47 protein-coding genes are annotated in these 50,583 nt (G+C 70.1%); 21 read left to right on the top strand and 26 right to left on the bottom strand.

The genetic code is table 11. The annotated features are described in order from the left end of the window. From paaX to ACFOGJ_RS24950, 7 genes are all read left to right on the top strand, one after another. Positions 1–985: phenylacetic acid degradation operon negative regulatory protein PaaX (gene paaX, locus ACFOGJ_RS24980; RefSeq protein WP_379905767.1), on the top strand; the 985-nt coding region annotated here is incomplete at its 5' end. 90 nt (positions 986–1,075) lie between these two features. Then, complete coding sequence (paaA, locus tag ACFOGJ_RS24975; protein WP_379905765.1) at positions 1,076–2,074, top strand: 1,2-phenylacetyl-CoA epoxidase subunit PaaA; 999 nt, start codon at positions 1,076–1,078, stop codon at positions 2,072–2,074. Positions 2,075–2,086: 12 nt separating this feature from the next. After that, positions 2,087–2,374 (top strand): 1,2-phenylacetyl-CoA epoxidase subunit PaaB, encoded by a 288-nt coding sequence (gene paaB, locus ACFOGJ_RS24970; RefSeq protein ID WP_379905763.1) that lies wholly within the window; start codon positions 2,087–2,089, stop codon positions 2,372–2,374. A 31-nt stretch (positions 2,375–2,405) separates the two neighbouring features. Continuing rightward, entirely contained in the window at positions 2,406–3,185 is a 780-nt protein-coding gene (paaC, locus tag ACFOGJ_RS24965) for a 1,2-phenylacetyl-CoA epoxidase subunit PaaC (RefSeq protein ID WP_379905761.1), read from the top strand. A 6-nt stretch (positions 3,186–3,191) separates the two neighbouring features. Beyond that, positions 3,192–3,698, top strand: a complete 507-nt coding sequence (gene paaD / locus ACFOGJ_RS24960; protein ID WP_379905759.1) for a 1,2-phenylacetyl-CoA epoxidase subunit PaaD — start codon at positions 3,192–3,194, stop codon at positions 3,696–3,698. Between the two features lie 16 nt (positions 3,699–3,714). Beyond that, on the top strand, positions 3,715–4,785 hold the full coding sequence (gene paaE, locus ACFOGJ_RS24955; RefSeq protein WP_379905757.1) for a 1,2-phenylacetyl-CoA epoxidase subunit PaaE: 1,071 nt from the start codon (positions 3,715–3,717) through the stop codon (positions 4,783–4,785). Between the two features lie 55 nt (positions 4,786–4,840). Further along, positions 4,841–5,476, top strand: a complete 636-nt coding sequence (locus ACFOGJ_RS24950) for an exopolysaccharide biosynthesis protein (RefSeq protein ID WP_379905755.1) — start codon at positions 4,841–4,843, stop codon at positions 5,474–5,476. Positions 5,477–5,479: 3 nt separating this feature from the next. Here ACFOGJ_RS24950 and ACFOGJ_RS24945 read toward each other — a convergent pair whose 3' ends face one another. The 7 genes from ACFOGJ_RS24945 to ACFOGJ_RS24915 form a co-directional block, all read right to left on the bottom strand. Next, positions 5,480–7,030 (bottom strand): acyl-CoA synthetase, encoded by a 1,551-nt coding sequence (locus ACFOGJ_RS24945; protein WP_379905753.1) that lies wholly within the window; start codon positions 7,028–7,030, stop codon positions 5,480–5,482. Between the two features lie 15 nt (positions 7,031–7,045). Further along, on the bottom strand, positions 7,046–8,284 hold the full coding sequence (locus tag ACFOGJ_RS24940) for a thiolase family protein (protein ID WP_379905751.1): 1,239 nt from the start codon (positions 8,282–8,284) through the stop codon (positions 7,046–7,048). Positions 8,285–8,298: 14 nt separating this feature from the next. Further along, positions 8,299–9,000 carry an ABC transporter ATP-binding protein gene (locus ACFOGJ_RS24935; RefSeq protein ID WP_379905749.1) on the bottom strand — a complete coding sequence of 234 codons (702 nt, stop codon included), beginning with the start codon at positions 8,998–9,000 and terminating at the stop codon, positions 8,299–8,301. Then, positions 8,997–9,767: an ABC transporter ATP-binding protein gene (locus ACFOGJ_RS24930; RefSeq protein WP_379905747.1), complete on the bottom strand. Its 771-nt coding sequence runs from the start codon at positions 9,765–9,767 to the stop codon at positions 8,997–8,999. The genes ACFOGJ_RS24935 and ACFOGJ_RS24930 overlap by 4 nt, the downstream gene beginning before the upstream one ends. Continuing rightward, on the bottom strand, positions 9,764–10,705 hold the full coding sequence (locus ACFOGJ_RS24925) for a branched-chain amino acid ABC transporter permease (protein WP_379905745.1): 942 nt from the start codon (positions 10,703–10,705) through the stop codon (positions 9,764–9,766). Before ACFOGJ_RS24925 ends, ACFOGJ_RS24930 begins: the two co-directional genes overlap by 4 nt. Before the next feature lie 59 nt (positions 10,706–10,764). After that, on the bottom strand, positions 10,765–11,622 hold the full coding sequence (locus ACFOGJ_RS24920; protein WP_379905743.1) for a branched-chain amino acid ABC transporter permease: 858 nt from the start codon (positions 11,620–11,622) through the stop codon (positions 10,765–10,767). Between the two features lie 78 nt (positions 11,623–11,700). Next, positions 11,701–12,885 (bottom strand): ABC transporter substrate-binding protein, encoded by a 1,185-nt coding sequence (locus tag ACFOGJ_RS24915; protein ID WP_379905741.1) that lies wholly within the window; start codon positions 12,883–12,885, stop codon positions 11,701–11,703. Between the two features lie 381 nt (positions 12,886–13,266). Between ACFOGJ_RS24915 and ACFOGJ_RS24910 the strand changes: the two genes are divergently transcribed. The 3 genes from ACFOGJ_RS24910 (at position 13,267) to ACFOGJ_RS24900 (ending at position 15,239) form a co-directional block, all read left to right on the top strand. Further along, positions 13,267–13,908 (top strand): TetR/AcrR family transcriptional regulator, encoded by a 642-nt coding sequence (locus ACFOGJ_RS24910; RefSeq protein WP_379905739.1) that lies wholly within the window; start codon positions 13,267–13,269, stop codon positions 13,906–13,908. A 71-nt stretch (positions 13,909–13,979) separates the two neighbouring features. Next, positions 13,980–14,789, top strand: coding sequence for a 2-keto-4-pentenoate hydratase (locus ACFOGJ_RS24905; RefSeq protein WP_379905737.1), 810 nt, complete (start codon positions 13,980–13,982; stop codon positions 14,787–14,789). A 3-nt stretch (positions 14,790–14,792) separates the two neighbouring features. Further along, entirely contained in the window at positions 14,793–15,239 is a 447-nt protein-coding gene (locus ACFOGJ_RS24900) for a VOC family protein (protein ID WP_379905735.1), read from the top strand. Positions 15,240–15,679: 440 nt separating this feature from the next. Here the strand turns inward: ACFOGJ_RS24900 and paaK are convergent, their stop codons facing one another. From paaK to ACFOGJ_RS24880, 4 genes are all read right to left on the bottom strand, one after another. Then, positions 15,680–16,990, bottom strand: a complete 1,311-nt coding sequence (gene paaK / locus ACFOGJ_RS24895; RefSeq protein WP_379905733.1) for a phenylacetate--CoA ligase PaaK — start codon at positions 16,988–16,990, stop codon at positions 15,680–15,682. Between the two features lie 17 nt (positions 16,991–17,007). Then, entirely contained in the window at positions 17,008–17,475 is a 468-nt protein-coding gene (paaI, locus tag ACFOGJ_RS24890; RefSeq protein ID WP_379905731.1) for a hydroxyphenylacetyl-CoA thioesterase PaaI, read from the bottom strand. Between the two features lie 2 nt (positions 17,476–17,477). Continuing rightward, a complete protein-coding gene (gene paaG, locus ACFOGJ_RS24885; protein WP_379905729.1) occupies positions 17,478–18,260 on the bottom strand; it encodes a 2-(1,2-epoxy-1,2-dihydrophenyl)acetyl-CoA isomerase PaaG in 783 nt (260 codons plus the stop codon). Positions 18,261–18,357: 97 nt separating this feature from the next. Then, the gene (locus ACFOGJ_RS24880) at positions 18,358–19,962 is read right to left on the bottom strand and encodes a calcineurin-like phosphoesterase C-terminal domain-containing protein (protein ID WP_379905727.1); all 1,605 of its coding nucleotides are present in this window, start codon (positions 19,960–19,962) and stop codon (positions 18,358–18,360) included. Positions 19,963–20,155: 193 nt separating this feature from the next. Here ACFOGJ_RS24880 and ACFOGJ_RS24875 point away from each other — a divergent pair, with 193 nt between their 5' ends. Beyond that, positions 20,156–20,920 carry a 3-hydroxyacyl-CoA dehydrogenase gene (locus ACFOGJ_RS24875; protein WP_379905725.1) on the top strand — a complete coding sequence of 255 codons (765 nt, stop codon included), beginning with the start codon at positions 20,156–20,158 and terminating at the stop codon, positions 20,918–20,920. A gap of 226 nt (positions 20,921–21,146) precedes the next feature. Here ACFOGJ_RS24875 and ACFOGJ_RS24870 read toward each other — a convergent pair whose 3' ends face one another. Then, entirely contained in the window at positions 21,147–21,602 is a 456-nt protein-coding gene (locus ACFOGJ_RS24870; protein WP_379905723.1) for a hypothetical protein, read from the bottom strand. A 71-nt stretch (positions 21,603–21,673) separates the two neighbouring features. Between ACFOGJ_RS24870 and ACFOGJ_RS24865 the strand changes: the two genes are divergently transcribed. Then, on the top strand, positions 21,674–22,657 hold the full coding sequence (locus ACFOGJ_RS24865; protein WP_379905721.1) for an NADPH:quinone oxidoreductase family protein: 984 nt from the start codon (positions 21,674–21,676) through the stop codon (positions 22,655–22,657). Positions 22,658–22,895: 238 nt separating this feature from the next. Here ACFOGJ_RS24865 and ACFOGJ_RS24860 read toward each other — a convergent pair whose 3' ends face one another. Continuing rightward, positions 22,896–24,149, bottom strand: a complete 1,254-nt coding sequence (locus ACFOGJ_RS24860) for an acyl-CoA dehydrogenase family protein (protein ID WP_379905719.1) — start codon at positions 24,147–24,149, stop codon at positions 22,896–22,898. A 146-nt stretch (positions 24,150–24,295) separates the two neighbouring features. Here ACFOGJ_RS24860 and ACFOGJ_RS24855 point away from each other — a divergent pair, with 146 nt between their 5' ends. Genes ACFOGJ_RS24855 through ACFOGJ_RS24845 form a run of 3 tightly spaced genes read left to right on the top strand, consistent with a single transcriptional unit; the run spans position 24,296 to position 26,520 of the window. After that, complete coding sequence (locus tag ACFOGJ_RS24855) at positions 24,296–25,342, top strand: phosphotransferase family protein (RefSeq protein WP_379905718.1); 1,047 nt, start codon at positions 24,296–24,298, stop codon at positions 25,340–25,342. Positions 25,343–25,372: 30 nt separating this feature from the next. Next, positions 25,373–25,750, top strand: coding sequence for a DUF6285 domain-containing protein (locus ACFOGJ_RS24850; protein ID WP_379905717.1), 378 nt, complete (start codon positions 25,373–25,375; stop codon positions 25,748–25,750). Further along, positions 25,747–26,520: a histidine phosphatase family protein gene (locus tag ACFOGJ_RS24845; RefSeq protein WP_379905716.1), complete on the top strand. Its 774-nt coding sequence runs from the start codon at positions 25,747–25,749 to the stop codon at positions 26,518–26,520. Before ACFOGJ_RS24850 ends, ACFOGJ_RS24845 begins: the two co-directional genes overlap by 4 nt. Positions 26,521–26,685: 165 nt before the next feature. Here ACFOGJ_RS24845 and ACFOGJ_RS24840 read toward each other — a convergent pair whose 3' ends face one another. The 7 genes from ACFOGJ_RS24840 to ACFOGJ_RS24810 form a co-directional block, all read right to left on the bottom strand. Beyond that, positions 26,686–29,772 carry a tetratricopeptide repeat protein gene (locus ACFOGJ_RS24840; RefSeq protein ID WP_379905715.1) on the bottom strand — a complete coding sequence of 1,029 codons (3,087 nt, stop codon included), beginning with the start codon at positions 29,770–29,772 and terminating at the stop codon, positions 26,686–26,688. An 88-nt stretch (positions 29,773–29,860) separates the two neighbouring features. Then, positions 29,861–31,138 carry an SGNH/GDSL hydrolase family protein gene (locus tag ACFOGJ_RS24835; protein WP_379905714.1) on the bottom strand — a complete coding sequence of 426 codons (1,278 nt, stop codon included), beginning with the start codon at positions 31,136–31,138 and terminating at the stop codon, positions 29,861–29,863. 30 nt (positions 31,139–31,168) lie between these two features. Continuing rightward, a complete protein-coding gene (locus tag ACFOGJ_RS24830) occupies positions 31,169–33,004 on the bottom strand; it encodes a carbamoyltransferase family protein (protein ID WP_379905713.1) in 1,836 nt (611 codons plus the stop codon). Between the two features lie 56 nt (positions 33,005–33,060). Next, the gene (locus ACFOGJ_RS24825) at positions 33,061–33,210 is read right to left on the bottom strand and encodes a DUF5989 family protein (RefSeq protein ID WP_379905712.1); all 150 of its coding nucleotides are present in this window, start codon (positions 33,208–33,210) and stop codon (positions 33,061–33,063) included. Positions 33,211–33,427: 217 nt separating this feature from the next. Further along, positions 33,428–34,726 carry an SGNH/GDSL hydrolase family protein gene (locus ACFOGJ_RS24820; RefSeq protein ID WP_379905711.1) on the bottom strand — a complete coding sequence of 433 codons (1,299 nt, stop codon included), beginning with the start codon at positions 34,724–34,726 and terminating at the stop codon, positions 33,428–33,430. Between the two features lie 50 nt (positions 34,727–34,776). After that, complete coding sequence (locus ACFOGJ_RS24815; RefSeq protein WP_379905710.1) at positions 34,777–36,000, bottom strand: hypothetical protein; 1,224 nt, start codon at positions 35,998–36,000, stop codon at positions 34,777–34,779. 49 nt (positions 36,001–36,049) lie between these two features. Further along, positions 36,050–36,481: an SxtJ family membrane protein gene (locus tag ACFOGJ_RS24810; RefSeq protein WP_379905709.1), complete on the bottom strand. Its 432-nt coding sequence runs from the start codon at positions 36,479–36,481 to the stop codon at positions 36,050–36,052. 230 nt (positions 36,482–36,711) lie between these two features. On the opposite strand from ACFOGJ_RS24810, the gene ACFOGJ_RS24805 reads away from it, so the two are divergent. The 4 genes from ACFOGJ_RS24805 (at position 36,712) to ACFOGJ_RS24790 (ending at position 41,411) form a co-directional block, all read left to right on the top strand. Continuing rightward, positions 36,712–38,547 (top strand): SGNH/GDSL hydrolase family protein, encoded by a 1,836-nt coding sequence (locus tag ACFOGJ_RS24805; protein ID WP_379905708.1) that lies wholly within the window; start codon positions 36,712–36,714, stop codon positions 38,545–38,547. Positions 38,548–38,699: 152 nt separating this feature from the next. Further along, positions 38,700–39,398, top strand: coding sequence for a hypothetical protein (locus tag ACFOGJ_RS24800; protein ID WP_379905707.1), 699 nt, complete (start codon positions 38,700–38,702; stop codon positions 39,396–39,398). Positions 39,399–39,548: 150 nt separating this feature from the next. Continuing rightward, positions 39,549–40,787, top strand: a complete 1,239-nt coding sequence (locus tag ACFOGJ_RS24795) for a hypothetical protein (RefSeq protein ID WP_379905706.1) — start codon at positions 39,549–39,551, stop codon at positions 40,785–40,787. Then, positions 40,788–41,411 (top strand): hypothetical protein, encoded by a 624-nt coding sequence (locus ACFOGJ_RS24790; protein WP_379905705.1) that lies wholly within the window; start codon positions 40,788–40,790, stop codon positions 41,409–41,411. A gap of 82 nt (positions 41,412–41,493) precedes the next feature. Here the strand turns inward: ACFOGJ_RS24790 and ACFOGJ_RS24785 are convergent, their stop codons facing one another. Beyond that, positions 41,494–43,092: an AMP-binding protein gene (locus ACFOGJ_RS24785; RefSeq protein WP_379905704.1), complete on the bottom strand. Its 1,599-nt coding sequence runs from the start codon at positions 43,090–43,092 to the stop codon at positions 41,494–41,496. A gap of 158 nt (positions 43,093–43,250) precedes the next feature. Here ACFOGJ_RS24785 and ACFOGJ_RS24780 point away from each other — a divergent pair, with 158 nt between their 5' ends. After that, entirely contained in the window at positions 43,251–43,895 is a 645-nt protein-coding gene (locus ACFOGJ_RS24780) for a YceI family protein (protein WP_379905702.1), read from the top strand. A gap of 63 nt (positions 43,896–43,958) precedes the next feature. Here ACFOGJ_RS24780 and ACFOGJ_RS24775 read toward each other — a convergent pair whose 3' ends face one another. Continuing rightward, entirely contained in the window at positions 43,959–45,143 is a 1,185-nt protein-coding gene (locus tag ACFOGJ_RS24775; RefSeq protein WP_379905700.1) for an acetyl-CoA C-acyltransferase, read from the bottom strand. A gap of 181 nt (positions 45,144–45,324) precedes the next feature. Continuing rightward, complete coding sequence (locus ACFOGJ_RS24770) at positions 45,325–46,503, bottom strand: pyridoxal phosphate-dependent aminotransferase (protein WP_379905698.1); 1,179 nt, start codon at positions 46,501–46,503, stop codon at positions 45,325–45,327. A gap of 793 nt (positions 46,504–47,296) precedes the next feature. Between ACFOGJ_RS24770 and ACFOGJ_RS24765 the strand changes: the two genes are divergently transcribed. Continuing rightward, on the top strand, positions 47,297–47,587 hold the full coding sequence (locus ACFOGJ_RS24765; protein WP_379905696.1) for a hypothetical protein: 291 nt from the start codon (positions 47,297–47,299) through the stop codon (positions 47,585–47,587). A 54-nt stretch (positions 47,588–47,641) separates the two neighbouring features. Here ACFOGJ_RS24765 and ACFOGJ_RS24760 read toward each other — a convergent pair whose 3' ends face one another. From ACFOGJ_RS24760 to ACFOGJ_RS24750, 3 genes are all read right to left on the bottom strand, one after another. After that, the gene (locus tag ACFOGJ_RS24760; RefSeq protein WP_379905694.1) at positions 47,642–48,349 is read right to left on the bottom strand and encodes a zf-HC2 domain-containing protein; all 708 of its coding nucleotides are present in this window, start codon (positions 48,347–48,349) and stop codon (positions 47,642–47,644) included. Between the two features lies 1 nt (position 48,350). Continuing rightward, positions 48,351–48,896: an RNA polymerase sigma factor gene (locus tag ACFOGJ_RS24755; RefSeq protein WP_379905692.1), complete on the bottom strand. Its 546-nt coding sequence runs from the start codon at positions 48,894–48,896 to the stop codon at positions 48,351–48,353. Between the two features lie 838 nt (positions 48,897–49,734). Then, on the bottom strand, positions 49,735–50,583 hold an 849-nt coding region (locus tag ACFOGJ_RS24750; RefSeq protein ID WP_379905690.1), incomplete at its 5' end, for an ArgK/MeaB family GTPase.

Raw genomic sequence — 50,583 nt, 5'->3', positions numbered from 1 at the left:
CCCCCGCCCCCCCCCGCCGCCGCCGGCAGCGCCGCCCGACACGCTGCCCGACGCACAGATCGACGTGATGCTGCAGGACGCGCGGCGTTCTGGGCGGCTGCGCGCCGGTTCCTTCATCATCACCACCTTCGGCGACGTTGTGGCGCCCCGCGGCGGCACCGTCTCCCTGGCCAGCCTGATCCGTTTCCTGCAGCCGTTCGGGATCAACGACAGCCAGGTCCGCACGGCGGTCTCCCGGCTGGCCGCGGACGGCTGGCTGCAGGGCCAGCGCCGCGGCCGCAACAGCTTCTACGGCCTGACGGAGCCCGGCGCCCGCCGCTTCGCCGCCGCGACCCGCCGGATCTACGATGCCGGCGAACTGGAATGGGAAGGCCGCTGGCAGGTGGTGATCTATCCCGATGGCGGCCCGGCCCGCGATGCCCTGCGGCGGGAGCTGGGCTGGGCCGGCTTCGGCGCCCTGGCGCCGGGCCTGTTCCTCCACCCGAACCCGCCGGAGGGTGCCGTGCAGGCGGCCCTGGAAGTGCTGGACCTGACCGGCCGGGCGGTGGTGATCGACGGAAGGCGCGGCCAGGACGCCCTGCCGGAGACCCTGCACCTGACCGCGCAGGGCTGCTGGGCGCTGGACGGGGTGGCGGAGGCCTATGCCGCCTTCGCGGAGCGCTTCGCCGCACTTGCCGCAAGCCTGGCCGGAGACGGGCCGTCGCAGCCGCCGGCCAGCCTGCCGCATCCCGCCGCCGCCCTGCAGGCCCGGGTGCTGCTGATCCACGATTATCGCCGGGCGCTGCTGCGCGACCCGCTGCTGCCCAGCGACTTCCTGCCGGCGGACTGGCCCGGCCATGCCGCACGGCAGCGGGCGATGGCGATCTACCGCGCCCTCGCCCCCGCGGCGGAGGCCGGCATCGATGCGCTGCTGACCGGTCCGGACGGCCCCCTTCCCGCGCCTTCGGCTGCGTTCCGTCAACGCTTCGGCGGGCTGGCCGGATAAACCTCCGCCCGATCGCCAATATGTCACGCGCTCAGTCTTGAAAATCTTTCATTCTGTGACATAATCAGAAGCATAACGGGAGGAAGATCGATGACCCCTGCGCAGATCCACGAGCTTCACGGCGAAGCGGCGGACCCGACCCTGGAGGAACGGCGCACGGCGCGGTTCCAGGCCCGCATCGATGCCGACGAGAAGATCGAGCCGGTGGACTGGATGCCGGAGGCCTATCGCAAGACCCTGGTCCGCCAGATCTCCCAGCACGCCCATTCCGAAGTGGTCGGCATGCTGCCGGAGGGCAACTGGATCGGCCGCGCCCCCAGCCTGCGCCGCAAGGCGGTGCTGCTGGCCAAGGTGCAGGACGAGGGCGGGCACGGCCTCTATCTCTATGCCGCGGCGGAGACCCTTGGGGTCAGCCGGCAGGAGATGGTCGAGCAGCTGCTCTCGGGTGCTGCGAAATATTCCTCGATCTTCAACTACCCCACCCTGAGCTGGGCGGATATCGGCGCGATCGGCTGGCTGGTCGACGGTGCGGCGATCATGAACCAGGTGCCGATCTGCCGCTGCTCCTTCGGGCCCTATGCGCGCGCCATGCAGCGCATCTGCAAGGAGGAGAGCTTCCACCAGCGCCAGGGCTACGAGATCATGCTGCAGCTCAGCCGCGGCACGCCCGAGCAGAAGCAGATGGCGCAGGACGCGCTGGACCGCTGGTGGTGGCCGTCCCTGATGATGTTCGGCCCGCCGGACGGGGAGAGCCAGCACGGCGCCCAGGGCATGGCCTGGAAGATCAAGCTGTTCGGCAATGACGAGCTGCGCCAGAAGTTCGTCGACGTGACCGTGCCGCAGGCCGAGTATCTGGGCCTGACCATGCCGGATCCCGACCTGCGCTTCGACGAGGCGGCGGGCCATTACCGCTTCGGCGCGATCGACTGGGACGAATTCAAGCGGGTGGTGAAGGGCGGCGGCCCGGTCGCCCGCGACCGCATGAAGGCCCGCCGCAGGGCCTATGACGACGGTGCCTGGGTGCGCGAGGCGGCCCTGGCCCATGCCGAGAAGAAGCGCGCCCGCCGCGCCGAGAAGATCGCCGGCTGAGGGAGGTCCATCATGTCCGCACAGGAATGGCCGCTGTTCGAGGTCTTCATCCGCTCCCGCAACGGGTTGAGCCACAAGCATGTCGGCAGCCTGCATGCCGCCGATGCCGAGATGGCGGTCGAGAATGCGCGCGACGTCTATACCCGCCGCGGCGAAGGCGTCTCGATCTGGGTGGTGCCGTCGGCGTCGATCACCGCCTCCGACCCCGGCGACAAGGAAACCCTGTTCGAGCCGACGGCGGACAAGATCTACCGGCATCCGACCTTCTACCGGATCCCCGACGAGGTGAAGAACATCTGAGCCCCTGGCGGGTGCGGAAAGGACCTTCGACATGGCCGATACCGACCTTGCCGACCGCCTGAAGGCGGAACGCATCGCCCTCGCCCTTCGGCTGGGCGACACCAGCCTGATCCTGGCGCAGCGGCTCAGCGCCTGGTGCGGCCATGCGCCGGAGCTGGAGCTGGACCTGGCGCTGTCCAACGTCGCGCTCGATTTGCTGGGCGAGGCGCGGATGCTGCTGACCTATGCCGGCGAGCTGGAGGGCAAGGGCCGCGACGAGGACCGGCTGGCCTATTTCCGCAACACCCCGGAGTTCCGCAACGTCCTGCTGGTGGAACAGCCGAACGAGGATTTCGCCGTCACCATCGTGCGCCAGTTCCTGTTCGACGCCTGGCACCTGGAGCTGGCGACGGCCCTGACGGGGTCCGCCGATCCGCGGCTGGCGGAAATCGCCGCCAAGACGGTGAAGGAGGCCCGCTACCACCGGAAGTTCTCCACCGACTGGATGATCCGGCTGGGCGACGGCACGGCGGAGAGCCACGACCGGGTGCAGGCGGCGCTGGACGACCTGTGGATCTATACCGGCGAGCTGTTCGTCAGCGATGCGACCGACGCCGCGCTGGCGGCGGCCGGCATCGCCCCCGACCCGGCTTCGCTGGAAACGCCCTGGCAGGGCTTCATGGATGCCGCCCTGGCGGAGGCCACCCTGGCCAAGCCGCAGGGCGCCTATATGCAGGCGGGCGGCCGCGACGGCCACCACAGCGAGCATCTGGACTATATCCTGGCGGAGATGCAGGTGCTGGCACGCGCCCATCCGGACGCCCGCTGGTAGAAGCCGATGGCCACCGCCACCACAGCCGGCGCGGGCGCCCTGGAACGGGCGCAGGCGGCGATGGCGCAGGTGCGCGACCCCGAGATTCCGGCCCTGACCATCGCCGAACTGGGCATCCTGCGCGAGGTGGCGGAGCGCGACGGCGGCATCGTCGTGACCCTGACCCCGACCTATTCCGGCTGTCCCGCCACCGCGGCGATCGAGATCGAGGCGCAGACCGCGCTCGCCCGCGCCGGCCTGCCGGACGCGCAGGTGCGCACCGTGCTGTCGCCGGCCTGGACCACCGACTGGATCACCGAGGAAGGCCGGCGGAAGCTGACGGAAGCCGGCATCGCGCCGCCGCAGAAGGCCGCCGGCAAGGCGGCTCTTCTGGGCCTGGACCCGGAGATCGCCTGCCCCCATTGCGGCCATGCGGAGACCGAGAAGCTGAGCGAGTTCGGCGCCACCGCCTGCAAGGCGCTGTACCGCTGCCTCGGCTGCCGCGAGCCGTTCGAATATTTCAAGTGCATCTGAGCCGAGGGGCCCGCTTATGCTGCAGTTCCATCCCCTGACGATCGCCGCGGTGGAGCCGGAGACCGAGGAGGCCGTGCGGGTCACCTTCGACGTGCCGGCCGACCTGGCCGACGCCTACCGCTTCGTGCAGGGCCAGCACCTGACCCTGCGCACGGACCTGGACGGCGAGGATGTGCGGCGCACCTATTCGATCTGCGCCGGCACCGACGAGGGCCGGCTGCAGGTGGCGATCAAGAAGGTGGACGGCGGCCGCTTTTCGACCTGGGCGAACGCGGCGCTGAAGCCGGGCGACGTGCTGCAGGTGCTGGAGCCGACGGGCCGTTTCCACACCGTGCTGGAGCCCGAGGCGCAGCGCACCTATGTCGCCTTCGCCGCCGGCAGCGGCATCACGCCGATCCTGTCGATCATCCGCTCCACCCTGGCGACCGAGCCGCACAGCCGCTTCACCCTGTTCTACGGCAACCGCACCACCGCCGGGGTAATGTTCCGCGAGGCGCTGGAGGACCTGAAGAACCGCTTCATGGGCCGGCTCAGCCTGTTCTACCTGTTCAGCCGCGAGCCGCAGGACACCGAGCTGTTCAACGGCCGGCTGGACGCCGGCAAGGCCCGCGCCTTCTGCCGCGGCCTGATCAACCCGCAGGCGGTCGACGCCTTCTTCCTCTGCGGCCCCGGCGGCATGATCGAGGAGGTGAAGACCGTGCTGGCCGAGGCCGGCGTGCCCGACGAACGGATCCATGCCGAGCTGTTCCTGACCGGCCCCGCCGCGCCGCCGCCGCGCCGCACCGAACGCCCGGCGCCCGCAGGCGGCACCGACGTCACCGTCTGGCTGGACGGCCGCGCCACCCGCTTTGACCTGTCCGACCCGGACGCGACCCTGCTGGACGCCGCGCTGGCGGAAGGCATGGACCTGCCCTTCGCCTGCAAGGGCGGCGTCTGCTGCACCTGCCGGGCGCACCTGCGCGAAGGCGAGGTGGAGATGGCGGCGAACTATTCGCTGGAACCGCACGAGGTCGAGGAGGGCTTCATCCTGACCTGCCAGGCCCGTGCCCTGTCGAAGACGGTCGTCGTCGACTTCGACAAGGTCTGAGCCGCGACCTCGCGACCCTTGCCCGCCGCTTCGGCGCCGGCCCAGACTGGCCGGCATGGATGCGGCGTCCGACATACCGGGTCACCGGCCCACCTCCGAGGTGCTGTTCGCGCTGCTGGACGGCGCGCCGGCGGAGCGGGTCAGCGTCGGCTGGCTGATTGCCAGCCTGAAGGACCGTTCCTTCGGCATCGTCATGCTGCTGATGGGCCTGGTGGCCCTGGTGCCCGGCGCCTCCACCTTCATCGGCCTGCTGCTGGCGATCCCGGCGATCCAGATGATCCTGGCGCGCCGCGGGCCGGTCTTCCCCGCCTTCATCGCGCGCCGCACGGTGTCGACGGCGCGGCTGGCCTGGCTTATCGCCCGCATCGGGCCGGTCCTGCGCTGGCTGGAGCGGCTGATCCGTCCGCGCTGGAGCACGCCGTTCGAGGCCACGAAGCGCATCATCGGCGGCGTGCTGCTGCTGCTCGGGCTGCTGCTGCTCTCCCCGCTGCCGTTCAGCCATGTCGTCCCGGCGCTGGTCATCGTCCTGATGTCCTTCGCCTATCTGGAGGAGGATGGGGTCGCGCTGTGCATCGCCCTGGTTGCCGCCCTGGCGACATTCGCCTTCGTCGGGGCCACTGTCTGGGCCACGGTGAAGGGGATCGATTTCCTCGACCCGGCGGCACTGCCGGCCGTGACTCCAGGTGCCTGAGCCTCAGATCGCCCGCTCGCGCCCAGCCCAGAAGGTTTCGCGGATATCCTTCTTGCGCACCTTGCCGACGGGGCTGCGCGGCAGGGTCGGCCAGAACTCGACCGACTTCGGCGCCTTGACGCTGCCCAGCGCGGCCTTGCAGAGCGCGATCACCTCCGCCTCGTCCAGGCTCTCGCCCGGCTTCAGTTCCACCACTGCCTTGACCGCCTCGCCCCATTTCTCGTCGGGCACGCCGATCACGGCGCAGTCCTGCACGGCGGCATGGCCCCAGATCACCTGCTCGATCTCGCTGGGATAGACGTTGAAACCGCCGGAGATGATCATGTCCTTCTTGCGGTCGACGATGTAGAGGTAACCGTCTTCGTCCATCCGGCCGATATCGCCGGTATGGTGCCAGCCATGGGTGGAGACCTCGGCCGTGGCTTCCGGATTCCGGTAATAGCCGGGCATCACCAGGTTGCCGCGCACCACGATCTCGCCGCGCTCGCCCGGCGGCAGCAGTTGCCCGTCATCGTCCATGATGGCCACCCGGGTAAAGAGGGTGGGCCGGCCGCAGCTCGCCAGGCGCCCCTCCCGCTCCGCATCGCCCGCCACCAGATGCTCCTCCGGCGACAGGTAGGTGCAGAGCATCGGCGCTTCCGCCTGGCCGAAGGTCTGGCACATCACCGGCCCGAACACCTCCAGGCACTGCTTCAGCTTTTCCACCGACATCGGCGCGGCGGCATAGATGAAATATTCCAGGCTGCCGAAGTCGTAGTCGGCAATGCCGGGATGGGAGAGCAGGCCGTAGATCGCCGTCGGCGGCAGGAACAGGTGGGTGACCCCTTCCTCCTGGATCGCGCGGGCGACCGGCTCCGGATCGAAGCGCGGCAGGATCACCTGGGTCGCGCCCACGGCCATCAGCAGCAGCGCCAGTCCGCCGGCGGCATGGGTCATCGGCGCCGCCACCAGATGCACCGGCGGCTTGCGCACGGGCATGCAGGTGAAGAAGCTCGCCAGCATCACCTCCCAGACCTGGTTGGTCCACATCACCCCTTTCGGCCGACCCGTGGTCCCGCCGGAGGAGAAGATCGAGGCCAGGGTGTCGCGGTCGCCGGGAATGTCCGGATCGGTATCGGCCGCATCGCCGATCCAGTCCGCCAGCGCCGGACCGCGGCCGCTGCCCGCGTCGATACAGACATAGAGGCGGATCTTCGGGCAGCGGGCCGCCAGCTCCTCGACATCCGCCTCGAAGTCGCTGTGGTAGAACAGGATCTCGACATCGCAATTGTCGAGGATATAGGCGTTCTCCGGCACCGCGTTGCGGGCATTGGTCGGCGCCCAGACTCCGCCGGCACGGAGGATCCCCAGCACGCATTCGAAGGCGGCCGCGCCGTTGCCGCTGTAGACCGCCGCCTTGGCCTGCGGCCGCAGCCCGTCGCGGATCAGCGCATTGCCGATGCGGCAGCTCTGGCGCTGCACCTCGGCATAGCTGCGGCTGACCTGGCTGTCCTTCAGGCAGACCCGGCCCGGGTCCAGCGACACGCCACGGTCGAAGAAGTCGATCAGACGCATGGTGATCCCTCCGCCTCAGCCCCGTTGCAGGATGGTGATGCAGGCGGCGGCCTCCTCGTAGCCGGCAAAGCCGCCGCCATTTTCCGCGATCGCGGTTCGGGCGCCTTCGACCTGGCGGGGGCCGGCTTCGCCGCGCAGCTGGGTCACCAGCTCGTGTACCTGCGCCAGTCCGGTGGCGCCGATCGGGTGGCCGCGGCACTCCAGTCCGCCGGAAGGGTTCACCGGGATCCGGCCGCCGATGGCGGTGGCGCCTTCGGCGGTCAGCCGGCCGCCCTCGCCGATGCCGCAGAAGCCGAGCGATTCCAGCTGCAGGATTTCCGCGAAGGCGCTGGCGTCGTGCACCTCCGCCACATCCATGTCCTCCGGCCCCAGCCCCGCCTTGTCGTAGGCGGTGTGGGCAGCCAGACGGGTGATGTGGCGGTCGAATTCCTCCGGCCCGCGGCCGCTGCCGGAGCGCAGGACGGACGCGGCCACCCGCACCGCGCGGTCGAGTCCCAGCGCCCTGGCCTTCGCCGCGGAGCAGACGATCGCCGCCGCACCGCCGTCGCTGATCGGCGCGCACATCGCCAGGGTCAGCGGCCAGCAGATCTCGCGATCCGCCAGAACCTCCGCCGCCGTCATCGGCCGGCGGTACTGGGCATTCGGATTATGCTGGGAATGGGTATGGTTCTTGGCGGAGGCGATGGCGATCTCTTCCTGGCTCAGCCCGAAATGCTTCATGTGATGGCGGGCAAGTGCCGCATAGACGTCCATGAAGACGCTGCGCTGGCCGTCTGTCCCGCCGGCGCCGGGCGGCAGCGGCAGATCGCGGCCCAGCGCCGTCAGGCGGGCGATCGTCTGTTCCGCTTCGTGAACGTCCCAACCGCCGTCGAAAACGGCGAAGGAGCGTGCGCGGTCCGCGGAATTCATCTTGTCCACCCCCACCGCCAGCGCGACCTCGCCCTGGCCGGATGCCACGAAGGTGCATGCGGCGTTCAGCGCCGTGCTGGCGCTGGCGCAGGCATTTTCCACATTGGTCACCGGCAGGCCGGCGAACCCGGCCGAGGCGAGGGCGATCTGCCCGGGCACCAGGTACTGCCCCTCGACGGCGGCCTGCGCGGCATTGGCGAAATAGGCGGCCTCGATATCGTCGCGCCGCAGCCCGGCATCCTCGAGTGCCGCCGAGACCGCGTCCCGCGTCAGATCCTTGACGGACCGGTCGGCGAACTTCCCGAACGGCGTGATCCCCACGCCCACGACATAGACCTCGGTCATGCTTTCTCCGATGCTCACAGGCTGATCATCGCCTCGACCCGGGTCCGGTCCGCCAGCAGCGCCTCGGTGCCGCCCTCCCACTGGATCCGGCCGTTGTCGATGACGTACTGGCGCTGCGCCAACTGCAGCGGCACCTTCAGGTTCTGCTCCACCAGCAGGATCGCCACGCCTTCGCGGTTGATCTCCGCCATGGCCGCCACCAGGTCGCGCACGATCAGCGGGGCCAGCCCCTCCGTCGGCTCGTCCAGCAGCAGCAGTCGCGGGTTGGTGAGGAGACCGCGGCCGACCGCCAGCATCTGCTGCTCGCCGCCGGACAGGGTGTCACCACGAGAGGCCGCCCGCTCCTGCAGGCGCGGAAACAGGCCGTAGATCCGCTTCAGGTCCCAGGCCCCCCTGCGGCCCATCACGGTGGCGATCCGCAGATTCTCCTCCACGCTCAGGCTGGCGAAGATCCGTCGGTTCTCCGGCACGAAGGCGATGCCCATACGGCCCAGCGCCTCCGGCGGGCGGCCGGTCTCGTCCGCCCCTTCGAACAGCCGGGTGCCGCCGCGCAGGGGCAGCAGGCCGATGGCGGCCTTGATCAGGGTGCTCTTGCCGGCGCCGTTGCGGCCGATCAGCGAGACGATCTCGCCCTCACCCACGGTCACCGTGACCCCGTGCAGCGCCTGCGCCTTGCCGTAGAAGACGTCGCAGTCCCGCATTTCCAGGAGGCTCATTCGCCGTCTCCCAGATAGGCGCTGCGCACACGCGCGTCCTCGCGGATCGTCGCCGGCGGGCCGGCCGCCAGGATCTGCCCGCCGAGCATCACGACGACCTCGTCGGAGATATCCATGACGACATCCATGTTATGCTCGATCAGCAGCACGGTGCGCCCCCTGGCGGCGCGGCGTATCAGGTCCACGGCGCGGGCCGCATCGCCATGCCCCACCCCGGCCAGCGGCTCGTCAAGCAGCAGCACCTTCGGGTCACTGAGCAGAGCCAGCCCGACCTCCAATGCGCGCTGGTCGCCATGCGACAGGTTCGCCGCGTCGACATGGCCGAGCGACCCCATGCCGATATCCTCCAGCACCCGTTCCGCCTCCAGTGCGATGCCGCGGAAACCGCCGACACCCCGCCAGAAAGGCTGCAGGCGATAGCGGTGCGCCTGCGCTGCCAGTCGCAGGTTCTCCAGCACCGTCATGCCGGGAAAGATCTGCGTGATCTGGAAGCTGCGGCCCAGCCCGGCGCGGGTCCGCGCGTGCGGCGGCAGCGCCGTGATGTCGCGGCCCCCCAGGGCGACCCGTCCGCGGCTCAGTCTGGCGCGCCCCGACAGCGCATTCATCAGGGTCGTCTTGCCGGCACCATTGGGGCCGATCAGGCTGTAGAGGCGGCCGGGCATGAAGTCGCAGGAGACGCCGCTGATCGCCTTGAAGGCACCGTAGGCGACCTCCACATCGCGGCAGGCGAGGGCCGCGGTGCCGGCGCCGCTGTCCAGCACGCTCATCGGCGGCCCTTTCTGGCGACCAGCTGCCGCAGCTGCGGCACCAGGCCGGCCAGGCCCTGCGGCAGGAAGATCGTGCAGAGGATGAAGACCAGGCCCAGGATGCCGTACCAGTGCGTGGTCGCGGTGGACAGCCATTCCCGCAGCACTTCGAACAGGGTGACGCCCAGGACCGGCCCCAACAGGGTGCCCATGCCGCCCAACAGCACCATGATCACCACGTCGCCGGAGGTGGTCCAGTGCAGCATCTGCGGGCTGACATAGAACATCAGGGAGGCCAGCAGCGCGCCACTGACTCCGGCATAGATGCCGGAGACGATGAACGCCGCCTTGCGCAGGTGCCCGACATTGAAGCCGATCTGCCCGGCCCGCACCTCGTTCGCCTTGATCGCGCGCAGGGCCTGGCCGAAAGGCGATATGCGCAGGATGCCGGCCACCGCCACGGCCAGGAGGAACATTCCCAGCAGGAAGAAGTAGTAGTTGCCGTCGTCGAAGAAATCGACGCCGAACAGGTCGGGCCGCGGCACCCCGGACAGCCCGTCCACGCCGCCCGTCAGGTCGCGCAGCTTGCTGCTGGCGAGGATATAGACCAGCTGCGCCAGGGCCAGGGTCAGAAGGGCGAAGAACAGCCCCGCCACCCGCATCGCGAAGAAGCTGAACAGCAGTGCCATTGCGCCGCCGACAAGGCCTGCGGCGCCAAGTGCGGGCAGGTAGTCCCAGCCGAGGCGGGTGGTCAGCAGGGTCAGCGCGTAGGCGCCGGTGCCGAACAGGGCGGCATGGCCAAAGGAGAGCATGCCCGCCATGCCGAACACCAGGTCGTAGCCGATGGCGAAGATCGACCAGATCAGGATCAGGTTGACCAAGTGCAGGGCCTGACTGCCCGGCAGGAACAGCGGCGACAGCACGATCACCGCGACGACGACGGCGAGGGTCGCGGGCACCAGGGCGGCCCGCCTCGGCGCCGCCCCCGAATCCGCCCCCGGGCCTGGCCGAAAGGCGTTCATGCCGTGCGCCCCTTGCGGCTGAAAAGCCCTTCCGGCCGCAGGACCAGGGTGGCGATCAGCAGCACGAAGGTCAGGAAGTCGACCCAGTCGGGCGCGTAGGAATAGCCGATCGCCCGGGTCATGCCGATCAGCAGCGCCGCCATGATCGCACCGCGGATATTGCCCAGCCCGCCGACGATCACGACGATGAAGCAGTCGATGATCACGCTGAAGCCCATGCCCAGTTCGATCGGCAGCAGCGGCGCGGCCACCACGCCGCCCAGGGCGGCGAGCCCGGCGCCGAAGGCGAAGACCAGGGTCCGCATCCGCGAGACGCTGATCCCCAGGGTGCGCACCATGTCGGGATCGCTGCTGGCGGCGCGGATGACGATGCCGTAGCGGGTGCGGTCGAGCAGCAGGAAGAGCCCGGCGGAGACAAGTGCCCCGAAGCCGATGATGAACAGGCGATAGGACGGCACGGAGGAACCGAACAGCGCGACGGGCTCCGAGAACAGCTCCGGCGGCGACATCTGCTTGTAATCCAGCCCCCAGAAGATGCGCACCGCCTCTTCCAGCACCAGGATGAAGCCGAAGGTCAGCAGCAGCTGGTAGACATGGTCGCGGTCATAGACCGGGCGCAGCGCGACCCGCTCCATCGCCGCGCCGACACCGGCGGCGATCAGCGGCGCCAGCAGCAGGCCGACCCAGAAGCTGCCCGTCATGACGGTCGCCTGATAGGCGAGATAGGCGCCCAGCATGTACAGCGAGCCATGGGCGAAGTTGATCACCCGCAGCATGCCGAAGATCAGGGTCAGCCCCGCCGCCAGGAGGAAGAGCAGGAGCCCCATGGAGAGGCCGATGACGATGGTGGACACGGATCGCCAGTCTGATCAGGTTGGAGCTGCGGACCGGGCGGCCAGGATTGCCGGCCGCCCGGTCGTCGCTATGGCAGGTCAGCAGGACGGGAACAGCACATCGGGCTGGAACACGTCGGTGATCTTCATCGTCAGCTCCGGCAACGGCGGCTCTCCCTTCACCACCTCGCCCCAGAGGCCGACCTGCATCGCCTGATGGTCGCAGGCCCGCATCACCTTGGTGCCTTCCAGCGAATTCTCCCGCGTCGAGCCGGCAAAGGCGTCGATCCAGGCCTCCTTGTCCCAGGAACCGGTCTCGTCGATCACGTCCAGGAACCAGCTCATGCCGTCATAGGCTTCGCCGGCGAAGCTGTTCGGCCATTCGCCGTACTTCGCGCGATAGGCCTCCACGAAAGCCTTGTTGGCGGGGACGTCGTAGGAGAAATGGTAGCGGACACCGGAGTTCGCACCGACCGAGCCCGGCCCGACCGCGGCGGCCAGCAACTCGTCCTGCAGCACAGGGCCGAACAGCAGCTTGTCCTTGTTCAGTCCCGCCTGGGCGGCCTGCTTCAGGAAGGTGACGGCATCGCTGCCGGTCACGATCAGCACCGCTGCTTCCGCATCGCTGTTGGCGATCTTGTCGATGATGACGGAATAGTCGCGGTTGCCGAGCGCGGGGAAATCCTCGCCCACGATCTCGACCCCCAGCTCCTTCATCTGGTCGCGGTAGTACTCCCAGCCCGCGCGGGTCACCGCATAGTCGGCGCCGACGCCGTAGACCTTCTTCAGGCCGCGCGCCTTGGTGAACTCCACCGCCATCCGCAGTTCCATGCCCAGGGTATTGGAGGTGCGGAAGGTGTATCGCGAGCCGTCCGACCGGGTGATCTTGTCGTCCGCAGAAATCGTCACCAGCAGCGGCACCTTGCGCTGGTCCACCAGGCCCTGCAGCGCCACGGTGGAGGCCGAACTGACCGCGCCGAATATCATGTGCGCACCGTCGGCCAGCAGGCGCGAGGCCTTCTGCACCGCCGGCTGCGGCTTGGTCTCGCTGTCTTCCCAGGTCACTTCGATGGGCTTGCCGAGGACGGTCCCGCCACGCTGCTCGATGGCCAGCTCCACGCCCCGCTTCATGCTCTCGCCGATGATTCCGTAGGGGCCGGAGAACGACACCACCGCACCGATCTTGAAGGCATCGGCCTCTTCGGCCTGGACCGGCTGGTGGATGGCGGCTGTCGCCAGGGCGGCACAGGCGGCGCCGATGATGGCACTGCGAACGCGTTTCATGCTTCCTCCCGAGGTCGCGGTTGCCGGGGCGCTTACGCGCTCCTTCCGACGTGTTCGGTTATCTATACCGAATGGTAGGTTCTGTCTAACGACTTTATATTTTTACTGACTATCAGGTAGACACTACCCCGGTGAGCGGCTGGAAGCGGCTGCGCGGCAAACTGGCAATGCGACAGTGCCTGCGCTACGGATGAGTCCGGTTCCACTTGCCCGCCCCCATCTTCCGTGGAGATCCGTGCAACCATGACGTTGTCCCCCGCCTCCAGGCCGGACCAGCCGGCGAAGCGCAGTCCGGCAGAGAAGAAAGCGCGGGGAAAGCAGGCTGGAGAGAAGCAGGCGGGGGGGAAACAGGCGGGGGAAAGGCGCGCCGCGCCGAAGCGCATGGCGGCCAAGGCCTGGCGGGAGGCGGACGACCGCGAAGAGATGCATGCCCGCAAACGGCGGCTGATCCTGGAAGCGGCGGCCCGGGCCTTCGCCGAGAGCGGCTACCACCAGACCTCGATCGACCAGATCGCGGCACGCCTGCAGGTGACGAAGCCGACGATCTACTACTATGTGCGGAACAAGGACGAGATCCTGTTCCAGATCGCCCAGACGGCCCTGGACGACCTGGACGAACGGATCGCCGCCGCGCAGCAGGGCAATGAGACCGCCCTGCAGAAACTGAAGCTGTATTTCCGGATCTATGCCCGGATCATCAACGACGATTTCGGCTATTGCATGGCCTTCGTCTCCGACAATGTCCTGAAGCCGCCGGCCAGGGCGAAGCTGCGCCGCTACAAGAAGGAGTTCGAGCTGCGGGTCCGGCATATCATCGAGGCCGGGCGCCAGGACGGCACCGTGCAGGTCTCCGACCCCCGTCTCTTCACCTTCGCCCTGTTCGGCGCCTTCAACTGGATGCCGCAATGGTATTCGGATGCGGGTGAGGTGGAACTCGACCGGATCGTCGACCACTTCCTGGCGATCTTCTGCGCCGGCGGCATCGCGCCCGGGCGGGCGCCGGACCAGGTGCGCGCGAGGTGACAGGCGCCAGGGCCGATGGCATCGCGGCGGGCGACAGAGCTAGAGTGCGGCAGCCGACTCAAGGAGGATGCATGACCGAGCAGCAGGCGGACGCCGTGGCCCTGGCGGCACGGATCGTGGCCGACCACGCGGCAGCGCGGCCCTTTCCCGGCTACGCGCCAGAGGCGGGCGCCAACCTGGACCTCGCCTATGCGGTGCAGGACCGGGTGGTGGCCGCCTTCCGCGCCGCCGGCCGCGGTGCGCCGGCGGGCTGGAAGATCGGCCTGACCTCGGCCAGCATGCAGGCGTTCTGCAACCTCGACCATCCGCTGGCCGGCGTGATCCTGGACGGCGGCGTGGCGCACAGCCCGGCGCGGCTCTCCCGCGGCGCCTATGGCCGCCTAGGGCTGGAATGCGAGATCTGCCTGCGCACCGCCCGCGACCTGCCGCCGCAAGCCGGTCCCCTGGCGCATGCGGCGGCGGAGGAGCTCGTGGCGTCGGTGGCCCCGGCCTTCGAGCTGATCGACGACCGCGCGGCCTCGTACGACGGGCTCGACGCCTTCTCCATCATCGCCGACAACGGCTGGAACGCCGGCATCGTGCTGGGCGAGGAGCTGGCGGCCTGGCCCGACCTCGCCGCCTGCACCGGCCGGCTGGCGATCGACGGCACGATGATCGACCAGGGCGCCGGCGCCGACGTGCTGGGCCATCCGCTGGCGGCCCTGTCCTGGCTGGCCGCCCATCTGGGCAGCCGCGGCGAGACCCTGCCCGCCGGCAGCCTGGTGATGACCGGCTCCATGGTCCGCACCCAGTTCGCGGAAGCCGGCCGGCACTACACCTTCCAGCTGACCGCCCATGACGGCCGCTCGATGGGCGGCGTCGAACTTCAGGTCGAGGACTGAGCGATGCCGGAGGCCGCGATGATCGTGCCGAACCTGCGGGTCGCCGACATGGCCCGTGCCCTGGCCTTCTACCAGGATTTTCTGGGACTGACCCTTTCCTTCGCCGTGGCGGCGGACCGCAGCATGCTGGCGGAAACCGACGGCAGCGACGCCGTCTTCGCGACCCTGGACTGGAACGGCGCCCGGCTGATGCTGCAGACGGCGGAGAGCCTGGCGGCGGAGCTGTCGGTCTTCGCGCTGGTGGCCGACAATGCGGCGGCGCCGGGCAGCCCCGACGCGGCGATCTATTTCCAGGGCTTCGATCCCGACGCGGTGCTGCAGCGCGTGCCGCCGGAGGCGGTGGTCACCGGCCCGGTCACGCAATGGTACGGGATGCGGGAGCTCTACCTGCGGGACCCGGACGGGCACATCCTCTGCCTCGGCATCGCCGACGGCCCGGCGCCGGGCTGAACGGGCGGTCCCAGAGCACTGCCTGTACAGGTGGAAGCGGTCTTGCCGTCCGATTGGTCATCCCGGCCATAGGCCAGTACTGTCCGGTCGAGCGCGGCGATGGCGCGGCAGGGATTGCCCGCGTAACCCACCGGCGTCACTCGCGGGCTTGTCCCGCGAGTCCATGGTGCCGCCTCTCAATAGACGCCTGCCCTGATTGAGCCTGCCGGCGCCATAGACCACCGGGACAAGCCCGGTGGTGACGAGTTGGGACGGGCAACGACTCTCGTGCCCAACTTCTGTACCTGCCCCGCAAGCCCAGCCACACCCTGACTTGTTGCTTCTGCCGGCTCCGCTCAACCGGCCACCCGGAATGGGTTTCACGGGCGAAGCCCGTGGACGGGTCGAGCCCGAGACCGCCGTGTTTCCAGCCGAACCGGAGGCGCTCTGCCCCCCGCCCGTCACCCCCTGGGACGCAGGTCCACCACCCGCTTCGCCTTGCCCATCGAGCGTTCCACCGTACCCGGCTCTTCCACCGCGACGGCGACGCTGATGCCGATCCGGTCCTTGACCTGCGCCGACAGGCGCTCGGCGGCGGCACGGCGGGCGTCGGAGCCGGCGGCGCCGGCGCGGGCCTCCACCACCACCTTCATGGAATCCATCCGGCCCTCGCGGGTCAGCTCGATCAGGTAGTGCGGGCTGAGGCCGTCGATCGCCAGCACCAGCTCCTCGATCTGGGTCGGGAACACGTTCACCCCGCGCAGGATGATCATGTCGTCGCTGCGGCCGGTGATCTTCTCCATCCGCCGCAGCGACCGCGCCGTGCCCGGCAGCAGCCGGGTCAGGTCGCGGGTGCGGTAGCGGACCACCGGCATCGCCTGCTTGGTCAGCGAGGTGAAGACCAGCTCGCCCATCTCGCCGTCGGGCAGCACCTCTCCCGTCGCCGGGTCGACGATCTCCGGGTAGAAATGGTCCTCCCAGATGTGCAGCCCGTCCTTGGTCTCCACGCATTCGTTGGCGACCCCGGGGCCCATCACCTCCGACAGGCCGTAGATGTCGACGGCATGCATGTCGAAGGCGGCCTGCACCTCCTGGCGCACGCTCTCGGTCCAGGGCTCGGCGCCGAAGATGCCGACCTTCAGCGAGGTCTGCGCCGGATCCGCGCCCTGCGCGCGGAAGGCGTCCAGGATCGCCAGCATATAGCTCGGCGTCACCATGATGATGTCGGGCCGGAAGTCCTGGATCAGCTGCACCTGCCGCTCGGTCATGCCGCCGGAGACCGGCACCACGGTGCAGCCAAGCCGCTCCGCCCCGTAATGGGCGCCCAGGCCGCCGGTGAACAGGCCATAGCCGTAGGCGACATGGACGATATGGCCGGGCCGGCCGCCGGAGGCGCGGATCGAGCGGGCCATCAGGTCCGACCAGACGCCGATATCCTCCGCCGTGTAGCCGACCACGGTCGGCTTGCCGGTGGTGCCGGAGGAGGCGTGGACGCGGCTGACCTGCTCCCGCGGCACCGCGAACATGCCGAAGGGATAGTTCTGGCGCAGGTCGTCCTTGGCGGTGAAGGGAAAGCGCGCCAGGTCGGCCAGGGTCTTCAGGTCGCCGGGATGCACGCCGGCTTCATCGAAGGCGCGGCGGTAATGGCCGACATTCTCGTAGGCATGGGCCAGCGACCATTTCAGGCGGGAAAGCTGCAGCGCCTGGATCTCGTCGCGGCTGGCGATCTCGATCGGGTCCAGGGAGCCGCGGTCGGGTGTCAGGTCCAGCATTGCGTTCCTCCCTCCCTTCAGGTCCCGGCCGCCGCCGGCGCGTCCAGGATCGGGCCGGGCAGGTTGCGGGAATTGCCGCGGAACTCCGCGATCGTGCGCCCGTCCTGGTCGGTGACCGTCACGTCGTAGACGCCGGAGCGGCCGAAGCGCGCCTTCTCCTGCGCGCGGGCGGTCAGCACGTCGCCCTGCTTCGCCGGTGCGACGAAGGTGATGTTGCACATCTGCGCCACGGTCTGACGGTTGTAGGTGTTGCAGGCATAGGCGAAGGCGGAATCCGCCAGGGTGAAGATCAGCCCGCCATGGCAGAGCAGGTAGCCGTTCACCATCCAGGGCGCGACCTTCATCCGCAGCACCGAGCGTCCGGCGCCGACCTCCACCAGTTCGATCCCCATTCCCCCTTGCGAGGAATCGGTCTCCGCCATCTTCGCGGCGCAGGCCCGCGCCAGCTCATCGGGGTCCAGTGCCTCCGGATCGACATCCGTCACGGTCAGCGGCCCTTGAAGTCGGGCTTGCGCTTCTGCAGGAAGGCCGTCACGCCTTCCCGGAAATCCTCCGTCCGGCCGGCCTCGCGCTGCAGGTCGCGCTCCATGTCCAGCTGCGCGTCCAGGCTCTGCGACGGCGCGGCGTGCAGCGCCTGCTTGATCAGACCCAGGCCGCGGGTCGGCGCCTTCGCCAGGCGGCCGGCCAGGGCGGCGGCGTCGCCCGCCAGCGCGTCGTCGGCGGCGACCGCCCAGATCAGGCCCCAGTCCAGCGCCTGGCTCGCGCTGAGCGGCTCGCCCAGCAGCGCCAGCCCCTTGGCCCGCGCCTCGCCCACCAGATGCGGCAGGAAATACGTGCCGCCGCTGTCGGGCACCAGGCCGATCCGGCAGAACGCCTGGATGAACTGCGCGGAGGCCGCGGCGATCACGATGTCGCAGGCCAGGGCCACATTCGCGCCGGCGCCGGCGGCGACGCCGTTCACCGCGCAGACCACCGGCTTGCCCAGGCCGCGGATGCGCCGCACCAGCGGGTTGTAGTGCCGGTCGATGGTGGCGCCCAGATCCATCTCCGCCCCGGCCGCAGCGCTGTCGGCCAGATCCTGGCCGGCACAGAAGGCGCGGCCGGCGCCGGTCAGCAGCACCGCACGGACGGCATCGTCGCTCTCCGCACGCTCCAATGCCGCGGCGAGGGCGACATGCATCTCCTCGTTGAAGCTGTTCAGCTTGTCCGGCCGGTTCAGGGTGATCGTGGCGACCCCGCCATCGACCGCGTAGAGCACGCTGTCCGACATCTTTCCTCCCCCAACACGCTGCCCGTATCGCACCGGCCGTCCTGCCGGGCCTGCGGGCCGGTCCGGACCCCTGGTTACGCGGAAATCGCCGCCTTCGCTAGGGGCCGCTGCGGCTCTCCAGCAGCAGCCGGCCCTCGCCCAGCAGGCGGTCCGGATCGGCCGCCGTCACGGTGACCGCATGCGCGCCGAACGGCAGCTCGCCATAGCCCTCCCCGGGCAGCACCGCCCGCCACAGATGGGTGTTGGGCTGCGGCCGGTTCCAGTCCGGCAGGTCCAGGCGGGAGAAGATCTCGACCGTCAGGGGGTCTCGGTAGCGCACCCGCTCCATCGCCACTTCCGGCCCGTCGCCGATGCGGTAGCGCAGTTCCGTCTGCGGCCCGCCGGTGGCGACATTGGCATAGAGCACGGCATTGCCGCCTTCTTCCGCCAGGAACAGCCGCACCGCACCGAATGCGTCCGTCGGCGCGCCGGGGATCGCCCCCAGCGGCGCGAAGGTCAGCGCAAAGCCGTCCGGCCCCAGCGCCAGCAGGTAGAAGCCGCGCGGCGTGCCGTCCATCTGCAGCGCCACCGGCATGCCTGCGGCATCCTCCGGCCCCGACCACCAGTTGCCCGACACCGTGCCCAGCACCCAGTGCGGGACCGGCGCCTCGGCGCAGCCATCCTCCGCGCCCAGCAGGTGGCGCTCCGCCATGTGCAGATGCCCCGACAGGGTCAGGACATGCGGTCGCCCGCAGAGCAGGGCGACCAGCTCCGCCCGGTTGGCGGTGGAGCGGTGCGGCGCCTCCCGGTCGGCCTTCAGCGGGATATGGGTGGCGACGACGACCGGCATCTCCGGCGGCACATGGGCCAGCAGGTTGGTCACGAAGGCCAGCTGCTCCGGCCCGACGGCACCGTGATAGCGGCCGGCGCCCTTCGGCCGAGCCGGGTCGCCGCCCTCATAGGCGACATTGTCGAGCGCGATCACCAGCGCCGGGCCGGCGAAGAAGGCATGGTCCGGCGGCCCGAAGAAGGCGCGGTAGGTCTCCAGCGAGTGGGAATCGTCGGGGCTTTCGAAGTTCAGTTCGTGATTGCCGGGAACGTGGAACCAGGTCTGCCCGGTTGCGCCCAGCAGCGACAGGTAGCGCGGCAGCAGCGACAGGTCGTCGTACATGATGTCGCCGGCGACCAGGGCGAAGTCCGCCGGCAGGCCGGTGACGCTGCGCAGGAAACTGTCGCGGACGAAGTCCAGCTCGCGATGGTCGCGCGGCTGCGGGTCGGCGGCGACGATGCCGGTGGCGGTTTCCGGCGCGCCGTCCGGTCGCGGCAGCAGCGGGAAGTCGATGCGCTCCGGCAGCGGCCCGGTCGCCGGCTGGCCGGCATAGGTCAGGTCCAGCGCCTCCGGCGTGCCGTCCGGCACGTGCAGGCGGTGGAAGGACGGCAGGCCGTCGGCCCCCATCGGCAGGTCGAAGGCGGCCGGCTTGATCACGAACACCACGCCCGGCGCGGCCACGGGCAGGCTGTAGCGGCCGTCGGCGCCGGTCGTCACCACATCCCGGCCGTTGGAGACCAGCACCCCTTCCAGGCCGGCATCCCCGGTGCCCTGCACGCCGTCGCCATCGGCATCGGCGAAGACGATGCCGGTTGCCGTTTCAGGCGCCGTCTCGGCCGCGGCCGGCAAGGCCGCAAGCAGCAGCGCCGCCGCCCAGGTCGCGCACCACCGCATCGCTTCCTCCATCCCTGCCGCCCCCGGCCGCCCCGGCCGGCTTCACCCTGCGCAATACAGCAGAACGCACCGCTCTTCGACCCCGTTCCCGTTGCCGCGGCAGGTCTGCTAAAAGGCGCGATCCCGGGAAGGGCAGCCATTGCCGGCCGCAGGTCTTGCCCGGAGATCCACACACGAATTGGAGGAGAAGGGCATGAAGCTGGACGGCAGCATCGCCGCCATCGTCACCGGTGGCGCGTCGGGCCTGGGTGCGGCCACCGCGAAGGAGCTGGCCTCGGCCGGCGTGAAGGTCGCGATCTTCGACATGAACGCAGAGAAGGGGGAGGCGGTCGCCAAGGAGATCGGCGGCATCTTCTGCAACTGCAACGTCACCGACGAGGACAGCGTCGTCGCCGCCTTCGAGAAGGCGCGGGCCGCGCACGGGCAGGAGCGGATCCTGGTCAACTGCGCCGGCACCGGCGTGGCGGTGAAGACCGTCTCCCGCGGCCAGCCGCACCCGATGGACATGTACGAGCGGATCATCCAGATCAACCTGATCGGCACCTTCCGCTGCATCTCCAAGGCGGCGGCGGGCATGTCGGCGGCGGAGCCGCTGGACGGCGGCGAGCGCGGCGTGATCGTCAACACCGCCTCGGTCGCGGCCTATGACGGCCAGATCGGCCAGGCCGCCTATTCCGCCTCCAAGGGCGGCGTGGTCGGCATGACCCTGCCGATCGCCCGCGACCTGGCGGCAAGCGGCATCCGGGTCAACACCATCGCGCCGGGCCTGTTCCTGACGCCGCTGTTCGACACCCTGTCGGACGAGGCGAAGCAGTCGCTGGCAGCCTCCGTGCCGTTCCCGTCGCGCCTGGGCGAGCCGTCGGAATATGCCGACCTGGCGCGGCACATCGTGGAGAACGCGATGCTGAACGGCGAGACGATCCGCCTGGACGGCGCGATCCGCATGGCGCCGCGCTGAGCCGGCTCGGCGAAACCTGATGCGGACCTGCCGCCGCGCCGCTCGTCTCCGTCATCCTCGGGCCTGACCCGAGGATCATGGCAGGGCGGTGCGGCGGTCGGGCCGCGCAGTGTCGACGGCGCGTCGCGATCCTCGGGTCAGGCCCGAGGATGACGGAAAGAGGGAGGTGTGGCACTGCCCCCTTCACCGTCATGACCGGCCCAAGGGCCGGTCAGTTCGCGGCGCCCTAGTTCGCAGCAGTCGGGATGTTCGCGTCCAGCAGCTGCGACAGGCCGCGGGCGAGGCGCACCGGGCTGGCCTGGCCGCAATAGATCTCCCGCGTCTCGCCCTCCTGCTCGAAGACGAGCTGGAAGCCGTTCGGGTGGTGGATCACCGTCGCCTTCACCCGGTCCGACAGCACGGTCTGGGTGCGCGACTGGTAGAAGGCGTCGACCAGATAGCGGGTCAGTTCCACCGCCTCCTCCACCTCCAGGTCGGCGACATGGCCGTCGGAGCGGGCATGGTTGTAATGGAAGGCGGCGGCGATCCGGATCCGGTCCTGCAGCCAGCTGAAGACGATATGCGACAGCGCCTTTCCCTGCGGGAACAGGAAGCACTTGTCGTCCATCTCCACATTGACGGTGGTGAGCCGCTTCGGCTGCTGGGGCCGCATCACGACGGGCTGCAGGGTGCGTTCTGTCATGGAATGGGATATTGCAGAAGCCGCATCAGAGATCCAATGGTATTTCGCGCAATCGAGGAGGGAACCGCGCCATGAAGGCAGTGCTGTGCAAGAGCTTTGGACCCCCTGACAGCCTGGTGATCGAGGAGGTGCCCTCGCCGCCGCTGGAGGCCGGCCAGGTGCGCATCGCGGTCCATGCCTGCGGCGTGAACTTCCCCGACACGCTGATCATCGAGAACAAGTACCAGTTCAAGCCCGACCTGCCGTTCTCGCCCGGCGGCGAGATCTCCGGCGAGGTCATGGAGGTGGCCTCCGACGTGACCAACGTCAAGGCCGGCGACCGGGTGATCGGCATGTGCGGCTGGGGCGGCTATGCCGAGGAGCTGGTGATGCCGGCGCGCAAGGTGGTGAAGATGCCGGACGGCTTCGACTTCCCCACCGCCGCCGCCTTCACCCTGACCTACGGCACCTCCTACCACGCACTGAAGCAGCGGGCGGACCTGAAGAAGGGCGAGTCGATGCTGGTGCTGGGCGCCTCCGGCGGGGTCGGCCTGTCGGCGGTGGAGATCGGCAAGGCGTTCGGCGCCCGGGTCGTGGCCGCCGCCTCCTCCGACGAGAAGCTGGAGGTCTGCAAGGCGCATGGCGCCGACGAGGTGATCAACTACACGACCGAGGACCTGCGCGCCCGCGCCAAGGAACTGGGCGGCAAGACCGGCTTCGACGTGATCTACGATCCCGTGGGCGACAAGTATGCCGAGCCGGCGCTGCGTTCCATCGCCTGGGAGGGCCGCTACCTGGTGATCGGCTTCGCCGCGGGCGAGATCCCGAAGATCCCGCTGAACCTGGTGCTGCTGAAGGGCTGCCAGATCGTCGGCGTGTTCTGGGGTTCCTTCACCGAGCGCGACCCGGCGACGAACTTCCAGAACCTGGACGAGATGGCGGAGATGGTGCGCAACGGCACCCTGAAGCCGCACATCTCCGCCACCTACCCGCTGGAGCAGGCGGCCACCGCCCTGAACGACATGAAGGCGCGCAAGGTCACCGGCAAGGTGGTGCTGGTGACGGGACGGTCCTAGAGCTTTCCCAACTCGGGCGGAAGCGGTTGGGCGACCCCGATCGTCATCCCGGACTTGATCCGGGATCCATTCCGCCAGCTTTGCAGCTTCTCAGCGGCTGGCGGAATGGGTTCTCGGGTCAAGCCCGAGAACGACAGATTTTCCATCAAACCTGGGAAGGCTCTAGCCCAGGGGACCTCCGGCAACGGGCTGGGCGGCTGCCGCGGCGGCCGCCCGTTCTGTCATCCCGGCCGCCCTGTCATCCCGGCTTCTTGTTGCGCCCGGTATAGCCCAGCAGGTCGGCCGCCACCTTGCGGATCTGGATCTCCTCCGACCCTTCCGTGATGCGGTAGCGGCGGTGGTGGCGGTAGATATGCTCGAACGGCTTGTGGCGGGTATAGCCGATGCCGCCATGCACCTGCATCGCGCGGTCGGCGGCCTCGCAGGCCAGCCGGTTGGCGCGATAGTTGGCCATCGCGACCTGGTCGGTGACCGCCATGTGATGGTCGCGGTCCAGGTGCCAGGCGGTCTTGTAGACCAGGTTGCGCACCATCTCGCAGTCGGTGTGCAGCTCCGCCAGCGGGAACTGGATCGCCTGGTTGGACGCCAGCGGCTTGCCCCAGACCAGGCGCTGGCGGGCATATTCCGCCGCCTCGTTCACGCAGTACTGCGCCACGCCGAGGCTGGATGCCGCCTGCCGGATGCGGTTCTCGTGCACGAAGGCCTGCGCGCAGGCCAGCCCCTCGCCCTCCTCATGCAGGATCGCGTCGGCCGGCACCCGGACATCCTTCAGATAGACCTCCGGATGGTCGGACGGCATGTTGAAGGTCCACCACATATGGCCGACCTCGAAGCCGGGCGTGTCGGTGGGCACGATGAAGCAGGTGATGCCGCGCGCCTCGCCCGGCTTGCCGCCGGTACGGGCGAAGACCAAGTCGGCGGTCGCGTTGTGCAGGCCGGTGTTGAAGCGCTTCGCGCCGTTGATCACCCAGTCGGAGCCGTCGCGGCGGGCGGTCGTCTCCATCCAGGTGGCGTCGGAGCCGTGGTCCGGCTCCGTCAGGCCGAAGCCGATCCGCTCCCCGCCGGTGATCATGCCCTCGACATAGCGGTCCTTCTGGGCCTGGGTGCCGAAGCTCCAGAACATCTGGACGATCGGGAAATTGCCGACGATGGAGCTTTCGTTCTGCAGGTCGTTGTGCAGGCCCAGCCCCTTGGCCGCCAGATGCTCGCGGATCATCGCCATGGCGAGGTTGGAGCCCGCCTGGCCGCCGATCTCCTTCGGCAGGGCAAAGCGCAGATGGCCGGCCTTGTCGGCGCGGCGCTTCATCTCCGCCAGCAGCTCCTCCCATTCATGGCGGGGCTGGCCGTCATTGTCCCAGTCGGTGCGGGCATGCTCGCGCCGGTGATCGAAGTATTGCGGGTTGGCATCCTCCAGCGGCTTGATCTCGGCTGCGATGAAGGCGTCCAGCTCGGCCAGCTTGGCCTCGATCTCCTGCGGCACGGTAAAGTCCATGGCGTTCCCGCTCCCCTTCGTCCATCTTTGCGACCCTTTTTCTGGCCGTACCTTTGGACCAGAGTACGGGCCGTGGCAATGGGCCAGAGTCCAACGGGCTTTGGCGGGAGGGGGAGCAGGCACCTGACAATGGGCATGATGGCGGCATGAGCATCCTGGACGACACGATCACCTCGCCGACGCATGTCGCCGCACGGCTGCCGGCCCTGTGCCGGCGCGCCCTGGGCGGCAGCGGAGAGGTTCGCGGCCTGGCGCGCCTGACCGGCGGCGCAACGAAGGCGACCTGGCGCCTGGAGGCCGAGGGCGCGGAGGGCTGGCGGAAGCTGATCCTGCAGCAAAGCGTCGACCCGCCACGGGCGCCCGACGACCCGAAATCCGCCATGCCGCGGGTGGTCGGCGACGAGGATGCCGCCGTGATGCTGGCCGCGGCTTCCGCCGGCGTGCCGGTGCCGCCGCTGCGCGCGACCCTGACCCCGGAGGACGGGCTGGGCCGCGGCTATCTGGTCGACCTGGTGCCGGGCGAGGCGTCGGGGCGCAAGATCGTCGCGGCGCCGGACTTCGCCGGGGTGCGCCCGCGCCTGGCCGCCCAGTACGGAGAGATCGTCGGCCGCATCCAGCAGGTCGACATCACGGCCCCGGCGCTGGCCTTCCTGCAACCCTTCGGCCCGCGCGAGACCCTGGCCAGCTACCGCGCCGTCTATGACTATTACGACCATCCGCATCCGGCGATCGCCCTCGGCCTGAAATGGGCGGAGGCGCATCTGCCGCCGCCGCAGCCGCCGGTCCTGGTGCATGGCGACTATCGCAACGGCAACGTGATGGTCGATCCCGGCGGCGTGACCGCGGTGCTGGACTGGGAACTGGCCCATACCGGCGACCCGATGGAGGATCTGGGCTGGCTCTGCGTGAACAGCTGGCGCTATGGCGGCGACGGCCCGGTGGGCGGCTTCGGCGCCCGGGAGGACCTGTTCGCCGGCTACGAGCGCGGCGCCGGACGCCCCGCCGATCCGGAGGTCGTCCGCTTCTGGGAGGTGTTCGGCCATGTCCGCTGGGCGATCATGTGCATGATGAAGGGGGAGAGCCATGCCAGCCGCCATGGCGGCGAGCGCACGATGGAGGCCTTTGCTATCGGCCGGCGGACGGAGGAGCCGCTGTTCGACCTGATCCGGGACCTGACCGGGCAGGCGGCATAGGCACGGCGAACACGAAAGAGAGGGGGAGGCATGCCAGACAGCCGGCCGGAGGCGGCGGACCTGGTCGCGGTGGTGCGCGACTGGCTGAAGGAACAAGTCCTGCCGGACCTGCAGGGCGAACCGCAGTTCCAGTGCCGGGTGGCGATGAGCCTGCTCGCCATGGTGCAGCGCGAACTGCAGACCAAGCCGCAGGCGGATTCAGAGGAGCGCGCGCGCCTGCATGCGCTGACCGGCGCCGGGGCGGAAGAGGATCTGGTGGCGCTGAACCGCATCCTCTGCGCACGGATCGACGCCGGCGAAATCGCGGTGGACGATCCGCGGCTGCTGGACCATCTTGGCCGCACCCTGCGGGAGGCCCTGGCGATCAACAATCCCCGCTGGCTGCCGGCCGCAGAGAGGCCCGAATGACAGACCTGCCCTTCACCCCGCTGCCCGGAACCCGGGCGCGCCGGCGGCTCTACCTGATGCGCCACGGCGATGTGGACTACCGGGTGCCGTCCAGCGCCTCGGCGCATATCGACACCCTGCCGCTGACCAACCGCGGCGAGGCGCAGGCCCGCGCGATGGGCGAGGTGCTGCGCGACGTGCCGTTCGACCATGCGGCCCATACCGGCCTGCACCGCACGCGGCACACGGCGGAGCTGGTCCTGGGCAGCCGCGAGATCGACCTGGTGCCGGTGGAGCGGCTGAAGGAAATGCGCACCGGCAACATCAGGGCCTGGTCGCGGGACCGGATGGAGCGGGAGTTCAACAGCAGCTTCGCCAATGCGACCGACCCCGACCGCACCTTCGCCGAGGGCGGCGAGACCTACCGCCAGTTCTGGGACCGGGTGATGCCGGCCTTCCTGGCGCTCGCGACGGCGCCGGGCTGGACGCACATGCTGCTGGTGGCACATGGCGGCACCAACCGCAATATCCTGGCCTGGGCCTGCGGCGCCGGACTGGCCGGCATCGGCCGCTGGGAGCAGGATTCCGGCTGCCTCAACGTCATCGACCTGGACATGGCGCCCGGCGATCCGGACGGCGCGGAGACGGCGGGATCGATGCAGGTAGCCCATGCCATGCTGCGGCTGGCCAATTTCCGGCCCGAGAACCCGGCCCATATCGGCAACAACCGCACCGTGCTGGAGCAGATGGTGCTGGACGTGCGCGGCAGCCGCGACGAAAGCGCCGCCTGAACGGGCCCTGCCCCGCGCGCCCAGAGCTTTCCAGTCTTTGGTAGAAACGTTGTCCTTCTCGGGCTTGACCCGAGAAGCCATTCCGCTTGCCGCGCGGCAGCTTGAAGGCTGGCGGAATGGATCCCCGCCTCGAGGGCGGGGATGACGATCATGACTGTGGCGCCGCTAAGCCTCGCGCTTGCGCGCCCAGAAGACGTACATGCCGCGGAAGGTCGAGGGGTTTTCCGCCTCGAACCGTGCCCAGCTTTCCAGGTCGCGCATCTGCGGGTCGTGCGGCGCGAACGCGGCATAGGCCGCATAGAGCGACGGGTCCGGCAGGTCGAAGCCCAGGAAGTCCAGCTCCTGCACCGACAGCATCGTCGCGATCGACGTCAGGTCGAAGACATGCTCCTGCACGTGCAGCAGCATGTCGCGCAGGGTGCCCAGGGCGAAGAAGTCCGGCGCCCGCGTGATCACGGCGCGGGTCTCCGCATCCACCGCCTCCACCAGGCGCGGCCGGGCGGCCCGCAGCGCGGCGTCGTCGGGCTGCGCCGGCACCAGGTCGGCCAGGATCCGGCGCGCCGTCGCGACCGGCGTGCGGCCCAGCCGCGAATAGAGGCCGATCCGCTGCACCCCGCCGGGCCGGGTGGCGCCGGTCAGGGCCCGCCAGCCGGCCATCGGGTCGGCCAGGTGGTGCAGCAGGCCGATCGCGTTGACCAGGTCGAAGCGCTGCTCCGTGCCCGCCAGCTGCAGGATGTCGCCCTGCAGGAAGCGGATGCCCTCCACCCCGGCCTCGGCGCATTTGCGCTGGGCATAGGCCAGCGCCCGCCGCGACAGGTCCATGGCGGTATAGCCTGTATGGGCATAGGTGGCGGCCAGCTCCAGGGTGAGCTGCCCGGTGCCGCAGCCGGCATCCAGGATCTCCCCCGCACCGGGCGCCGGCCATAGCGCGGCCGGCAGCAGCGGGAAGCGGCTGCGCAGCACCGCCTGGAGAGGTTGCGGCGCATTGCGCTGCTGGCGCGCCGCGGGCGGCGGCACCGGCACCGACGACCAGCGCGGATAGGGCGCGCGGTCGTAATGCGCCATGACCTGCCGCGACACCGGGTCGGCGATCTCGGAAAGGGCCGGGATCTCCGCCGCCAGCTGGCGTTCCCGCGGCGGGTCCGCCAGGTGCCGGCGCAGCAGCGGCAGCATGCAGTCCGGCCAGTCGGCCGCCAGCAGGCGGTCCCCCTGCGGCAGCCGCCCCAGATTGCGATAGGCCGCGGCAAGGGCGACCTGCACCGCCGGCGGCTGCCGGCCCGCGGCAACCGCCTCCGCGAGGGCCTGGCCCAGCGCCTCCAGCCGCGACGATTCCTCCGCCGTCTCCTCCAGCGCGTAGTCGGTGAGCCAGCAATAGTCCGCCAGGCAGGCGGCCAGCGGCAGCCAATGGTCCGCGAAGGCCGTGCCGCCCTGCATAGCGCGGTCCAGCAGGTGCCGCCGCAGACGCACCATCGACCGCTCGAACGCCCAGTCGGGCACCGGGGTCGCCCGCAGCAGCCGCTGCAGCAGGGTCACCCCGGCGGCGGCATGCAGATCGTCCGGCTGCGGCGCGTGCGCCGGCTCGAAGATCCAGGCGGTCTTCGGCGAACGCTGCAGCAGGCTGACCGCCATCGGCGCCAGGTCCTTCGGCCGGGCCCAGGCCTCCGCCAGCGCGCGCGAGGTCAGGGATTCCAGTTCCACCCGCGCTTCGCTGGCATGCACCACGGTCAGCGCCTCGCCGCAGGCGCGCTTGTGACGCCAGTCCTGCGGCACCAGCTGGTGCGCCTTCAGGTACCAGGTCAGGGCCTCTGCCGCGCGGCCGGAGCGGCGCAGCACTTCGCCCAGCAGGCCGCACATGTCGGCACTGCCCGGATTGGCCTCAAGGGCGCGCCGCAGCACCGCCTCGGCCGCGTCCCAGTCGCGCACCGCGGAGGCGAGCCCCGCCACTTCCGACGCGGCCGCCGCATTGCCCGGCTGCACCGAGAGAATCCGACGCAGCACCGCCAGCGCCTTCGCGCGCTCGCCGGCATGGCGCAGCGCCCGCGCGTAGAGCAGGGCCACTTCCAGATCGGTCCGTTCCGCACCCTCCACCAGCGGCACGAGCACATCGCGCGCCTCCGCCGCCCGGCCCTGGCCCAGCAGGACCCGGCCCAGCAGCAGGCGTGCCTCCTGTGCCACCGCCGGCAGCAGGTCGTCCCGTGCCAGCAGGGCCTGTCCGCGTTCCGCCGCCTCGCCGTCGTCGCCGGCTGCAGCCAGCGCGGCCAGCAGGTTGCCGGCCAGCACCTGGTCGGAAGGTGCCAGGCGCGATGCCTCGCGCAGCGCCGTGGCCGCGTCGGCCGGCGCGCCGGCCGCCATCAGCGCCAGGCCGAGGGCGGCGTGCAGCCGCGCCGCATTGCCGTGACGCTGCAGGCCGCGCCGGGCTGCCTGCGCGGCCTGGCCGGCCTGGCCGGTCAGGCGCAGCGCCTCGCTCCACAGCGCGAAGGCCTCCGGATCCTCCGGCGAGAGGGCGGCCGATTGTGCGGCCGGCGGGATCGCCGCCGCCGCATCGCCGCGCATCAGCGCCGCCTGCGCGACGATCCGCTGCGCGCCGCCCGACCAGGGCCATGCGGCGGCGACCTGCCGCGCCTCCCGCTCCGCCGCGGGCCAGTCGCCGGTAGCCGCCAGGATCCGCGCCTTCTGCAGACGGAAGCGCGGATGGCCCGGCCGGGCCGCCAGCGCCTCGTCGATCAGGCGCAGCGCATCCGCGGCCTGGCCGCGCCGCGCCATCACCGCCGACAGGGCGGCCAGCGCCGCGGGCTCGCCGGGGGCCAGCTTCAAGGCATGCCGGATGACGGTCTCAGCCCCGTCGACCTTGCCGCGCACCAGGCGGGCACGGCCGAGGGCGATATGGGTGACCGGCAGGTGCGGGGCCCTGCCGCGCGCCTGGCCGCAGGCGACCTCGCCCTGCGCCGCCTGGCCGGCGCTCATCAGGCAGAGCCCGTAGCCGGCCGTCGCCACCGCCAGGTCCTCGCCCTGCAGCCGGCCGAGCGCCTGCTCGAAGGCCGGGACGGCCAGCGCATCGCAGCCGAAGCCGGTCAGCGCCTCCGCGACGTCGCGCCAGAAGACGCCGGCCTCCGTGCCCGCCGGGACCTGGAGGCCCAGCAGAGAGAGCGCCTCGGACAGGTTTCCGGTCGCGAACTGGTCGCGGAAGCCGCGATGGTTGGAGCGCAGGCCGCTTTCCACGACGGCGGCAAGCCCTTTGTCCTGATGGGTCATGGAGACTGCTTGTAATCCGTGATGGGGCGGTGCCATCGCCGCCGGGCCGCGGGAGGGCGCCTAGCCATAGTGAATGCGGGATCGGCGTTCAAGGTTCTTCCGCGCGCCCGCCGGACACAGCCGGGTTGCCGGCCGGCAGCAGCCCGTCGCGCTGCAGGATGTCGGCGATGGCCGTGGCGATCACCTGCATGCCGAAAGGCGAGGGATGGTAGTCGGTCGGCGCATTGTTGATCCGGGCCGGATCCTCCAGGTCCTCCGGCCAGACCGACAGCAGGCTGCGCACCTTCTGGCCGGCCGCCGCCTCCAGGCTGTCCCACAATGCGGCGTCGGGGCCGCGGAACTGCGGCGCCATGCCGTCGGTAACCTCCGGATAGATCGGCAGGTGCACCAGGACGAAGGGCACGCCGCTGTCGCGGATCCGGGCGATCGAGTCCCGGAAGCCCGGATCCTCCATGAAGTCGTCGATCCGCAGCCGCGGCACCTGGAAGCGCGCGCCATCGGCAAAGGGGTCGCCATAGAGCAGCCGCGACAGCAGGAACGACCGGGTCGGATCGGTCAGGCCGCCCATGGTGTAGTTGGCCTGCTGCGCCAGCTTGCCGTAGCGTTCGATCAGGCTGTCGACCAGCGGCCCCTCGCCGCCTTTCGCCACGGTCTCCTGGCACCATGCGGCATCCGCCCGCGGCTCCAGCAGATAGGTGTCGGCACCGCTCTCCGGTGTCGGCGAGGGATCGGGTTCCGTCGTCGTCAGGACCCGCGGCTGGCCGTCGATCTCCGTCACCGCGCGCCAGATCCGCACCCGGCTGAGATCGTCGGTGGTGAAGGTGATCACCGCCAGGTCCGGCCGCCATTCCGCGATCCTGTCCGCCGCCAGGTCGACGATCTGCAGGATCCCGGTGCCGTCGCGGCCGAAATTGACGACATGCACATCCTCGCCCGTGCGGGCGGCCAGTTCGTCCTGCAGCTTCGCCGGAAAGGTCATGCCGTCGCGGATGAAGGCGGGGAAACTGTCGCCGAACACCAGCACCTTCAGGTCGGCGCTGTCATAGTCGCCGCGGATCGGGCCGATATTGCCGCGCGCATTGATCGTGTCGAGCATCGCGCAGCCGGTCAGGCGGCCATGCTGGATATGGCTGTAGGCGATCTTCCGGCCCGGCGGGTAGCGGAAGCCGTGCCGGGCGTCATATTCCCAGTGGGAGCGGTCGTAGACACCGATCGTCAGCCCCTCGCCCTGCGCCAGGCGGGCGAAGTTCTGCTGGTTCGACAGGTAGATCCAGCCGCGATAGGCGATTTCCGCCGCCAGGGCGGAGAACAGGACCGCGATGGCGATGGTCGCCGCCGCGAGCGCGGCGGTCCGGCGGCGGCTCACGGCGGGCGCCCGTTCCGTCCCGCGCGCCGCTCAGTCCAGCTCGAAGGCGGACGTGTAGTCCAGCTTCAGCGCGGGATCCTGGTCCTCCTTGCGCAGCACGCAATTGCCGACGGCCAGCAGCTCGATCTCGCTGCCCATGAAGCAGCGGAAGGCATCCTCCGGCGTGCAGACGATCGGCTCGCCGCGCACGTTGAAGCTGGTGTTCACCAGGACCGGGCAGCCGGTGCGTTCCTTGAAGGCGGTGATCAGCGCGTGATAGCGGGGATTGGTCTCCCGGTGCACGGTCTGGATCCGCGCCGAATAGTCGACATGGGTGACGGCCGGGATGTCGGAGCGCGGCACGTTCAGCTTGTCGATGCCGAACAGCGCGCTTTCCTCCGCCGTCATCTGGCGGCGCCGCCTCTCCACCACGTCGGCGACCAGCAGCATGTAGGGGCTGTCGTCGTCCAGTTCGAACCAGTCGGCGACATCCTCGCGCAGCACCGACGGCGCAAAGGGGCGGAAGCTTTCCCGGTACTTCACCTTGAGGTTCAGGGTCTTCTGCATCGACGGGCTGCGCGGGTCGGCGATGATCGAGCGTCCGCCCAGGGCGCGCGGGCCGAACTCCATGCGGCCCTGGAACCAGCCCACCGCCTTCTCGTCCGCCAGGGCATCCGCGGTGGCGGCCACCAGCGCATCGTCGTCCAGGGTGGTGAAGCGGGCGCCCGCGGCAGAGAGCCGCTCCTGGATCTCCGCGGTGTCGTAGTGCGGACCCAGATAGCTGCCCGCCATCGCGTCCATGCCGCCGTTCAGGCGACGCGCCTGCCCCGCATGCATGTGGTAGCCGGCCAGGGCGGCGCCCAGCGCGCCGCCGGCATCCCCGGAGGCCGGCTGGATCCAGATCCGGTCGAAGGCGCCGTCGCGCAGGAGCTTGCCGTTGGCGACGCAGTTCAGGGCAACTCCGCCGGCCAGGCATAGGTTGCGCATCCCGGTCTCCGCCGCCAGGGAGCGGCCGAGGCGCAGCACGATCTCCTCCAGCACCGCCTGGATCGACGCGGCCAGGTCCATGTGCCGCTGGTCGAGCTGGCCTTCCGGCGACCGGTAGGCATGGCCGAACAGCGCGTCGAACTTCGCGTTGGTCATGCGCAGGCCGGTGCAATAGTCGAAATAGTCCAGGTTCAGCCGGAAGCTGCCGTCCGGCTTCAGGTCGACCAGGTTGTCCAGGATCAGGTCGCGATAGACCGGGTCGCCATAGGGCGCCAGGCCCATCAGCTTGTACTCGCCGGAATTGACCTTGAAGCCGGTATAGTAGGTGAAGGCGGAATAGAGCAGGCCCAGGCTGTGCGGGAAATGGATCTCCCGCTCCATCTGCAGGCTGTTGCCGCGGCCGGTGCCGACGGAGGTGGTGGCCCATTCGCCGACCCCGTCCATGGTCAGCACCAGCGCGTCCTCGAACGGCGAGGGGAAGAAGGCCGACGCCGCGTGGCTCAGGTGATGCTCCGCGAACAGCAGCTTCTTTTCCCAGTCGAAGTCCTTCTCGACTTCCTTCAGCTGGTCCTTCAGGAGGGATTTCTGGAACAGCTTCTCCCGCAGCCAGAGCGGGATCGCCATGCGGAAGCTGGTGAAGCCGCGCGGCGCGAAGGCCAGGTAGGTCTCCAGCAGGCGCTCGAACTTCAGGAACGGCTTGTCGTAGAACGCCACATGATCGACATCGCCCAGCGCGATTCCCGCCTCCTTCAGGCAGAACGCGATGGCGTTCTTTGGATAGCCGGCATCGTGCTTCTTCCGGGTGAAGCGCTCCTCCTGCGCCGCTGCGACAATCCTGCCGTCGCGGACCAGGGCGGCCGCACTGTCATGGTAGAAGGCGGAAAGTCCGAGGATGATCACCTTGGCATCACTCCCCGGCCCGGCCCGCCCCCCGGTGGGGGCAGGCCGACAGCCGGTCAGAACAGGGTATAGATGAACGGCGCGACGGCGGTTCCCTTCGTGAGCACGATCAGCACGCCAAAGATCGCCATCACGACCAGAATGGGCAGCAGCCAGAACTTCTTGCGCGCCCGCATGAACGCCCACAACTCGGCAATGAAACTCATCTTCGTCCTCGGGAACGGCGCGCTGCCGGCCCGGAACCGCAGGGCCCCGGTCGCCGCGCGTATCGGTTTCTGGCGTCTGTATGTCCGATCCCATGCCAGGGGACAAGCCCGTCGGCGGCGATCGGCCGGCGGGGGCCCCGCGAACACGGTGCCGAAGGTGGCGGATGCGCGTCCGCCAGGCAAGGGCGGCTGCCGGCCGGAATCGACAGCCGGAGGTTCAGCCGCCGCCGGGAAGCGCGGTCGGGGCGGGATTCTCGCGCGTCGGCACCAGGCCCTCGTCGATCAGGATGTCCGCCACCGCATCGCCGTAGAACTCCATGCCGCGCAGGGAGGGGTGAAAATCCGTCTCCGACTTGTTGATGCTCATCAGGTCGTCCGGTGGATCGGCATGGGGCAGGGTCATCGCCGCCTCCTGCCCGAACATTGCGTGCAGGCTGTCCAGCAGCCGCTGCTGCTGGGCGGAGATCAGGTATTCCCTGCCCTCCAGGATCTCCGGGTAGATCGCCAGATGCACCAGGCGCACCGGCACGCCGCTCGCCAGCACGGCGGCGACGGTCTCCGGAAAGCCCTCCAGTTCCTCGAAGCCCCAGGCGCTGATGCGCGGGTTCTGGGAGGCGCGGAACCGCGGCCGGGCGAAGGCCAGCGGATCGCCCTCCACGACCTGGTTCCAGATATAGGAATGGGCCAGGGTGGTCAGGCTCGCCGTCACCTGGCCGGAAGCCGCGTTCGCCTTCCGCTGCCGGTAGACGCGTTCGATCTTCTCCACCGTCTCGTCGCGCTTGCCCATCGTGCGCGTGCACCAGTCATGGCTGGCATCGGCCACGACCACCACGGTGTCGCTGGAGCGGGCCGGGTCGGGCACCGGCTTCGGGTCCAGGGTGGTGAGGGCCCGCAGTTCGCCGTCGATCTGTGCCTCGGTGCGCCAGAACATCTGGCGGTCGATGTCGTCGGTGATGAAGGCGATGATGGCGAGGTCGGGTTTCAGCTTCGGCAGCTGCTCCTCCGCCTGGCGCATCATATGGATCAGTCCGGTGCCGTCGCGGCCGAAATTGTAGACGTTGAAGCTGCGGCCCGTGCGCTCCTCCAGCCGCTCCTGCAGCAGGTGCGGCCAGGTCTTGCCCCGGTCGTAGGCGGCGGTCCAGGAATCACCGAACACCGCTATGGTGAAGTCGGGATCGGCATGAAGGTCCATCGGCGGCCCGACATTGCCTTGCGCGTTGATGTAGGAGATCACGCCGCAGCTGGCGACGACGCCATCCTCCACCGTGGTGACGCCGACCTCCACCCCCGGCGGATAGATGTATCCGTGGCGTTCGTCGAAATGCCACAGCGAGCGGTCGTAGACGCTGATGCTGTCGGGCAGTTCGGTGCGATCCTCGAACCGCTCCGGCTGCTGCGCGTAGACGAAGGCGCGATAGCCGATCTCGCAGAGCAGCAGGCCGAGGACGACGCTGATCGCGGCCAGCAGGATGGTGCCGGCGATGGCACCGGCGCGGGTCGGGCGTTTCTCACTCATCGCAGGCGGCCGATCCTCTGTCGTGGCAGGTTGTCCGCGGCGGAAACCCGTCAGGGTGCGGGCGCAAGGGTCACCTGCGGCGCGAAGTCCAGCTGCAGGTCGCCCGGCTCGACGGCGGCATCGCCGAACAGCAGGCGCAGCCAGACCTGCAGGACAGGCGCATCCGGTGGCACCGGATGCTCGACCGCGACCCGGCTCCAGTCGGTGCCGACCGTCCGGACCCGCGTGGCGGAGGTGGTGCGGCCGTCATGCACATAGAGATAGGCGTCGCCCAGGCGCGCCGGCCGGTCGGCCCGCAGGTCGGCCGCGAAGGTCACGCGGCGGCCGCGCAGGTCCGCCACCGGCACCGCGCGGCCGATGCGAAGGTCGCGACCTGCCGCCCCCGGCGCCGGGCCGGCGTCGCTCAGGATCAGGCGGCAGCCCGGCGTGCCGGCAGCCGCTGCCGTCACGGCGATCCCCGGTTCGGGCCCGGTTCCGGCGGTCGCATAGGTCACCCAGAGGTCCGGCGCGGCGGCGCCGCCTGCCCCGTCCGCAGCCGTGCCTGCGGTTGCGGCGATGCCCGGCGGCAGCCCGGTGGCGCATTCCGCCTGGCGATACTGGCCGCTGGAATAGAGGGCGGCGGCATCCTCCACGGCACGGTCGTCGGCGGTGTATTCCTTCAGTGCGACGGCAAGGAACAGGGTATTGCGGGCCGGCCGGGCGGTGCCGGTGTCGTGGAAGGGCCGGAACCAGAGTTCCAGTTCCGTCGCGTCCGGCGCCGTGTCGAGGGTGACCGTATGGGCCGTCCAGTCGGTGTCGATCCGATGCGTGGGCTCCCCCCTCACGGTGCTGCCGTCATGCAGGTAGACCTCCGCCTCCGGCAGCCGTGCCGGCTGCGCCGCCCGCAGGTAGAAGGTCGCGCGCAGGGTCCGGCCCTGCAGCGCGGTCAGGTCGATCCTGTGGCCGATCCGCCAGTCGGTGTCGCGGGTGCCGTCGGGGGACAGGGCCACGACCTCCAGCGCGCAGCCACGGCCGGCGCCCGCCGGCGGCGGCTGCGCGTCGTCCAGGGCGGCGACCCTGATATCCGGTGCGATGCCGCGCCCGTCCTGGGCATAGACCTGCCACATGGCGGACCCGCCCGCCTCCGCCCCCAGGGCGGCGCGCAGGTTCGGCCCCAGTCCCAGGCCGCACGCCGCCTGGCGGCCGTCGGCGCGGTCGTCCTGCAGCAGGAACAGCGCGAACAGCAGGACGATCACCAGGCCGGGCAGGGCGATCAGCAGGCGTTTCTTGGTCATGCGCACCCGTTCGCGGGCCGCCCGTCCGGACGGACGCCGCCCTTCTGCCTCAGAACTGGTTCTTCATGCTGTCCGCCGGCGGTCCCGGCGGGTCGCGGGGGATCCAATAGCTGCCGGCCTCCGGATCGAAGCGGCGGCGCATCGGATCCCAGCCGAACAGCCGCATCACGACGCCCATCGGCACGATGCAGATCAGGTAGACCAGGAACATCACGACCGGATTGATGATGCGGAACAGCAGCAGGCCGAACTTCGTCCACAGCCGGTTCAGCGGCGCGAGCAGGGCGGGGGCGAGATAGGCGGCGGCGAGAAAGCCGATCGCGGCCGCCAGCCAGGCCAGCGCCCAGATCGATTCGTGCCAGCCCTTGAAGGCGGCGACGATGGCGCAGAACGCGGCGAAGACCTGGCCGAAGCCGCGGTTGGAGGATCCCTTGACCTCTTCTTCCCGCCGCAGGTCCTCGTGCAGGTTTTCCTGTTTCACGCTCGACGCTTCCTCTGCCGAAAGGTATGGGAGCTTCAACTAACGCAGGCTGGCGCGCCATAAATGCAACCAGTGCGGGTTCCGCGCGGCGGCGCTTCGCCGCGCGGTCCCGGCGGCTGCTTTACCAAGACGCGGCAGTGCCGGCAATATCGCGGCTTCGCGAGTCCGCCGCCGGCCGCACCGCCGGCCTGCCGGTCACGCGCCATCATTGCACCGTTCTGCCACGCATCATGTCCCGAACCTTCCTCCTCAACACTCTCCTGCTGACCGTCTCGGTCCTCGTCGGCCTGGTCCTGGTCGAGGCCGCCTACCGGACCTACCTGTGGCTCGCCTCGCCGGTCCCGAAGGTCACCGCCACCGGCGACGCGCCGCCGACCTTCAGCTTCTACGACCGGTCCCACTGGGAGTATGACGAGGCGTTCGGCTATACCTACCCGCCGGGGCGGAAGCTGCTGATCGGCTCGGTCACCGACGGCAGGCTGACCAGCTGCGACCAGATCGACACCATCAACGCGCGCGGCAATATCGGCCCGATCCGCGGCGACTATGACCGCGCCGCGCTGAAGATCCTGCTGTTCGGCGACAGCTTTCCCGCCTTCATCCTGGACGGCGAGACCTTCCCCTCGAAGCTGCAGCAGGTGCTGCAGGAGAAGGCCGGCATCGACGCCCATGTGGTGAATTTCGGCCGCGACGGCACCGGCATCCTGCAGATGTTCGACCTGGCCGCCGAAATGGTGCCGCGCTGGAAGCCGGACCTGGTGATCTTCACCTTCATCAGCGACGACCTGGACCGGGTGCGGATCTGGCGGGTGCCGACCCGCATCGACGGCGAACCCCGGCTGCTGGTGACCGACCGGCCGGATTCGAGCCCCGGGCTGAGCAATGCCACGGATGCCTTCGTGCTGTTTCCCGAAGCCAGCCCGGAATGGTGTGAGAAGACCCTGGCGGCGGGCGGCACGGCGCCCGAGCTCACCGCCCTCAACGCCCGCTACCTGCGGATGCGCCGCGACGCCCAGCGCGCGACGCCGAACTATCTGAGCCTGAACCATTCCTTCGTGGCGAGCCGGATCCTGCAGGGCAATGCCTTCGCCCGCACCAGCCCCGGGGGGGTCTGGCGCCTGCCGCGGGTGGCGCTGGACGATTACCGGGACGACCCGCGCTTTGCGGCCGACCTGGCGCGGCTGCGCGAGGCCGGCGTGCCGATCGTCCTGATCCACCTGCCGATCGCGCCGGAACTGGTGGAGGGCGAGGCGATGCTGGTCGGCAACCAGGCGGCGCTCTGGACCTCGCTGGAGGAGGCGCTGGGCCGGCCGGCCTATCGCCTGGCCGACTTCATCGTGCCGCCGCTGGACGAACCCTTCGCGATGTCGCACCAGCCGACGGACCACCATCCCTCGCCCTTCGGCATGCAGGTCTATGCCAACAGCATCACCCGCATCCTGGCGCAGGAAGGCATTCTCCCGGCGGTGCCGGACGCGCTCGAGCGCCCGGTGCCGCCGCCGGTCGCCGCGCCGGGCGAGATCCTGGGCCGCAGCGATGTCCGCTGCCCGTTCCGCAAGCGCATGCCGGACGCCGAGGCCGGCTGGGAGGCGCCGCTGTGGCAGATCTTCCGGGTCTACCGCCCGCCGCCGCCGCTGCAGGTCTCCGTCTCCGCTGCGGCCACCGCCGACGGCACCCCGGTCTGCCTGCTCGACATCACCCAGGCGCCGGACCAGGCGGTGGCGGGGCTGGACTGGCGGATCGGCCATAACCTGTTCTTCGGCGACGACCACTGGGACCGCAGCCTGACCTTCCGCGCCGGTCTGCGGGCCGAACCGGCGATGCGGCTGGGCGATGCGGCGCTGGTCGTCACCGGCCAGGGCGTGGAGGGGCGCACGCCGATCACCGAACTGGACGGTAGCTGGCGGGAGGTGGAGACGACGGTCACCGTGCCGCCCGGCACCACCACCCTGCGGCTGTGGCTGCAGCTGAGCCACGAAGCCCCGGTCACGCCCGCCGGGCGGATCGAGATGCGTGCGCCGGAAGTCGTGCTCGGGCCGCGACCGCAGGCCGCAGGGGCGCAGTAGGGCCGGCCGGCCATGTTGCCGCCCCGGCCCGGCGTGCTAGACAGGCGCGCCCGGCCGCAGCCCGCCCGGACAGGTGGGCGCGCGGCCTGCCCTCCTCCTTCGCCCGCCGCCGGCATCCGACTCCGCGATCCGGCCCTGGAGCCCGTCCCGGCATGAAAGCAGTCCGTCCCCTTATCCTCGTCGCGATGTTCGCGGGCCTGCTGGCCCTGGCATGGTGGATGGTCCATCAGCCGCGGCTGCGCCTGCAGACCGAGGAACAGATCCGCGCGGCCCAGGCGGCGCTCGCCGCGCAGCCGGTCTGCCCGCTGGCGATCAGCGCCGGCAGCGGCGCCGTGCGGCCGGCCGCCGGACCGGATACCGAAGGGCTGGCCCCACCGCAGCTGCGCTGGCAGGTGGTGCGCAACGACGGCCAGGGGAGGGCGCCCGAGGTCGCCGTGCGGAATGTCGAGGTGGCGGCGCCGGACGGCCGCCAGGTGCCGGCCTGCATCCTGGCCGTCGAGGCGGTGCCGGAACCGCCCTTCGCGGAAACGGACTGGCGGGTCGGCTTCCGGCTCGACCTGTCGCGCCTGCCCGACGCGCCCCGCGGCAAAGCGGTCTTCCGCGCCCTGGTCCAGCCCGACCATGCGGCGACCCTGAACGGCGGCAGCATCTATCTCTACGACGGCAGCAAGGTGCGGGGTCAGAGCCTGGAGACTCTGAGCGGAAGCTGGCTGCCGGTGGAGGTCGAGACCGAACTCGCACCCGGCACCGGCTTCGTCGAAATCTGGTACCGGCTGGCCTATCAGGGCGCCATCAGCGCGCCGGTGATCCTGACCGTCGCCGAGCCGCGGCTGGACCTGATGGCGGACTGAGCGCGGCATCACAGCCGCCCTGCGCTGCGGCAGGGACCGCAGGAATACCGGTCGGCGCGGTTGCACACGGCCGGCGACATGATGTAACCGATACACGGTATCGGAGGAATATCTGCTCCATCATCTCGTAAATATTGAAAAATGAAGATATTGAAGCTCGCCCTGTCGATCCTGGTAGGATTGGTCGTCGGGTTCTTGGCCGTCGAAGCGATGTACCGGGTCTATCTGTCGGTCGAGCCACCGGCGGGGACCGCGCTGGCGGAGGGGCCCCGATTCGGTGTTCTTGATGCCTCCCGTTGGGAATACGATTCCGAGCTGGGCTATGTCTATCCGCCCGATCGCGCGATTCACGTCACGAACCTGAAGGACGGACGGGTCAGCGACTGCACGTTGCAACGCGAGATCAACAGCCGCGGCAATATCGGCCCGATCACGGGCGACTATCAGAGCGCGGCATTCAAGATCCTGCTGTTCGGCGACAGCTTCCCCGCCTTCATCGTGGATGGCGTCACCTTTCCCGCCCTTCTTCAGCGCAGGCTGACGGCGGCACTGGGCAAGCCGGCCCATGTCGTGAACTTCGGACGGGACGGCACAGGCATCCTGCAGATGATGGACCTGGCGGCGGCCACCGTGCCGGAATGGCAACCCGACCTGGTCCTCTTCACCTTCATCAGCGATGACCTCGACCGCGCCAGGATCTGGCGCACGGTTGCCGAGAAGTCCGGCTTCCGACGCATCCTGGTGACCGACCGCCCGGATCCCGACCCGCCATTGTCGCGCGCACAGGACATCACCCTCGTCGAACCGCGGGCCACGGCAGACTGGTGCCGCACCGCCCTGGAAGCGGGCGGAGAGGATCCTCTGGCGGCCGAACTGGAACGGCGCTTCGACCAGATCGCCGAGCAGGCGGCCCGACGGGAATTCGATCTGCTGAGCATCGATCATTCCTTCGTCATCGCACTGCTGCTCCATCAGGATCCGTTCCGACAGATCCTGACGCCGCAACCCTGGACCGTGCCCCGCTACGACGCGACCGCCTACGACCAGGACCCGCGGTTCGCGCGCGACTTCGCCGCGCTGAAGGCCAGCGGAATCCCCTTCGCGTTCATCCACCTGCCGATCGCGCCGGAACTGCCGGCCGGGTATCAGATCAGCCCGCGCCAGGCTGCCCTTTGGTCGGACCTGCGGACCCTCGCACCGGATCGCGTGATCGAACTCAAGCCGGTGATCGGCAACCTGCCGGACCCGCTGCGCATGTCCATCACGCCGACCAACCATCACCCCTCGCGGTTCGGGATGGAGGTCTATGCCCGTGCGATAGAGACGGCGCTGGCAGATGCCGGACTGCTGCCCGACGCGGCTGCCTCCCCGCCCGGACTGTCCCAGTAGATGCTGCGGGTCACCCTTGCGACGATCGCCGCGGTCGTCCTTGGCTTTGCCCTGTTCCTGGGCGGCAGCGTCCTGCTGCGGGAGGAGCAGGCCGCGATCCAGACGGCAGCGTCATGCCCGTTGACCATACGGCACCCGCAGGAACCCGGTGCCGCGTCGCGACAGGTGCAGTGGCGGGCCTTCATATCCGACCCCGAGGGCGAAGGACCGAGAATCGCCTTCGAAGCCGGCACCTACGAGGTCTCCGGGCAGCGGCTCCCGGCCTGCCTGCTGCGGGTCGAGAAGCTGCCGGAAGCACCGTTCCGGCAGGTCGACTGGCGGCTGGGTCATTCCGTGGCCCTGCCTGCCGGCACAGCCGGCGGCACGGTGGAGTTCTCCGCACAGCTGGCGGCCGTCCCGAAGATGACATTCGGCGGCGCCAGCCTCTACGCTTTCGACAATGTCACCGTCGTCGACTCGCCGGTAAAGACGCTCGATCCCGAACCGGTGCGCCATGCGGTGACGTTGCGTACCGCTGCTTCGACGAACGCCGTAGAACTCTGGCTGCGCCTGACCATCCATGCACCGATCAGCCCGGAAGGCACCGTCTATCTGATCGCGCCGACCCTGACCTTTCGGCAATAGCCAGGCAGCGGCGGCTAGATCAACTTGCGCTCGGATGGAATCATCCGAGCGGCAATAATTTGATCGATTTCAACAAGATGCTCTACGAGGTCGCCGACAGCCACTTGCGCAGTTCCGCCTTGGCGATCTTTTCCAGGGTGGAACGCGGCATCTCGTCCACCAGGTGCACCGCCACCGGCACCTTGAAATCGGCCAGGGCGTCGCGGCAGGTGGCCAGCACCGCCTGCTCCATCTCCGCCCGCGCCGCGCCGGCCGCCGGCAGGATGAAGGCCACCGGCACCTCGTCACGCATCGGGTCGGGCTGCGCCACGACCGCGACCTCCTCCACCCCGGGCACGGTCAGGATCACCCGCTCGATCTCGGAGGAGGCGACGTTCTCGCCGCCGACCTTCAGCATGTCCTTGTCCCGGTCGGCGAAGCGGATCGCGCCGTCGGGCATCCGGATTACCCGGTCGCCGGTGATGAAGAAGCCGTCGGCGTCGAAGCTCTCCTCCGTCGCCTGCGGGTTGTTCAGGTATTCCTGGAACAGCGACAGGCCGGGAATGCCGCGGATCCGCAGATGGCCGGCCTCCCCCGGGCCGCAGGGGGTGCCGTCGTCGCGCAGCACCGCGATCTCGTATTCCGGCGCCGGATGGCCGATCGCCTCCGGTGCATAGCGATGCGCCGGATCGCTGACGATGCCGTGGGTCAGGGTCTCCGTCATGCCCCACCAGCCCATCGTCGGCACGCCGAAGGCGGGCGCGGTGTCCAGGCAGGCGGCATTGCCCCACAGCCGGAAGCGGTGGTCGGGCGGCACCGGCTGCGCCGCCAGGGCGCGGTTCACGAACGGCACCATCGAGCACCAGGTGCAGCCATGCTTCAGGGCCACCGGCCAGAACCGGCTGGCGGAGAAGCGCGGCTGCAGCACCGCGGTGGCACCGGCCCAGAGGCTGGACAGCACCGAATAGGCCTGCGCGTTGGTGTGGAACAGCGGCAGGAAGGTCAGGTGCACGTCGTCGGCGCGCAGGGTCTGGTGCGCGGCGTTGATCCGCGCGCCCCACAGCGCATTGGCATGGGTCCACAACACCCCTTTCGGCCGCGAGGTGGTGCCGGAGGTGTACTGCACGCAGATCGGCGCCATCGGGTCCACGGCCCGCGCCGGCAGGCCGGCCGGGTCGCCGTCCAGGTCGCCGAAGGGCAGGACCGGCATCGTCGCGTCGGCCGGGCGTTCGCTGCCCGGCTCCGGCGCCTCGCCATTGTCCGTCGCGGTCACCGCCAGCCATTTCAGGGCCGGGCAATGCCGTGCCACCAGGCCGGCGAAGCGCGGCTGGGTGATCCCGGCGACGGCACCGCAATGCTCGGCGAAATAGGCCAGTTCCGCACCGGCGGAGCGGGCATTGGTGGTGACCGCCACGACGCCCAGCCGCGCGCAGGCATGCCAGGCCAGGACCGTCTCCAGGCAATTATCGAGATGGATCAGCAGGAAGTCGCCGGCGCGGAGGCCGCGGCCGTGCAGGCCGGCGGCCAGGCGCATGGTGCGGTCGCGGAAGGCGGCATAGCTGACGCTCTCCGCCGGGCCCGAGAACGGTTCCCAGATCAGGAACGGCTTGTCGCCCCAGCGTGCGGCACGGTCATCCACCAGCGCCGCCATGTCGAGGCCGGAAAACGGATGCAGATCTGGGTGGCGCAGGACCGGGCGCATGACCTTCCTCCCTTGTATTTGTGCGCGCCGGCGGGGGCGCTTTCTCTGCGAATCCTCTTATACTGTCGGGCGTGAAGATGCGAGGCAGCCGAGTGAGCGCAGCAATGCCGCATCCTGCCCGCCCCAAGACGAGAGTATGGGGGTGGACCGGTCCAGGAATGCTGCGAGCGGTGCTGCTGGCGGCAGGGATCCTCGCCGCGCCGGTACTGCCGGCCTCCCTGCCCTCCGCCAGCGCCGCAGAGCTGGCCACCGACCGGGTCTATCACCTGATCCCGGGCGATTCGGACATCACCTTCTCGGTCGAGGAATGGGGCGGTTTGCGGACCACCGAGGGACGCTTCGCGACGTTCAGCGGCCTGATCGCGCTGGACGAGGGGGCGCAGCTGTCGGGCCGGGTGGAACTGGAGATCGACGCGGGCAGCGTCGAGGTCGCCGGGGCGGAGGAGGAGCGGGCCTGGCGCGAGCAGGAGCTGCGCGGCGTCGACTTCTTCGACGCGGACCGCTTTCCCAGCATCCGCTTCGTCTCCCGCCGGCTTGAGCGGCTGGACGGCCGCCATGCCCGGCTGCATGGCGACCTGACGATCCGCGGCGTCACCCGGCCCGCGGACTTCGCCATCCTGCTGTGGACCGAGACGGCGCCCGGCGCGACGGCGCCACGCCTGAAGTTCAGCGCCTCGGGCGCGATCGACCGCAGCGGCTTCGGCATGACGGCCTGGCAGGACGTGCTGGGCCGCGAGGTTCAGCTCTCGATCAGCGGCAGCGCGGAGCCGGGCCTGCAGGTTCCGCCGGCCGGGCTGCTCTGAGGGATCAAAAAAAGGGGCCGGCGATCCGCCGGCCCCTTCCTTCGAAGATGCGGAACGCGAGGCTCAGCCGACCTCGAACAGGCCCGCCGCGCCCATGCCGCCGCCGATGCACATGGTGCAGACGACATACTTGGCACCGCGGCGCTTGCCCTCGATCAGGGCGTGGCCGACCATGCGGGCGCCGCTCATGCCGTAGGGATGGCCGATGGAGATCGCGCCGCCGTCGACGTTCAGCTTGTCGTTCGGGATACCCAGACGGTCGCGGCAATAGACCACCTGAACGGCGAACGCCTCGTTCAGCTCCCACAGGTCGATATCGTCCATTTTCAGGCCGTGCCGCTCCAGCAGCTTCGGCACCGCGAAGACCGGGCCGATGCCCATCTCGTCGGGCTCGCAGCCGGCGACCACCAGGCCGCGATAGACGCCCAGGATGTCGCGGCCACGCTGCTCCGCCAGCTTGCGGTCCATCACCACGCAGGCCGACGCGCCGTCGGACAGCTGCGAGGCATTGCCCGCGGTGATCCACTTGTCCTCGCCGGCGACCGGCTTCAGGCCGGACAGCCCTTCCAGGTTGGTCTCGGGACGGTTGCCCTCGTCCTTGGCGAGGGTGACCTCTTCCTCGCTGGTCGCGCCGGTCGCCTTGTCGGTGACGATCTTGGTCGTGGTCATCGGCACGATTTCGTCGTCGAAGCGGCCGGCCTGCTGCGCCGCGGCGGTGCGCTGCTGGCTCTGCAGCGAATACTCGTCCTGCGTCTCGCGGCTGACATTGTAGCGCTGGGCGACATTGTCCGCGGTCTGGATCATCGGCCAGTACAGGCCCTCGACATGCTCCGCCAGCCATTCCTCGCGGGCGCGGTACATGTTCATGTGCTCGTTCTGCACCAGGCTGATCGATTCCAGGCCGCCGGCGACCATGACCTGCACGCCGTCGACGATCACCCGCTGCGCCGCCATCGAGATCGCCTGCATGCCCGACGAGCAGAAGCGGTTGATGGTGGTGCCGCTGGTGGTCACCGGCAGGCCGGCGCGCAGCGCGGCCTGGCGGGCGATGTTGCCGCCGGTCGCGCCTTCGGGATTGGCGACACCGAGGATCACGTCCTCGACCTCGTCGGGGGCGACATGCGCGCGCTCCACGGCGTTCTTGATCACATGGCCGCCCATCGTGGCGCCGTGGGTGTTGTTGAAGGCGCCGCGATAGGCCTTGCCGATCGGCGTGCGCGCGGTCGAAACGATTACCGCTTCTCTCATGGCTCTCTCCTCCTCACAGAATTCCGGGCCTGCCGGTCGCAGGCTCCTGGCCGGCCGGAAGGCCGGGTATGCCCGTGCCCCGGCGCCCCCTGCAGCGCCGGCGCCGGCCGCAAATGTGCGCATGCACCTTTGCCTGCTCGGCGCGGCGCTGGCAAGGGGGGCCGGCCGGCCCGGAACGGGATCAGGCGTCGAGAACGGGACGCAGGCGGTCCAGGGCCCGGTTCAGCAGGGTGTCGGAGGCCGCGAAGCAGAGCCGCAGATGCGCCTCGCCGCCATTGCCGAAGGCGAGGCCCGGCGCCAGGCCGACCCGCGCCTCGTGCAGCAGGCGATAGGCCAGGGCGACGCTGTCGCTCTCGCCGTCGACGCTGAAGAAGGCATAGAAGGCGCCCTCCGGCTCCGCCACCCGGACCCGGCGCATCGATAACAGCCCTTCCACGATGGTGCGGCGGGCGCGGCCGTAGCGGGCCACCAGTCCGGCGACATAGCCCTCGCCCCCGCGCAGGGCGGCGATGCCGCCATGCTGCACGAAGGTGGTGGCGCAGGACACGTTGAACTCCGTCAGCTTGCCCAGCAGGTCGCCCAGCCCGGGCGGCGTGATCAGCCAGCCCAGGCGCCAGCCGGTCATCGACCAGGCCTTGGAGAAGGAGTTGATCACGATCAGCGGGTCGTCCGGCGCGGCATGGTCCAGGAAGCTGGGGGCATGCGCACTGCCGTCATAGACCAGGCGCGAATAGACCTCGTCCGACAGCACCCAGATGCCGCGCGCGCGTGCCGCGTCCAGCAGCGCCGCGACCTGGCTGTCGGGCATCACCCAGCCGGTCGGATTGCCCGGCGAATTGACGAAGATCGCCTTGGTCCGCGCATCGCAGGCATCCAGGACCCGGTCCAGGTCCATGCTGAAGCGGCCGCTGTCGGGATCGCGCGCCAGCGGCACCTCCACCGGCTCGCCGCCCAGGACCCGGACCGCTTCGCGCACGTTCGGCCAGACCGGCGCCACGATCACCACCCGGTCGCCGGGATCCACGATCGTCTGCATCGCCAGCATGATGGCATTCATGCCGGACAGGGTGGCGGTCACCCGGTTCAGCGCGACGGGCCGGGCATGCAGCCCTGTGAGATAGTCGGCAATCGCCTGCCGCAGCGGACCGATGCCCCGGTTCGGGGTGTAGAAGGTCTCGCCGCGCGCCAGGGATTCCGCGGTCGCAGCTCGGATGAATTCCGGCGTGGGGGTGTCGCCCTCACCGAACCAGAGCGGGACGACATCCTCCATCGCCGCCCCCAGCTCCGCGATCGCGCGGATATGCGACCGGGTGATGCTGGTGACCTGCGAGCGGAGACCCGGCAGGGTGCCGGACCCCAACCCGCTTGCGCCCGTCGCGGGCGCCGGGGATGGGACTTGTATGTTCACGGGACGGAATCTCTGTTTGTGCCAAAGGAACATCTCCCCCTCGGGCGAGCCGGCTGACCGGCGGATGCGATCCGCGACGGACAGGAAACGGGGGAGACCCCAGGGGAGACCATTGTCCGGTTGTACCGGATGAAATCCTCGTAACCTTTCGTGCAGATGCGTGCAACCGATTCGCGCGCCGCCCGAAAAAGTGCCGCCGCAAAATTATTTTGCCGTCATCGCAAAAAAAGACGATCCGGCGGGAAGAAGAAGACGGAAGCCGGGTTGTCGAGGCAGAGCGTCCGACATCGGCGGTCGGAACGGCAGGACGGGAGCGGCCGACGCTTCCTGGCCCGCGCGGCGGTCGGGTCCGCCCTTCCCCCGGCCGCCGGTGCGGACGCTCAACGTTTCTGCAGACGCGACGGAGCCGTCCCGAAGTCGCACGACGACCGGAGAAGACGGACGGGCGGAAACCGGCGGCGATGACGACCTGCCATGAAGAACGCGCCAGAGCGTAACGGTTTGGCAATATCCCCCATGGTCTAATCAGCCTCGTTCTTCCTCCCTTCTGACTCGGCCCGCGGCGTCATTGCGATGCGGCGGGCCTTTCTTTTGCATCGTCGATGGCCAGCCGTCCCGTTTCGGGACCCTGTGTCCGTCCGGGATGGCCGATCCTGTTGCGGACCGCAGATCCCGCGCGGCGGCAGGATGCGGATTTCGTCTGCGAGCCACGGCCGGCACATGGCAGGCTCGGGGGAGAGTAGGAATGGCCAGCAACGACAATGCGAAGACCTTCAGCCTTCTGGAGCAGCCCTGTGCGCTGCGACGGCAGGACGAATCGAAGGAGCATCGCAGGACCGGCACCGCCTATGACCTGGACCTTGCGGATAGCGACTACGATGCCGCCCAGCGGGCCACCCGCCGCCCGCCCGGCGCCCGGCAGGAAGAAAAGCGGGAGCGCAGTCGGCATCCGGCCTCCGGGGCCGAGGGGAAGAAAGGGGCCGGGGGGAAGGATGGCGGCGGCGAGGCCGCCGGGCAGCAGCGCCGGAAGGGATGAGACGCCCCCCGCGCACAGGATTGCAGGCCGGCGGGTCGCGCCGGCCGTTCCGGATCAGAGACTTTCCTGCCCGTCCGTTCCGCCGGAGGCCGCATCCCCGGCCTTTTCCACCGGTTCCGCCCTTACCGTGACCCATACGCCATCGGCATTGCGGCAGGCCAGGCCGCGGACGGAGAGCTCGCGCCCCTGCAGGCGGGTGGAGCGCAGATATTCCCGGCACCAGTCGCCGCTGGCGCTGCGATAGGTGCGGACCGGCGTCACTTCGCCGCTGATGCCGTCGCCGGACCAGGCCACGGTCTGGCCGCTGACCTGGGTTTCCAGCGCCCGGCTGACCGCGGCCTGGATCTCGCCCCGTACAGTTTCGTGGCTTGCCTCCAGCCGGATCATCGCGTTGCCGATGCGGTATTCGGTCCACCAGCCGGCGCCGCCGATCACCACCACCAGCACGTCCGCCGCCGCCGCGCCCTGCGGCCGCCAGGCGCGGCCGCGCGGGGCCGCCGCGCCGCCGGCAGGCGCGTCCTTCCGCGCCGCGAACTCCCTGTCGATGACGGCGAGCAGGTCGCCGGCGGGCCGGTTGGCGGCGGCGTTCAGGTCCGCCGACAGCAGCGCCCGGTCGGCCTTCATGCCGCGGTAGAGCTGCCCCGCCGCGGCATCGCGGAACAGCAGCCCCTCGACCTCCGCGGCTTCGTCCGGCGGCAGCTCCCCGTCCAGATAGGCCCCGAGGCGCGCCGCCAGGTCTTCGTCCGGCCGGTCGACGCTCATCTCACTCTTCCTTCCCGTCCGCCGGACCGGCACCGGGACCGCCGCCCGTGCCGTCATCCTCCAGCGCCGCGCGCAGGCGCAGCCGCGCCCGTGCCAGACGGCTGGTCACGGTGCCGACCGGCACCTCCATGATCTCCGCCGCCTCCTGATAGGAGAAGCCCTCCACCCCGATCAGGATCAGCGCCATGCGCTGTTCCGGGTCCAGGCGGTCCAGCGCGGCGCCCACGGTCTGCAGGTCCGCCCGCACCTGGGCGGCGCCGGCGCCGTCCAGGCTGGGTTCGCCCTGCAGGCCGACCTGCGTGGCATGACGGGCCCGGACGGCATGGTCGCGCAGCGCGTTGCGGTGAAGGTTCTGCATGATCCGGTACATCCAGCTGTCCAACCGGGTCCCCCGGGTGAAGCCGTCGAGGCCGCGGATCGCCCGCTCGCAGGTCGCCTGGACCAGGTCGTCGGCCTGGTCCGCCGCACGGGTCAGGCCCAGCGCGAACCGACGGAGCCGCGGCACCAGGGCCGCCATCTCCAGCCGCAGCGCCTCCTCGTCAGTCATCGCCCCCATCCATCGCGCCCGGTTCCGTCATGGGCGACCGGACAGGCATGCCCGAACGCGCGGGCTGCGGCGATACCGGCCCTTCCTTCCTGACCGGACAACCCGCCCGGCGCGGATTCCTTCCCGGCGCGGCGCGGGCGCGCACACCGGCGTAGCGCCGGGGCAGGAAGGAAGCAGGCCCCTGCCGTGTTGTCATCGCATGGGTCATGATAGGAACGGAGCAGGGTCGGTACCATGAGAACGGTCCGGCCCGGGACCGCCCCCGGGACCGCCGCGGGCCAGGCCCCCCGCCCGGCACCGCCGGCGGACTGTGCCCCCCGCCACACGGAACCGCAACCACCGCACCGCACCATGCGCCCAACGCGAGAAACTGACCGGACGAATGCCGCCCCTGGCAGCGATGGGCGCGGTCCCCGGCCCGACTGTGGGCGCCGTCGCTTCCTGGCCGCCATGCTGGGCCTCGCCCTGGCGACAGCACCCGGCCTGCCCGGCCTCGGCCCGGGAACAGCCGCTGCCCGCGGCGGTGGCGGCGGTGGCGGCGGTGGAGGTGGCGGCGGCGCAGGTGGGGGCGGCGCAGGTGGGAGCGGTGGCGGCGGCCCTGGCGGTGCCGGTGGTCCTGGCGGGAACAACGGCCCGGCCGGCGGCCAGGGACAGGCAGGTCAGGGACAGGCAGCTCAGGGACAGGGCCCAGCGGGTGCCGCGACGCAGGGTGCGCCGGGCGGCCGGGCGCCGGGCTATTCCGGCGACCCGACCCAGTCGGGCCCCGACCTGTCGCCGGCGGAGGAAGCGCAGGCCATCGCCAACGGCTGGAACTGACGCCGCCGGGAGGCGCCGCCGCCTAACCCGCGTCGCCGGAGGACGGCGGCTCGGCGCCGGCCAGCGCCCGGCGCACCAGGTCGCCCAGGATGACCGGCAGGGGGGCCTCCGCCGCGGCCAGGCGGGCGGCGGCCGCTTCCACCAGGGCCGGGTCCGCCGCCAGCAGGGCGCGGCGCGCATGATCGGCGGCCAGCGCGGGCAGGACCCGCTGCAGGCGCCCGCCAGCACGATGCGGTGGGGCGTCACGATGCGGCGGCACGGCGCGCTGCCGCCGCGCGATCGCCCGCGCCAGATCGTCGATACCGCTGCCGTCGGTCGCCACCGTGCGCACCACCGGCAGGCCGGTGCGGGCGGCGAGCACCCGCGCCGTCTCCGCCGCGCCGGGACGGTCCGCCTTGTTCACCACGACGATGTCGGCGATCTCCAGCACCCCCGCTTTCAGCGCCTGGACATCGTCGCCCAGTCCCGGCGGCGCCACCAGCAGGCAGCAATCGGCCAGGTCGGCGACGGCGATCTCCGACTGGCCGGTGCCGACCGTCTCCACGATCACTACCTCGCGACCGGCGGCATCCATCACGTCGACCACCTGGGCGGTGGCCAGTGCCAGCCCGCCCAGCTGCCCGCGGCTGGCCAGGCTGCGCACGAACACGCCTTCGTCGCCGGCATGGGCGGACATCCGGATGCGGTCGCCCAGAACGGCGCCGCCGGAGGCCGCGCTGGAGGGGTCGACCGCGACGATGCCGACCGTGCGGCCGGACCGGCGGACATGGCCGGCAAGGGCGGAGACCAGGGTCGACTTGCCGGCGCCGGGCGGTCCGGTGACGCCGATCACCTCCGCCCGGCCGGCGGCACGGATCGCGGCTGCGGTGAC

The sequence above is a fragment of the Marinibaculum pumilum genome, from assembly GCF_042646425.1.
GTDB lineage: Bacteria > Pseudomonadota > Alphaproteobacteria > Ferrovibrionales > Ferrovibrionaceae > Marinibaculum > Marinibaculum pumilum.
This window is presented reverse-complemented; position numbering and strand designations above follow the sequence as displayed.

Coding starts and splice junctions, on each gene's coding strand:
- paaD (WP_379905759.1), top strand. CDS start 3,192: ATGGCCACCGCCACCACAGCCGGCGCGGGCGCCCTGGAACGGGCGCAG.
- paaG (WP_379905729.1), bottom strand. CDS start 18,260: ATGTCGGACAGCGTGCTCTACGCGGTCGATGGCGGGGTCGCCACGATC.
- paaA (WP_379905765.1), top strand. CDS start 1,076: ATGACCCCTGCGCAGATCCACGAGCTTCACGGCGAAGCGGCGGACCCG.
- ACFOGJ_RS24945 (WP_379905753.1), bottom strand. CDS start 7,030: ATGCGTCTGATCGACTTCTTCGACCGTGGCGTGTCGCTGGACCCGGGC.
- ACFOGJ_RS24765 (WP_379905696.1), top strand. CDS start 47,297: ATGGCCAGCAACGACAATGCGAAGACCTTCAGCCTTCTGGAGCAGCCC.
- ACFOGJ_RS24850 (WP_379905717.1), top strand. CDS start 25,373: ATGCCAGACAGCCGGCCGGAGGCGGCGGACCTGGTCGCGGTGGTGCGC.
- ACFOGJ_RS24875 (WP_379905725.1), top strand. CDS start 20,156: ATGAAGCTGGACGGCAGCATCGCCGCCATCGTCACCGGTGGCGCGTCG.
- ACFOGJ_RS24905 (WP_379905737.1), top strand. CDS start 13,980: ATGACCGAGCAGCAGGCGGACGCCGTGGCCCTGGCGGCACGGATCGTG.
- ACFOGJ_RS24780 (WP_379905702.1), top strand. CDS start 43,251: ATGCTGCGAGCGGTGCTGCTGGCGGCAGGGATCCTCGCCGCGCCGGTA.
- ACFOGJ_RS24790 (WP_379905705.1), top strand. CDS start 40,788: ATGCTGCGGGTCACCCTTGCGACGATCGCCGCGGTCGTCCTTGGCTTT.
- ACFOGJ_RS24880 (WP_379905727.1), bottom strand. CDS start 19,962: ATGCGGTGGTGCGCGACCTGGGCGGCGGCGCTGCTGCTTGCGGCCTTG.
- paaK (WP_379905733.1), bottom strand. CDS start 16,990: ATGCTGGACCTGACACCCGACCGCGGCTCCCTGGACCCGATCGAGATC.
- paaB (WP_379905763.1), top strand. CDS start 2,087: ATGTCCGCACAGGAATGGCCGCTGTTCGAGGTCTTCATCCGCTCCCGC.
- ACFOGJ_RS24800 (WP_379905707.1), top strand. CDS start 38,700: ATGAAAGCAGTCCGTCCCCTTATCCTCGTCGCGATGTTCGCGGGCCTG.
- ACFOGJ_RS24865 (WP_379905721.1), top strand. CDS start 21,674: ATGAAGGCAGTGCTGTGCAAGAGCTTTGGACCCCCTGACAGCCTGGTG.
- ACFOGJ_RS24785 (WP_379905704.1), bottom strand. CDS start 43,092: ATGCGCCCGGTCCTGCGCCACCCAGATCTGCATCCGTTTTCCGGCCTC.
- ACFOGJ_RS24815 (WP_379905710.1), bottom strand. CDS start 36,000: ATGACCAAGAAACGCCTGCTGATCGCCCTGCCCGGCCTGGTGATCGTC.
- ACFOGJ_RS24840 (WP_379905715.1), bottom strand. CDS start 29,772: ATGACCCATCAGGACAAAGGGCTTGCCGCCGTCGTGGAAAGCGGCCTG.
- ACFOGJ_RS24900 (WP_379905735.1), top strand. CDS start 14,793: ATGCCGGAGGCCGCGATGATCGTGCCGAACCTGCGGGTCGCCGACATG.
- ACFOGJ_RS24825 (WP_379905712.1), bottom strand. CDS start 33,210: ATGAGTTTCATTGCCGAGTTGTGGGCGTTCATGCGGGCGCGCAAGAAG.
- ACFOGJ_RS24930 (WP_379905747.1), bottom strand. CDS start 9,767: ATGAGCGTGCTGGACAGCGGCGCCGGCACCGCGGCCCTCGCCTGCCGC.
- ACFOGJ_RS24855 (WP_379905718.1), top strand. CDS start 24,296: ATGAGCATCCTGGACGACACGATCACCTCGCCGACGCATGTCGCCGCA.
- ACFOGJ_RS24805 (WP_379905708.1), top strand. CDS start 36,712: ATGTCCCGAACCTTCCTCCTCAACACTCTCCTGCTGACCGTCTCGGTC.
- ACFOGJ_RS24910 (WP_379905739.1), top strand. CDS start 13,267: ATGGCGGCCAAGGCCTGGCGGGAGGCGGACGACCGCGAAGAGATGCAT.
- ACFOGJ_RS24820 (WP_379905711.1), bottom strand. CDS start 34,726: ATGAGTGAGAAACGCCCGACCCGCGCCGGTGCCATCGCCGGCACCATC.
- ACFOGJ_RS24935 (WP_379905749.1), bottom strand. CDS start 9,000: ATGAGCCTCCTGGAAATGCGGGACTGCGACGTCTTCTACGGCAAGGCG.
- paaE (WP_379905757.1), top strand. CDS start 3,715: ATGCTGCAGTTCCATCCCCTGACGATCGCCGCGGTGGAGCCGGAGACC.
- ACFOGJ_RS24915 (WP_379905741.1), bottom strand. CDS start 12,885: ATGAAACGCGTTCGCAGTGCCATCATCGGCGCCGCCTGTGCCGCCCTG.
- ACFOGJ_RS24860 (WP_379905719.1), bottom strand. CDS start 24,149: ATGGACTTTACCGTGCCGCAGGAGATCGAGGCCAAGCTGGCCGAGCTG.
- ACFOGJ_RS24870 (WP_379905723.1), bottom strand. CDS start 21,602: ATGACAGAACGCACCCTGCAGCCCGTCGTGATGCGGCCCCAGCAGCCG.
- ACFOGJ_RS24940 (WP_379905751.1), bottom strand. CDS start 8,284: ATGACCGAGGTCTATGTCGTGGGCGTGGGGATCACGCCGTTCGGGAAG.
- paaC (WP_379905761.1), top strand. CDS start 2,406: ATGGCCGATACCGACCTTGCCGACCGCCTGAAGGCGGAACGCATCGCC.
- ACFOGJ_RS24950 (WP_379905755.1), top strand. CDS start 4,841: ATGGATGCGGCGTCCGACATACCGGGTCACCGGCCCACCTCCGAGGTG.
- ACFOGJ_RS24755 (WP_379905692.1), bottom strand. CDS start 48,896: ATGACTGACGAGGAGGCGCTGCGGCTGGAGATGGCGGCCCTGGTGCCG.
- ACFOGJ_RS24775 (WP_379905700.1), bottom strand. CDS start 45,143: ATGAGAGAAGCGGTAATCGTTTCGACCGCGCGCACGCCGATCGGCAAG.
- ACFOGJ_RS24760 (WP_379905694.1), bottom strand. CDS start 48,349: ATGAGCGTCGACCGGCCGGACGAAGACCTGGCGGCGCGCCTCGGGGCC.
- ACFOGJ_RS24845 (WP_379905716.1), top strand. CDS start 25,747: ATGACAGACCTGCCCTTCACCCCGCTGCCCGGAACCCGGGCGCGCCGG.